Annotated in this window: 39 protein-coding genes and 5 pseudogenes; 24 read left to right on the forward strand and 20 right to left on the reverse strand. The window is 70.2% G+C overall.

Features of this window, described 5'->3' with window-relative positions:
• Positions 1 to 52: 52 nt before the first annotated feature.
• From ITI46_RS09265 to ITI46_RS09275, 3 genes are all read left to right on the forward strand, one after another.
• Complete coding sequence (locus ITI46_RS09265) at positions 53 to 730, forward strand: uracil-DNA glycosylase (protein ID WP_209238962.1); 678 nt, start codon at positions 53 to 55, stop codon at positions 728 to 730.
• The gene (locus ITI46_RS09270) at positions 727 to 1,899 is read left to right on the forward strand and encodes an N-acetylglucosamine kinase (RefSeq protein WP_209238963.1); all 1,173 of its coding nucleotides are present in this window, start codon (positions 727 to 729) and stop codon (positions 1,897 to 1,899) included. The genes ITI46_RS09265 and ITI46_RS09270 overlap by 4 nt, the downstream gene beginning before the upstream one ends.
• 163 nt (positions 1,900 to 2,062) lie before the next feature.
• Entirely contained in the window at positions 2,063 to 3,043 is a 981-nt protein-coding gene (locus ITI46_RS09275) for a sirohydrochlorin chelatase (RefSeq protein WP_209238964.1), read from the forward strand.
• A 186-nt stretch (positions 3,044 to 3,229) separates the two neighbouring features.
• On the opposite strand, the gene ITI46_RS09280 is transcribed toward ITI46_RS09275, so the two are convergent.
• Both ITI46_RS09280 and ITI46_RS09285 read right to left on the reverse strand, forming a co-directional pair.
• The gene (locus tag ITI46_RS09280) at positions 3,230 to 4,363 is read right to left on the reverse strand and encodes a lactonase family protein (RefSeq protein ID WP_209238965.1); all 1,134 of its coding nucleotides are present in this window, start codon (positions 4,361 to 4,363) and stop codon (positions 3,230 to 3,232) included.
• Positions 4,364 to 4,478: 115 nt separating this feature from the next.
• Positions 4,479 to 6,047: an FUSC family protein gene (locus ITI46_RS09285; RefSeq protein ID WP_209238966.1), complete on the reverse strand. Its 1,569-nt coding sequence runs from the start codon at positions 6,045 to 6,047 to the stop codon at positions 4,479 to 4,481.
• A gap of 114 nt (positions 6,048 to 6,161) precedes the next feature.
• Between ITI46_RS09285 and ITI46_RS09290 the strand changes: the two genes are divergently transcribed.
• Both ITI46_RS09290 and ITI46_RS09295 read left to right on the forward strand, forming a co-directional pair.
• Positions 6,162 to 6,845, forward strand: coding sequence for an HAD family hydrolase (locus ITI46_RS09290; protein WP_209238967.1), 684 nt, complete (start codon positions 6,162 to 6,164; stop codon positions 6,843 to 6,845).
• A 90-nt stretch (positions 6,846 to 6,935) separates the two neighbouring features.
• Positions 6,936 to 8,762, forward strand: a complete 1,827-nt coding sequence (locus ITI46_RS09295) for a hypothetical protein (RefSeq protein WP_209238968.1) — start codon at positions 6,936 to 6,938, stop codon at positions 8,760 to 8,762.
• Here the strand turns inward: ITI46_RS09295 and ITI46_RS09300 are convergent.
• From ITI46_RS09300 to ITI46_RS09310, 3 genes are all read right to left on the reverse strand, one after another.
• Complete coding sequence (locus tag ITI46_RS09300) at positions 8,722 to 10,797, reverse strand: ATP-binding protein (RefSeq protein ID WP_247745714.1); 2,076 nt, start codon at positions 10,795 to 10,797, stop codon at positions 8,722 to 8,724. The two genes, ITI46_RS09295 and ITI46_RS09300, sit on opposite strands and share 41 nt — an antisense overlap.
• 436 nt (positions 10,798 to 11,233) lie before the next feature.
• Positions 11,234 to 12,190 (reverse strand): prolyl aminopeptidase, encoded by a 957-nt coding sequence (gene pip, locus ITI46_RS09305; protein ID WP_209238969.1) that lies wholly within the window; start codon positions 12,188 to 12,190, stop codon positions 11,234 to 11,236.
• A 406-nt stretch (positions 12,191 to 12,596) separates the two neighbouring features.
• Positions 12,597 to 12,776 (reverse strand): hypothetical protein, encoded by a 180-nt coding sequence (locus tag ITI46_RS09310; protein ID WP_209238970.1) that lies wholly within the window; start codon positions 12,774 to 12,776, stop codon positions 12,597 to 12,599.
• A gap of 566 nt (positions 12,777 to 13,342) precedes the next feature.
• Between ITI46_RS09310 and ITI46_RS09315 the strand changes: the two are divergent.
• Positions 13,343 to 14,104: pseudogene (locus tag ITI46_RS09315) on the forward strand (transposase family protein).
• 19 nt (positions 14,105 to 14,123) lie between these two features.
• Here ITI46_RS09315 and ITI46_RS09320 read toward each other — a convergent pair.
• On the reverse strand, positions 14,124 to 14,834 hold the full coding sequence (locus ITI46_RS09320; protein WP_209238971.1) for a 2-phosphosulfolactate phosphatase: 711 nt from the start codon (positions 14,832 to 14,834) through the stop codon (positions 14,124 to 14,126).
• 159 nt (positions 14,835 to 14,993) lie between these two features.
• Complete coding sequence (locus ITI46_RS36015) at positions 14,994 to 15,275, reverse strand: JmjC domain-containing protein (protein WP_209238972.1); 282 nt, start codon at positions 15,273 to 15,275, stop codon at positions 14,994 to 14,996.
• An 11-nt stretch (positions 15,276 to 15,286) separates the two neighbouring features.
• Here ITI46_RS36015 and ITI46_RS36020 point away from each other — a divergent pair.
• Positions 15,287 to 15,427, forward strand: a pseudogene (locus ITI46_RS36020) (IS5/IS1182 family transposase); the annotation flags it as partial.
• 243 nt (positions 15,428 to 15,670) lie between these two features.
• Here ITI46_RS36020 and ITI46_RS09335 read toward each other — a convergent pair.
• Positions 15,671 to 16,033, reverse strand: a complete 363-nt coding sequence (locus tag ITI46_RS09335) for a winged helix-turn-helix transcriptional regulator (protein ID WP_209238973.1) — start codon at positions 16,031 to 16,033, stop codon at positions 15,671 to 15,673.
• Positions 16,034 to 16,089: 56 nt separating this feature from the next.
• Between ITI46_RS09335 and ITI46_RS09340 the strand changes: the two genes are divergently transcribed.
• Complete coding sequence (locus ITI46_RS09340) at positions 16,090 to 17,316, forward strand: MFS transporter (RefSeq protein ID WP_307808104.1); 1,227 nt, start codon at positions 16,090 to 16,092, stop codon at positions 17,314 to 17,316.
• A 209-nt stretch (positions 17,317 to 17,525) separates the two neighbouring features.
• On the opposite strand, the gene ITI46_RS09345 is transcribed toward ITI46_RS09340, so the two are convergent.
• A complete protein-coding gene (locus ITI46_RS09345; protein ID WP_209238974.1) occupies positions 17,526 to 18,296 on the reverse strand; it encodes a transposase in 771 nt (256 codons plus the stop codon).
• Between ITI46_RS09345 and ITI46_RS09350 the strand changes: the two genes are divergently transcribed.
• The gene (locus ITI46_RS09350) at positions 18,280 to 18,945 is read left to right on the forward strand and encodes a GNAT family N-acetyltransferase (RefSeq protein WP_307808105.1); all 666 of its coding nucleotides are present in this window, start codon (positions 18,280 to 18,282) and stop codon (positions 18,943 to 18,945) included. The genes ITI46_RS09345 and ITI46_RS09350 overlap by 17 nt on opposite strands.
• Before the next feature lie 294 nt (positions 18,946 to 19,239).
• Here the strand turns inward: ITI46_RS09350 and ITI46_RS09355 are convergent.
• From ITI46_RS09355 to ITI46_RS09365, 3 genes and pseudogenes are all read right to left on the reverse strand, one after another.
• A pseudogene (locus ITI46_RS09355) lies at positions 19,240 to 19,620 on the reverse strand (DNA methyltransferase); the annotation flags it as partial.
• The gene (locus ITI46_RS34720; protein WP_247745715.1) at positions 19,620 to 19,892 is read right to left on the reverse strand and encodes a recombinase family protein; all 273 of its coding nucleotides are present in this window, start codon (positions 19,890 to 19,892) and stop codon (positions 19,620 to 19,622) included. The pseudogene ITI46_RS09355 and the gene ITI46_RS34720, both read right to left, overlap by 1 nt.
• Before the next feature lie 337 nt (positions 19,893 to 20,229).
• Positions 20,230 to 20,652, reverse strand: coding sequence for a YjbQ family protein (locus tag ITI46_RS09365; RefSeq protein ID WP_209238975.1), 423 nt, complete (start codon positions 20,650 to 20,652; stop codon positions 20,230 to 20,232).
• Between the two features lie 132 nt (positions 20,653 to 20,784).
• Between ITI46_RS09365 and ITI46_RS09370 the strand changes: the two genes are divergently transcribed.
• The gene (locus ITI46_RS09370) at positions 20,785 to 21,909 is read left to right on the forward strand and encodes an NAD(P)-binding domain-containing protein (RefSeq protein ID WP_209238976.1); all 1,125 of its coding nucleotides are present in this window, start codon (positions 20,785 to 20,787) and stop codon (positions 21,907 to 21,909) included.
• 36 nt (positions 21,910 to 21,945) lie between these two features.
• Here ITI46_RS09370 and ITI46_RS09375 read toward each other — a convergent pair whose 3' ends face one another.
• The 5 genes from ITI46_RS09375 to ITI46_RS09395 all read right to left on the reverse strand — a co-directional run bounded on the left by ITI46_RS09375 (position 21,946) and on the right by ITI46_RS09395 (position 28,082).
• The gene (locus tag ITI46_RS09375; protein ID WP_209238977.1) at positions 21,946 to 22,965 is read right to left on the reverse strand and encodes a LacI family DNA-binding transcriptional regulator; all 1,020 of its coding nucleotides are present in this window, start codon (positions 22,963 to 22,965) and stop codon (positions 21,946 to 21,948) included.
• Positions 22,966 to 23,159: 194 nt separating this feature from the next.
• A complete protein-coding gene (rhaS, locus tag ITI46_RS09380; RefSeq protein ID WP_209238978.1) occupies positions 23,160 to 24,239 on the reverse strand; it encodes a rhamnose ABC transporter substrate-binding protein in 1,080 nt (359 codons plus the stop codon).
• Between the two features lie 11 nt (positions 24,240 to 24,250).
• A complete protein-coding gene (locus ITI46_RS09385) occupies positions 24,251 to 25,195 on the reverse strand; it encodes an ABC transporter permease (RefSeq protein ID WP_247745719.1) in 945 nt (314 codons plus the stop codon).
• Positions 25,196 to 25,278: 83 nt separating this feature from the next.
• Complete coding sequence (locus ITI46_RS09390) at positions 25,279 to 26,325, reverse strand: ABC transporter permease (protein ID WP_209238980.1); 1,047 nt, start codon at positions 26,323 to 26,325, stop codon at positions 25,279 to 25,281.
• Positions 26,322 to 28,082 carry a sugar ABC transporter ATP-binding protein gene (locus ITI46_RS09395; RefSeq protein ID WP_209238981.1) on the reverse strand — a complete coding sequence of 587 codons (1,761 nt, stop codon included), beginning with the start codon at positions 28,080 to 28,082 and terminating at the stop codon, positions 26,322 to 26,324. The genes ITI46_RS09390 and ITI46_RS09395 overlap by 4 nt, the downstream gene beginning before the upstream one ends.
• Positions 28,083 to 28,417: 335 nt before the next feature.
• Here ITI46_RS09395 and ITI46_RS35765 point away from each other — a divergent pair, with 335 nt between their 5' ends.
• The 3 genes and pseudogenes from ITI46_RS35765 to ITI46_RS36225 all read left to right on the forward strand — a co-directional run.
• Positions 28,418 to 29,182: a glycoside hydrolase family 78 protein gene (locus ITI46_RS35765; protein ID WP_307808106.1), complete on the forward strand. Its 765-nt coding sequence runs from the start codon at positions 28,418 to 28,420 to the stop codon at positions 29,180 to 29,182.
• Complete coding sequence (locus ITI46_RS35770; RefSeq protein WP_307808107.1) at positions 29,179 to 29,337, forward strand: hypothetical protein; 159 nt, start codon at positions 29,179 to 29,181, stop codon at positions 29,335 to 29,337. The genes ITI46_RS35765 and ITI46_RS35770 overlap by 4 nt, the downstream gene beginning before the upstream one ends.
• Before the next feature lie 126 nt (positions 29,338 to 29,463).
• Positions 29,464 to 30,775 (forward strand): annotated as a pseudogene (locus ITI46_RS36225) (alpha-L-rhamnosidase-related protein); the annotation flags it as partial.
• Positions 30,776 to 30,882: 107 nt separating this feature from the next.
• On the opposite strand, the gene ITI46_RS09405 reads toward ITI46_RS36225, so the two are convergent.
• The gene (locus tag ITI46_RS09405) at positions 30,883 to 31,242 is read right to left on the reverse strand and encodes a winged helix-turn-helix transcriptional regulator (protein WP_209238982.1); all 360 of its coding nucleotides are present in this window, start codon (positions 31,240 to 31,242) and stop codon (positions 30,883 to 30,885) included.
• Between the two features lie 95 nt (positions 31,243 to 31,337).
• On the opposite strand from ITI46_RS09405, the gene ITI46_RS09410 reads away from it, so the two are divergent.
• Complete coding sequence (locus ITI46_RS09410) at positions 31,338 to 32,177, forward strand: enoyl-CoA hydratase/isomerase family protein (RefSeq protein ID WP_209238983.1); 840 nt, start codon at positions 31,338 to 31,340, stop codon at positions 32,175 to 32,177.
• On the opposite strand, the pseudogene ITI46_RS09415 reads toward ITI46_RS09410, so the two are convergent.
• A pseudogene (locus ITI46_RS09415) lies at positions 32,144 to 33,047 on the reverse strand (IS5 family transposase). The gene ITI46_RS09410 and the pseudogene ITI46_RS09415 overlap by 34 nt on opposite strands.
• Here ITI46_RS09415 and ITI46_RS09420 point away from each other — a divergent pair.
• The 6 genes from ITI46_RS09420 to ITI46_RS09445 all read left to right on the forward strand — a co-directional run bounded on the left by ITI46_RS09420 (position 33,015) and on the right by ITI46_RS09445 (position 39,280).
• Positions 33,015 to 33,239, forward strand: a complete 225-nt coding sequence (locus tag ITI46_RS09420) for an alpha-L-rhamnosidase C-terminal domain-containing protein (RefSeq protein ID WP_372451883.1) — start codon at positions 33,015 to 33,017, stop codon at positions 33,237 to 33,239. The pseudogene ITI46_RS09415 and the gene ITI46_RS09420 sit on opposite strands and share 33 nt — an antisense overlap.
• A gap of 277 nt (positions 33,240 to 33,516) precedes the next feature.
• Complete coding sequence (gene rhaI, locus ITI46_RS09425) at positions 33,517 to 34,710, forward strand: L-rhamnose isomerase (RefSeq protein WP_209238984.1); 1,194 nt, start codon at positions 33,517 to 33,519, stop codon at positions 34,708 to 34,710.
• A complete protein-coding gene (locus ITI46_RS09430) occupies positions 34,698 to 36,254 on the forward strand; it encodes a rhamnulokinase (protein WP_209238985.1) in 1,557 nt (518 codons plus the stop codon). The genes rhaI and ITI46_RS09430 overlap by 13 nt, the downstream gene beginning before the upstream one ends.
• The gene (locus ITI46_RS09435) at positions 36,245 to 36,997 is read left to right on the forward strand and encodes a (Fe-S)-binding protein (RefSeq protein WP_209238986.1); all 753 of its coding nucleotides are present in this window, start codon (positions 36,245 to 36,247) and stop codon (positions 36,995 to 36,997) included. Before ITI46_RS09430 ends, ITI46_RS09435 begins: the two co-directional genes overlap by 10 nt.
• 85 nt (positions 36,998 to 37,082) lie before the next feature.
• Complete coding sequence (locus ITI46_RS09440) at positions 37,083 to 38,615, forward strand: lactate utilization protein B (RefSeq protein WP_209238987.1); 1,533 nt, start codon at positions 37,083 to 37,085, stop codon at positions 38,613 to 38,615.
• Positions 38,612 to 39,280 (forward strand): LutC/YkgG family protein, encoded by a 669-nt coding sequence (locus tag ITI46_RS09445; RefSeq protein WP_209238988.1) that lies wholly within the window; start codon positions 38,612 to 38,614, stop codon positions 39,278 to 39,280. The genes ITI46_RS09440 and ITI46_RS09445 overlap by 4 nt, the downstream gene beginning before the upstream one ends.
• Before the next feature lie 100 nt (positions 39,281 to 39,380).
• Here ITI46_RS09445 and ITI46_RS09450 read toward each other — a convergent pair whose 3' ends face one another.
• A complete protein-coding gene (locus ITI46_RS09450; RefSeq protein WP_209238989.1) occupies positions 39,381 to 40,445 on the reverse strand; it encodes a LysR family transcriptional regulator in 1,065 nt (354 codons plus the stop codon).
• 239 nt (positions 40,446 to 40,684) lie between these two features.
• On the opposite strand from ITI46_RS09450, the gene ITI46_RS09455 reads away from it, so the two are divergent.
• From ITI46_RS09455 to ITI46_RS09470, 4 genes are all read left to right on the forward strand, one after another.
• Positions 40,685 to 41,293: a hypothetical protein gene (locus ITI46_RS09455; RefSeq protein WP_209238990.1), complete on the forward strand. Its 609-nt coding sequence runs from the start codon at positions 40,685 to 40,687 to the stop codon at positions 41,291 to 41,293.
• 146 nt (positions 41,294 to 41,439) lie between these two features.
• Positions 41,440 to 42,183: an MBL fold metallo-hydrolase gene (locus tag ITI46_RS09460; protein WP_209238991.1), complete on the forward strand. Its 744-nt coding sequence runs from the start codon at positions 41,440 to 41,442 to the stop codon at positions 42,181 to 42,183.
• A gap of 80 nt (positions 42,184 to 42,263) precedes the next feature.
• Complete coding sequence (locus tag ITI46_RS09465) at positions 42,264 to 43,073, forward strand: ABC transporter ATP-binding protein (protein WP_209238992.1); 810 nt, start codon at positions 42,264 to 42,266, stop codon at positions 43,071 to 43,073.
• Between the two features lie 115 nt (positions 43,074 to 43,188).
• Positions 43,189 to 44,100: questin oxidase family protein (locus ITI46_RS09470; RefSeq protein WP_209238993.1), on the forward strand; the 912-nt coding region annotated here is incomplete at its 3' end.

Raw genomic sequence — 44,100 nt, forward strand, 5'->3', positions numbered from 1 at the left:
GTTTCCGCGGGGCGGGCCGGGACGGGGCGCTGAGCCAGTAGAGTGACGGCTCGTGGCTGCACGACCGTTGAACGAAATTGTCGAACCAGGCTGGGCGAAGGCGCTGGAGCCGGTCGCCGAACGGATCGCCGCGATGGGCGACTTCCTCCGCGCGGAGGTCGCGGCGGGAAAAACCTACCTCCCGTCGGGTGCGAACGTGCTGAGGGCGTTCCAACAACCCTTCGACGAGGTGCGCGTCCTCATCGTCGGCCAGGACCCGTATCCGACGCCGGGCCACGCGGTCGGGCTGTCCTTCTCGGTGGCACCGGAGGTGAGACGGCTGCCGGGCAGCCTGGAGAACATCTTCCGGGAGATGAACAGCGACCTCGGCCTCCCCCGGCCCTCGTCCGGCGACCTGACACCGTGGACGAAGCAGGGCGTGCTGCTGCTCAACAGGGCGCTGACAACGGCTCCGCGCCAGCCTGCGGCGCACCGCGGAAAGGGCTGGGAAGAGGTCACCGAACAGGCGATCCGCGCACTGGTGGGGCGCGGTCGTCCGATGGTGTCCGTGCTGTGGGGCCGCGACGCCCGGAATCTGCGCCCGCTGCTGGGCGACCTCCCGGCGGTCGAGTCGGCGCACCCCTCGCCGATGTCGGCGGACCGGGGGTTCTTCGGCTCGCGTCCGTTCAGCCGGGTCAACGAGCTGCTGGCCCGGCAGGGGGCCGATCCCGTGGACTGGCGTCTGCCGTGAGCCCGGCTGCGGGCCACGCTGCCGACGGCGCGGGCAGCGCCGCGGACACCCCGGGCGGCTGGCTGCTCGGCGTCGACTCCGGCGGATCCGGACTGCGGGTCGCCCTGGCACGGCAGCGGACGAGCGCGGGTGCGGGCACGGGCCAGGTTGCCGGGTTCACGGAACGTACGGGTGGCGACAGGGCCCGGGAGTCGGTCGGCCGGGGCGAAGGTCCGGAGGTCGTCGGCGTGCTCACCTGCCCCGAGCCGGTGCGAACCAGCACGGCGGGCATCGACGCGGCGCACATGGCCGCGCAGTTGGTGCCGGCGGTGCGCTCGCTGCTGGCGGACGCCGGGGGCGGTACGGACGGGAGGGGGACCGCGCGCATCGCGGCTGCCTGTGTCGGTGCAGCTGGAATGGCGACCCTCGGGGGGCAGTTGCGGGCCGAGCTGCCTGGCGCGCTGGCGGGGGCGTTCGGGGTGCGCCGACTGGCGCTGGCGGCGGACGCGGTGACGGCGTACGCGGGCGCACTGGGCGAACGGCCCGGAGCCGTGGTCGCTGCCGGCACCGGAATGATCGCCATGGGTACCGACCTCCACTCCTGGCAGCGTGCCGACGGCTGGGGGCATCTGCTCGGCGACTGCGGCAGCGGCGCCTGGATCGGGCGCGCGGGGCTGGAGGCCGCGCTGCGTGCCTTCGACGGCCGTACGGGCGGCTCTGCGGCGCTGCGGGCCAGAGCGGAGGCGGTGTTCGGCCAACCGCTCAGCGCGTTGCCGGGCCAGTTGTATCCCCGTACGGACCGGGCCGCCGTCCTGGCCTCGTTCGCCCCCGAGGTGGCACGGTGCGCGCGGGAGGATCCGGTCGCCGCGAGGATCGTGCGGGAGGCCGCACGGGAGATCGCGGCGAGCGCTGTCGCGGTGTGTCCGGGTGGAGGGGCTGGGTCCGCGTCCGGCGACGGCTCGACAGGCTCCGCCGAGGGAGAGGTCCTGGTCGGCTGCGCCGGAGGGCTGTTCAAGCTCGGTGAGGCGCTGCTCGGTCCGCTGCGTGCGGAGTTGGCGGAGCGGCTTCCGGCCGCTCGGGTCGTGGAGGCGCCCGGCGGGCCCTTGGAGGGGGCGCTGCTGATCGCCGCGCAACTGGCGGGCGACCGGCTCGCACTGCCGTCCGACCCTGCGCTGCTGTCGGTGGCGTAGCAGGTCGGTATCGTGTCCGTTCCCGGGCACGGCATCGCAGTAGAGCGCATACGTGACAGGGACTCGAAAGCACCTTCCCCCCTCCCGGATTAATCGGGACATAAGCCCATCGGTCTCCCCCGGCCGAACAGCAAAGCCCATGAAGGCATTAGCATGCGGGCGCATGAGCTCCCCCACAGGACCGGACAATGGCCTGCCCGTACGAATGCCACGTCCCCGCCAGCCCGGACGGCACCGCCGACCGGAGCCCGTCGTCGCCCCTGAGGGCGCGCCGGCACTGGTTCTGGCCGTCCCCGGCGCACCCTCCGGCGCCACGCGCAGTCTCGCTGAGGAGACGCTGAGCATCGCGCGCTCGGAGCTGCCCGGTCTCGACGCGCGCGTCGGTTTCACCGAGGGCGACGGCGAGGAGTTCCCGACCATCCGCTCCGCCCTCGGCCAGGCGGTGACCGACCGCGCGACGCGCCGCCAGTACGCGCGCGAGGCGGCCGCCATGGCGCAGGAGACCGCGGCGCAGGAGGGCGAGGCCCCGGCGGCCGCCCCCGCGCCCGGGACGGCCGACGACGGCCTGCCCGCCGTCGTGGTGCCGCTGCTGGCGGGCCCGGACGCGGCGCAGCTGCGGCGCATCCGCCAGGAGGTCCTCAACAGCGGCTCGGGCGCCGAGCTGACCGACGTGCTGGGGCCGCACCCGCTGCTCGCCGAGGCCGTACATGTGCGGCTCTCCGAGGCGGGCCTGGCGCGTGCCGACCGGGCGCGGCTGTTCACGGTGGCGACAGCCGCCGACGGCATCGTCCTGGCCACCATCGGCGGCGAGGAGGCAGTACAGGCGGCCGGGATCACCGGCATGCTGCTCGCCGCCCGGCTGGCGGTACCGGTGCTGGCCGCGGCGCTCGACGACGAGGGCGCCGTCCAGCAGACCGCCGAGCAGCTGCGCAACTCGGGTTCGCAGCAGCTGGCCATCGCCCCGTGCCTGATCGGCCCGGAGATCGCGGAGGGGCTGCTGGAGGCGGCGGCCGAGGAAGCGGGCTGCTCGGCGGCCGAGCCGCTCGGCGCCTACCCCGCGCTGGGCAAGCTGGTGGCTTCCACGTACGCCGCCAAGGCCGGTATCGCCCAGCCGCAGGCCCGGCAGGGCGCGTCGGTGCGCTGAGCGCACGGCCCGCGGAACCGGGCGGACCACCGCGCCGCCCGGACAGAAGGCCGGAGCCGGTCCGAGCATCGCCGAGGCCGCCGGAGAGCTTCGTTCTCCGGCGCTCCCGCCCGCGCGCCTGCCCCGCAGCGCGCCCCGCTCATCCGTCCGGCTCCCTCGGATCCGCCGGCGCTCCAGAGGCGGCACTCACCCGTCGGCAGCGCGCTCGAAGATCACGCATGAGGCAGCGGGAGCGGTGAGGGATCCGGCCAGTAGGGGTGTTCCGGTGACCTGGTCCACCTCGAACCAGGTGACGTCGCCCGAGCGCTCGTTGGCGGCGTAGAGCCACCGTCCCGTGGGGTGTACGGCCAGGTCGCGGGGCCAGTGGCCGCCGCAGGGGACGCTGGTCACGTACTCCGGAAGGTCCGCCGAGGTCAGGGCGAGGACGCTCACGCTGTCGTCGCCCCGGTTGGCGGCCCAGGCGAAACGGCCGTCCGGCGAGAGGACGAGCGCGGAGGGGTAGTTGGCGACTGCTGCGAGCTCCGGCGGCAGGAGGCGCGTCTCGCCCAGTGGCTCCAGCTCGCCCCTGTCGGAGTGCCAATGGCAGGCCGTCACGGTCGAGTCGAGCTCGTTGACGATGTAGGCGCGCCGGGGCGCGTTCCGCTGCTCGGGGCGCGCTGGTGCGAAGGCCAGGTGGCGCGGGCCGGTTCCGGCGCGCAGCGGGGTCTCGCCGTGCAGCAGCAGCCCGGCTTCGGACGGCGGCAGTTCGTAGATCCACACCGAGTCGGTGCCCAGATCGGTGCACAGGAGCCACTGTCCGGAAGGGTCGGGGACGACGGCGTGCGCGTGTGGCCCTTCCTGTCGCTCCGCGACCGGCCCTCGGCCGTGGTGCTGGTGGGTGAGCGCACGGGTGCCCAGGCTGCCGTCGGCGCGCAGTGGGAGTGCGGTGACACTGCCGGAGGTGTAGTTGGCGGTGTAGAGAGCGTCCCTGGTCACGGCGAGGTGGGTGGGTCCGGCACCGGCTACTGGCACGGTGCCGCCGAGCAGTACGGGGCCGGGACCGGTGCCACCATGGGGCGCTCCGGGATCGCCTGACGGTGGGCGGCCGTTGAGGGAGAGGGCTGCTGCGCCGCCCTGGTCGGTCTCGCTGACGGCGTAGAGGACGCCGCTTCCGGGCGGGAGTGCCAGGAACGAGGGGTCGGTGACGGCGCGCTCCGTATGGTGCAGCGCGGTCAGCGCGCCGGTGCGGGCGTCGAGGGTCGCCGTGGTGATCCCACGGCCTCCCGCAGAGGTGAACGACCCGATGTACGCCCGCAGCTGCGGCCCCGTACCGCCAGCCATCGTGCTGCCCCCTTCACCGCTCCGTTCGGGGCACGACGGTAACAGGAAACGGCCACTTGGTCTGGACCACAACTGGGCGCCGGGCGGGGCGGGGTGGTCGTTGTGGGCCGCCGCGCTAGACGGTCGCCCTCGGAGGCGTGTGCAGCGGAGTGGCGAGCTGATGGAGAGCGTTCTCCAGGGCGTGCAGGTGTGCCAGCGCGCGGTCACCCGGCCCCGGCGGCTCGGCGGCAGCACAGGCGTCCGGAGCGAGGGCACCGGCCGCGGCGCCCGCCGGGACCGGCCCCGGGGCCGCGAGGCGGCGTACGGCGGCCTCCAGGCGCTCGCAGGCCGCCGTGAGCCGCGCGTCGTGCGAGGCGGCGGGGTCTGCGGCGGCCTCGGCCAGGCCGCGGACCTGGCGGGCGCAGTCGTCCAGCAGAGCCAGCACCTGGCGGGCCCTGGCCTTGCGGGCGCGCAGGGGGCTGAGGGGGTGCACAAGGGGCGCGACCGACAGCCGTACGCGCCCCAGCAGCAGTTCCAGCTCGGCAATCCGGGCCTCGGGTCCGTCCCCGCTCTCCCCCGCCAGCCGCCGCGCCGCGGCGAGCGCGCACTCGTGCACGCAGTGCACCGCCCGCCGTATCCACACTTCCGTCGCGGCGTGCGTGGTGACGGGCAGCACCAGCGCGACAGCGAGCACAGCGCCCAGGGCACCGACGGCGGTCTCCTCAAGACGCAGCCCGAGCAGGCCCGGGTGGAGCACGCCCAGCAGGCCGTACAGCATGCCGACCATGAGCGTGACGAAGAACATCATCCAGGAGTACGACAGCGGCGCGCTGAAGAAGATCCCGAAGACACAGCACGCGACGACCGCGAGGGTGGGCGCCATGGCACCGTCCGTCGGCACCGCGATGAGCAGCCCGGCGGCGAGCCCGGCGACGGTGCCGAGCACCCGGCGGAAGCCGCGCACCAGCGTCTCACCGCGGGAAGCGGTGTTCACGAAGATCCACCAGGCGGCGCCCACCGCCCAGTACCAGCGGTCCAGGGAGAGCGCCTGCCCGGCGGCCATCGCGAATCCGCAGGCGGCGAGCGCCTGGAACGCCTGCCGGGTGGTCGGGCGGCTCAGTCCCCGGCCGCCCACTGGTGCGATGGCCGGCTGCGGCCCCGCGCCACGCTCGACGGGCCACAGGACGAACCGGGCGAGTGCGGCCGCCGCGAGCGCGAGCAGGCCCGCGGCGACAGTCTGCGGAAGCTGCTCGGGCCCGGTGCGCAGAAACTGCGCGGCGAAGAACTCCATGAACGCGAAGATGCCCAGCGCATTGCCGCGCGGCCCCCAGCGCCTGGCGTAGACCCCGGCGAAGACGACGGCGAGGAACGCGGCGTCCCGGGCGAGCGGCAGCTCGTGCAGGAAAGCGGCCAGCGCGAGGACGGGGAAACCGACCGCCGGCAGCAGCGCCGTGGTGAGTGCCTGCGCCCGCACTGTGGTGTCCACGACGGTGAACAGCGCGAGGAGCGCCACCAGCCCGCCCGCGACGGTGGCCTGCAGCGGGAGGCCACTGAGCGCGCAGACGGCGACAGCCAGGCCGATGCCGAGGACAGCGCGCGACGAGACACGCGCCCTGAGGGAGCGTTCTGGACCGAGTGTCGCGACGGTGCGACGGAGGAGATGTGCTGGGGTCCTTCCCCCGGGCTTCCGAAGCGACTTCTCCAAAACCCCTCCAATCCGGGCCGGCCTGGCAGGCCGGCTGTCCACATGCTGGTACGAAGAGGAAAGCACCCCTTCCCACCTGCGACCAAATCGCACGCGTTTGGCATGCTGGGGCGCATGATCGGTTCTCCCGCCGGCCCCGCGGTCGTCTTCGACCTGGACGGCACCCTCGTCGACAGCGAGCCGCACTACTACGAGGCGGGCAGACGCCTGCTCGCCGCACACGGGGTCCCCGGCTTCACCTGGGAGGACCATGCGCGGTTCATCGGGATCGGCACCCGGGAGACCCTGGAGGCGCTCCGCCGCGAGCACGGGCTCACGACCCCCGTGGACCAGCTGCTGGCGGAGAAGAACCGGCTCTACCTCGACCTAGCGCGCACCGGCACCGAGGTATTCCCCGAGATGCGGAAGCTCGTCGAACGCCTCCACCCGGCCGGACATCCGCTCGCCGTCGCCTCCGGCTCGTCGCGTACCGCCATCGACGCCGTACTGGGAGCGACCACCCTGGACGCGCTGCTGCCGCTCCGGGTCTCGGCGGAGGAGGTGGCACACGGCAAGCCGGAGCCGGACGTCTTCCTGGAAACGGCCCGCAGGCTCGGCGTCGCCCCCGCCGACTGCGTCGTCATCGAAGACACCCCGCCCGGCGCCGAGGCGGCCCGGCGCGCCGGAATGCGGTGCGTGGCCGTTCCGTACGCCCCCGCCCAGGCCACCGACCCGGCCTTCGCGGGTGCGGATCTGCTGTTCCCGGCCGGTCAGCGGGAGTTCGACGCGCAGAAGGTGTTCGACTGGATCGTCGGCTGACCGCGGGCGGACCGTGCCGACCACTGCTGGGCGTGTGAAGGTCGCGGTGACACCGGCAGATGAGAGTGACGCAGGAGCGAACGGAGTGCGATGAGCGGGGCGGGGACACCGGACTGGATACGGGTTCCGGTCGGTGACGAAGCGGCGCGCTGGGCCACGCGGGGAAACTGCCGCCGAGTGCTGTTCGTGGTGCACAACGTCACCTCGGCGAGCCGGCTGCTGGACGTCATACCGCTGTTCCACGACGATCTCCGGGTGCAGCTGCTGCTCACCTGCACCGGCTCCTCCGCGTTCCAGGCAGGGGTTCACGAACTGTTCGCGGACACCGGCCTGCCGCACGTGCCGTGGGAGCAGGCCCTGGTAACCCCTGTGGACCTCGCCGTCTCGGCCAGTTTCGGAGGGCAACTCAACCTGATTCAGGGGCCGTTGACCATTTTGTCGCATGGGGTGGGATATAGTAAAAGGCTCGCGACAGCAGGACAGCAGGACAGCCCTGCCTCTGCCGTTTCTCCTGCCCCCGTCTTCGGGCTTTCGCCGGAGTGGCTGCTCACGGACGACGGTTCACCCCTCGCAGACGCCCTCGTGCTCTCCCACCCCGAGCAGGCCGACCGGCTGCACGCCGTCTGCCCGCAAGCCGCGCACACCGGGGTGCTCGCCGGTGACCCCTGCTTCGACCGGATGCTCGCCGCACGTGGATACCGGGAGAGATACCGCAGAGCACTGGGCGTTCGCCGGGGACAGAAGCTTGTCGTCCTCAACTCGACCTGGAATCCGGAGGGCCTGTTCGGGGATGGTGGCGACGCGGATGTGCTGCCGCAGCTGTTGTCGAGGCTGACGTCCGAACTGCCCGTGGACGACTACCGGGTGGTGGCCGTCCTGCACCCGAACATTTGGTACGGGCACGGGCCGGGGCAGATCCGGGCCTGGCTCAACCGTGCTCGGCGCAGGGGGCTGTCGCTGGTGGATCCGCTGCACGGCTGGCGGCAGGCGCTTCTCGGCGCCGATGCGGTGATCGGTGACCATGGTGCTGTCACGTTCTACGCGGCAGCGCTGGGCAGACCGGTGCTGCTGGGGGCCGCGCCGCTGTCCGGGCTCGCCCCGGACTCCCCCGTCGCCGGGTTCGTCCGTGGCGCGCCGCGGCTCGATGCGGAGGAGTCGCTGCTGGCGCAGTTGGAGAAGGTGTTCGCCGATCATCAGCCGCTGGACGCTCCGGCCGCCTTCACCACGTCGGTGCCCGGCGAGTCGGCGGAGCGGCTTCGAGCACTCTTCTACCGGATCATGGGAGTCCCGGAGCCCTCCTGGCCCGCCTCCCTGGAGCCGCTGCCGCTGCCCCCGTACGAGCCGCCGGCTCCGAGCGCACCGCTTCGCGTCCTGACGGAACTGGATTCGGTCACCGGGGACGCCGAAGAGGTCGGGGCAGCAGGTGACGTGGGAGGCGTCACCGTCTCCGTGCGTCGCCTCGCCGATCCGCCCGGTCCGACGTACGCATTCCGCGCAGGCGACGACGGGACGGCGCACACGGCCGTCCATGAGGACACCCGGGAGACGGGGGCGCTGGAGGTTGCCGATGTCGTCTTCCGCGACGGCGCGGCGGACGACCCGCGCCTGGGCCCGCCGGCGGAGTGGACGGCAGAGATTCTGCAGCGCTATCCGTACTGTTCCCTCGCCGCGTTCCTCACCGGGCCGGACGAATGCCTGGTGCGCACCCGTAGTGGGCATCTCCTGGTGTTGCGCGCCGTTTCCGCGCCGGGCGCCGACCCAGGGGCGTATGCGTCAGCTCTGCACGCCCTGCTGGCGGCGGGCAGCTCTGCGGAGGAACTGGTGGCGGCGGGGACGATGAATGTGCGTGCCGGGGCGGCCCTCCACGCTGTCTCCGTCACTGCGGCCCAGAAGGCGGCCCCGGAGGCTCCGGGCTGAGACAGCTCTGCCGCAGGGAGCGCAGATAGACCAGGTGGTACTCCGCGCCTTCGTCAGCGAGGGCGGCCATGGCCCGGTCGATCAGCGGGAGTGCCGCCTGGGTGTCGCCCGCGTCCAGCAGGGTCTCTGCCAGATCGGTGAGTGTCCGTGCCGTGTTGTACGCCTCGCCGGCCGTCTCGAAGAAGCTCAGCGCCTCGTGCAGCCGTTGCTGTGCATCCGTACGGTGACCGATGCCGCGCAGCGCCCGGCCCTGATGGCGGGTCAGGAGCGCGCGAGCACGGGGAAGGTCCGCGGCTTCCGCCGATTCCGGGTCGATGTCCGCGTAGCGGTGCATGGCCTGGGTGAAACAGTCGTACGCCTCGGCGAACCGCCACTGCCGCAGTCGCAGCAGTCCGAGGAATTCGATCGCCGAGGCGTGTCCACGTATGTGACCGGCTGCTGCTTCCCTGTCGGCAGCGGCGCGAGCTGCCGTCTCCGCCTCTTCGAAGCGGCCCAGTTCGGTCAGGCTGTGGGCGACTTGCGCGTGGAGTGCTCCTGCGGCACGGGAGCCGGGCAGATGGGTGTCGGCGGTGCGGGCTGCCAGGCGGAGCGCCGGGAGTACTTCGTCATGGCGACCGGCCTTCAGCTGGAGCGGCCACATGGCCTGTCCGAGGAGTACAACAGTGGAGTGGTCCCCGAACTCCTCGGCCGCGTAGAGAGCCTGGACCAGATTGCCCAGTTCGGCGGTCAGCTGTGCCACGGCATCCGCCCTCTCGACACCGGGAGCGAGCGGGGCGGAAGCGAGCTCTTCCGGTAGGGACGGGACGCGCCAGCTCTCGGGGAGCGCGGCATGTGCGGCGCGGAGGGCTTGGTGCAGATACCCCTGGACGACACGGGAGACTGCTGCCGCGCACGTGCCCAGTCCATCTTCGCGGACCGCCAGCGCCTCCGCGTGTGCCCGGACTGCCGGGCGGTACCGATAGCGGCCGACACCCACATGTTCCAGCAGATGTGCGGCCGTCAGCTCTTCGATGAGCCCGGTGGCTGCTGACTCGTCCGCACCAGGGGCGTCTTCCGAGCCCTGCGTCTCATTGCCCAGGGCACTCGCCGCCGTGCCGGGAGAGAAGGCAGGCCAGGGCCGCAGGGACATCAGCCGGTACAGCCGTGCCGCCTGAGGGCTCAGCAGCCGGTAACCCGCCTCGGCAGCAGCACGAACGGGATCGGTGGCGGAGGAGGAGCCGGGACGCGGATCAGAGCCGGAACCGGGGCCTGAAGGATCGGGCACGGGCGTCTCCTCACGCAGGGTCGACCCCGGAGGCGCGGCGAGCCGGGGTGCGGCAGCGCGCAGCGCGAAGGGCGATCCTCCGCACCGGGTGAGCAGGGCCGGCAGTTCGGCCCGGGCCCCGGTGACCGCCTCCCTGCCCGCCACATCCGTCAGCAGTCGCAACGCATACCGGTCCGTCAGCGGGCCCACGGCCACCGGCACCGCGTCCAGCCCGGCCAGCGGCCCGTCCGCGACAACCAGCACGAACACACCCGGCGCGGAGGTCAGCAACGGCTGCACCTGGGCCGCCGAGTGAGCGTGGTCGAGAACGATCAGCAGCCGCTGCTGCGCCACCAGTTGCCGGTAGAGAGCAATGCGTGCGTCCGCGGCCGGAGGTATCTCCGCCTCGGGTACGCCCAGTTGCCACAGCAGGCTGCGCAGTGCGGAGTTCGCGTCCAATGCGCTTCCGGCTGACGAGCCTTGTAGGTCGACATAGAGCCGGCCGTCCGGATACCGATGGGCGGAGCGGCACCCCCAGTGCACGGCGAGCGTGCTGGTCCCCATGCCCGGACGGCCGTGCAGCAGCGCGATGCGAGGCCGCCCGTCCGGGGCGCGGGACGCCTCCCGGTCCAGCTTCTTCAGCGCGTAACCGCGGTCGGTGAAAAAGCGCGGAGACGCGGGGAACGCCGGCCGCAGGGCATGCCCCCGGGCGATGGCCTGCGCCGACGGCACGGTGCGTGCGAAGGCGCTCCAGGCCCGGGCCCAGCCGCGGGTCCCGCCGCAGACCGTCATGGATCTCCCTGGCCACCTCTTCGAGCCCTGCGGGCCCGGACGGTGCGGGCACCTCGCGCCCGGCAATCCGCCGTACCAGCCCACCGGCCGACTCCCATGCCCGCTTTCCGGCCTCGTTGGCCATCCCGGCCCCGACCGCACTCAGCACTGCCGTGATGGCCGTCAGCGAAACCGGGTCGAGCATGCGGCCCCCTGCCCCCTGTGTCTGCGCCATCCACGGCGCGCCCTCCATGGTCCCTGCCCACCTTAGCGGCCGTCCGGGGAGCACCGTTGCGGTGAGTTGGGTGAGAGCATCGGCATCCGTCCATGCGGGGGACGCGAAAAACGGTACGGGTGGTGCGGGAGGTAAATGCCAACGGGAAGTGGGATCAGCCGGTCGGCAGTTGCCGGCCCGACCGGCACCGGGCGAACCCACACGGCGTAGCCGCGAGTCGGATCACCGCGCGAAGCGCTGCGTGGCGGCCCGGACCACGGCCAGCGCGTGGTCGGCGCCCAGGCCGTGGCCCGCTTCGCCGAGGAGGTGCAAGTCCGCGTCCGGCCATACCTGGGCCAGCCGCCAGGCGATGTCCGGTGGGCTGCTGATGTCCAGGCGGCCGTGCACCAGGACGCCCGGGATTCCGGTCAGCTTTACCGCGTCGCGGATGAGGGCGTCGTCAGGGAGCCATGCCGCGTGGCGCCAGTAGTGGGTGACCAGGCGGGCGAAGCGCATTCGGAAAACAGGGTCCTGGTACCGGGGATCGGGCCTGTGGCCCGCATGCGTCGCGACATGAGTGTCCTCCCAGCGGCACCACTCCCGCGCGGCACGCTCCCGTACGGCCGCGTCGGGGTCGGCCAGCATGCGGGCATATGCGTCCACCAGACTGCCGTCCCGCTCGCCCGCCGGGACGGTGTCGCGGAAGCGGGTCCATTCCTCGGGGAAGACCCGGCCCATGTCGCGAGTAATCCACTCCACCTCACGGTGCGTCGTGTTCGTGACGCTGAAGAGGATGAGTTCGCTCACCCGCTCCGGATGCGTCTCCGCGTAGGCGAGACCCAGCGTGGCGCCCCAGGAGCCGCCCAGGACCAGCCACGACTCGATCTCCAAGTGTCGGCGCAGCCGCTCGATGTCGCGGAGGAGGTGGTGGGTTGTGTTGGCCTCGAGGCTGGTCGCGGGGTCGGCGGCGTCGGGCGTGCTCCGGCCGCACCCGCGCTGGTCGAAGAGAACGATCCGGTACGCGGCGGGATCGAAGAGCCCGCGCCACCACGGCGCGGCCCCCGAGCCCGGTCCGCCGTGCAGCACCACAGCGGGCTTACCGGCGGGGCTGCCGCAGGTCTCCCAGTGGACGAGGTTGCCGTCTCCGACGTCCAGCATGCCGCGGTCGTACGGATCGATGGGCGGGTGGTCAGCGGGCATCGGCGCCTCCCGGGAAACATTTACAACAGCGCTCTCGGATTGATTGTCCTGGATCGCGCGCCGAGCCCAACTCGCCCTCGTTGGGAGGCTGTAGGCACCCTGCTGCGCCACCTCCTTGACACCCTCAACGGCCTCGACAGCGACGTCGCCGAGGACACCTACCAGGGGCGGGGTCTCCCCAACTGCCGCTCCCGCCACTCGCCTTTGGGCCCGCGTGCTGCGTACAGCGGGGCGCCAGGCCACCTCGAGCCCGCCGAGGCGACCGACGTCACGCACACGGCAGCCGACCAGACCCTGGCCCAGATGGCTCGGGCTGCCGGGACCACCGGCATGCCGGGATGTGCCGCCGCATCGCCCATCAGGACAACGCCGCGTCGAAGTTTCCCGCCGCGCCGTCGGTACAGCGTCAGCCGGTGGTGAAGGCCGCAGCATCGAGCGTGTTCCTCAGGTAGCCGAGTAGGAGTTGACCGAGAGCGAGCGCCGCCACGCGACCCGGCGCTCCGGCCAGAACCTGTTCGGACAGGACGGCGATGGTGTGCGCGAGGTCCCGTTCTTCGTGCCACTCCACCCGCAGCCCTCTCAGCATCCTCCGAGCCCACCAGGTTCGACGGAGAGCGACGTGCCCGAGCCCAGCAGTACGTGCAGGGCGTGCCGGATCGTCCAGGCTCCCTCGCAGCGGTTACCGCATTTGTCCGCCTCGACACACAGCGCCGGTGCCACCGTCTCCCCTGCCCTCCGGCTCGGCCAGACGGGGCCGCGCGCGGACGCTTACGGCATGCATTCGAGGCGGGCGGAAGACCGCTGGGAGCCTCTCATTGAGAAGGCTGGCGACGACCGTCCTACGGAGCTGCACGGCGTCCCCGGCCAGGAAAGCCGTCAACGTTGTACGCACATTGACGAGTTCCCCCTTCCACCGCTATGGCTGACAGACGGGAACCTGCTGTCAGTCACGGCACGCTCACCCGGCAACCGGGGCGCTCACAGTTCGTGCGGCCGGATTCCCGCTGCAGTCCCGCCGAAACGGCTCACTGGGCCGTTTTCAACCTGTTCGCTTGGCTGGTGCGACGATGGGTGTCCTGGTGTTGGGAAGTGGTGAAGCTCCTGGTAGAAGGATCGTCGACCAAGATCAACCCGCACCACCAGGAGCTTCGTGTGCTGGTTTACCCGTCGGCGATCGATCTGTCCGGCCAGAGCTTGCGCTTCCTCGCCCAGCACCTCACCCACCGGCGGCGCGAGCTGGGCACCCGCTGGCGCAAACTTCCCACCGGACGGCAGGCGTTGCTCGCCCTGACCCACCTGCGCTGCGGCGACACCTACTGCCCAGCTCGCCGCCGGCTTCGGGGTCGGTGTCGCCACCGTCTACCGCTACATACACGAGGCGATCACCGTCCTGGCCGCCGTCGCTCCCACCCTGGAGCAGGCTGTAACGGCCGCCTCCGCCAAGGCGTTCGTCATCCTCGACGGCACGCTGCTGCCCATCGACCGGATCGCCGCCGACCGCCCGTTCTACTCCGGCAAACACAAGAAGCACGGCATGAACGTGCAGGTGATCACCGACCCCTTCGGACGCCTTATCTGGGCCTCGCCCGCTCTACCCGGCGCCACCCACGACATCACCGCCGCCCACACCCACCACGTCATCGACGCTCCGGCCGAGGCGGGCATCAAGTGCTTTGCGGACAAGGGATATCAGGGTGCGGGAGGCACCGTGGTCGTTCCTTTCCGCGGCAATCACGGGAACCTGTCCGCCGGCAAGCAAGCGGTCAACATCGCCCATGCGAAGATCCGCGCCGTGGGCGAGCAGGCAATGGCCACGCTCAAGGGCTGGCGCCTGCTGCGCAAGCTGCGCTGCAGCACCACCAGGTCACCGACATCGTCAAGGCCGCCCTCGCCCTCCACCTCGCGTCAGCGTGAGGCGGGAACGGCTCAGTAATTACCGTGCGCGGTGTACAGCGGACACCACATCTGGTCGAGTCCGGAGCGGCCGCAGCGCTGCCACCCCTTCCTCGAGTCCGGCCTTCATGGCGAAGTCGAACCGATCCACCTCCAAACACAACCCCACATCGGCGGGGTGAGCACCGCGGCGTCGCCCGCCGCGCAGGTCATCCGCGGCTGGGGAGGTGCGGGCGCGGTGCAGATAGGGGCCGGGGTCGAGACGATCCCCGGCCAGGAGCCGGTCCAGGTACTCGGCGCAGGCCAGATCCTCGGCGGCACGGCCGTCCTCGCCGGTGGCCACGAACGTCACCGAGTCGGCGCCCGCATCCGCCAGGGCCCGGCCCGTCGCGCCGGCCACGACGAAACTGGCGCACAGCGCCAATTTCGCCTCGATGACCGCCAGGGCACCAACCGTTCCCGCAGTGGTCTTTTGAATGACGGTGCGGCCGGCCAAGTCGGCCTCCTGGATCAGGCCAGGGGAGTTGACCAGGTCGAACCCGCTGACCAGTGCCCCGTCCTTGAGCGCAAGCCAGCCCGGGTGACAAGCCTTGATCGCCAGTGCCTCGTCCTCGTCGGCAGCGAGAACGATCTTGTCTGCCCCGCGGTGGAAAGCCCATGCGGCGGTGGTGAACGCCCGCATCACATCGATCACAACGGCCACCTGTTCGGTGCCGTCCACCTCAGGTATTCCGACTACTCGCGAGTCCATGCCGGGATGGTCGCAGCCCGCTGAAGCGGTCCACAAGACACGTTGACGATCTTTCGGCGACTCAGGATCTGCTGGGCGGCTACCTCGCGGGCACGCGCTCGCGGGCCAGCGGCTCGTCGCCTGTGGTCTGACCTAGACCGTCAGCAAGTTGGAAAGAACTCAATGCTTGACACCGTGTAGTTGCAAAACGAAAACGTCATGAGTGTCTACATGTGGTGTGAATCCTTGTCCGCGCTGTGGTGTGAGGTACAGATTTACGCCAACCTGATGATGAAGAGCACCTTCAAGGTTGCGGCTGAGATCTGCAATGACTGCGGACTTGTGATGAACTCCATTGATGACGACGGAGTACCCCTCTTGGTATGCGCGATAAATGGCCTGAATGCCTGGAGTCCCATTGCCGTGCAGCTGGGCTTCCAGCTCAGAGGAGCCACCCGCCACCGGCGGAATGCGTCATCCTGGACGGCACCTTGAGCCCCCACCGACCGCGTCGGCGCCGGCGAGCCCCGTGCTGTTCGATGAAGCACCGCCTCCACTGGATGAACGTCCAGCCTCTGGCCGCCCCGGACGGCACCCCGCTGTGGTTCTCACGGCCGCATCTCCCGCAGGGGCATCGAGCCCTCTCAACGGCCGGGTCTCCGTCATGGGATCGTTGAACCGACAGTGGCGTGGCCGGGGTGCCGCCGCCTACACGGTCGGAACGAACGGAAGGCAGAACAGTTCCGCACCTTCGCCGGAATGGCCGCCGCCCTGAGCTGCTATCGCAGGCTTGCGAAGGCCATCAGACTCGACGTGATCCGCAAGGTATGACCAACCGCGCCCATCGGCGGACGGGATTACCGTTGCGCATCGGCTTGTGCACGGGCGCGTTCGATGTCGGGGACGTGGCTCTCGGCCCATTCCCGGACGGCACGTAGGGGTATCAGCAGTGACCGCCCAAGGTCGGTGAGGGCGTACTCGACATGCGGGGGATTTGCGGGAACCTCCGTGCGAGAGATCAGACCGTCGTACTCCATGGCGCGAAGCGTCTCGGTGAGCGCCTTCGGTGTGATACCCCGGATGTGCGCCTTGAGCTCGGTGAATCGCATCGGCCTGTTGTCCAGCGCGTTGACGATGAACACCGTCCAGCGCGCCCCGATCCGGTGCAGAACGGTGCGACTCGGACAAGTCGCGGCCATGACGTTGTAGGCGTTACCCATGCACGGCTCCCAGTAGCGTTGTAGATACCGGTATCGAATCTATACCGTCCGAGGTCGTGACTATTCCCGATTGCACCGTCCGTTCCTCGGCAGCTCGGCACCGCCGCCTCGTCACAGCGATCACCATCGACTCGATCGGTACCGGTGTCTTCGTCCCGGTTTCGATGCTGTACTTCCTGGCCACGACGTCACTGACGCTGGTGCAGGTGGGCGCGGCACTGACAACGGCCGGGCTGCTGGCGCTCCCAGCGGGTCCTCTGGTCGGAGGACTGGTCGACCGGTACGGCGCCAAGCCGGTACTACAGGCGGCAAACCTGGCCCAGGCGCTCGGCTTCGCCGGGTATCTCGTCGTGGGCCAGACATGGCAGATCGCCGTCTGTGCCTGGTTGAACAGTGCCGGACGGGCGGTGTTCTTCAGCTGCTACGGCGTGACCGTCACGGCGCTGGCCGCGCCCGGCCAGCGCGAGCGCTGGTTCGCTCTTCTGGGGGCGGTACGCAACCTCGGCTACGCACTCGGCGGCCTCCTCACCGCCGTCGCCGTCAGTTTCAGTACTCACAGCGCCTACACCGCGATCGTGGTCGTCAATGCCTTGTCCTATCTCACGGCCTTCGTTCTGATGCGGGCCGTGCCGAACAGCCGTCCCGAGGTCGGCCAGGACGCTGCTGGAGGCTGGGGGCGCGTACTCCGGGACCTGCGGTTCCTGGCAGTGGTCGCGCATCAACTGTGCTTCGCGGTCTCCTTGTTCGCCCTCAACATCGCGATACCGGTCTATGCCGTGGACGTGCTGGGACTGCCTGGCTGGACTGCCGGCGCCGTCTTCACACTCAACACCCTGATGGTCGGCTTTGCCCAAGGCGCCATCGTCGGGTGGCTCAACGGGCGGATCCGCAGCCGCGTCCTCGTCGCCGGACACGCCTGCTTTGCGGTCGGCTACCTCCTGTTCCTCGCCGCCGACCGCGTGGCTGCGCTCGCCCTGGCGGTCGGCGTCGTGCTGCTCGGCGCAATCAGCTACACCTTCGGTGAAATCGTCGGCGGCCCTATCACGTCGACTGTCGCCGCGGAGAGCGCCCCAGACGCTCTCCGCGGCCGGTACTTGGCCCTCAACCAGCTCGCCGTAAGTGTCGCAGGAGCGGTCGCTCCCGCCGCCCTCTCCGGATTGCTGTCCACGCGGGCAGCCGCGATCTGGCTGACCCTGATCGGCGTCAGCGTCCTCGCAGCTACGCTCGCCACCACGATCGGCAAAGTGATGCCAGCGGCGCAGAGCCGAATCGGCGGTGTCTAGTGCCGTAGGTTCACCGGACTGACGGTTATGGCGGTTGGATGAAGCTCCCATGCTGGCAAACGCGAGGCGGCACCGCAGCTATCGGGCAGGCAGCAGGAATACGCCCTCACAGCCTGAACGGGGGATTCGGGATACCTTCAGAGGGACCGCACCCTAAGGGCTGTCCCGTAAATGATCTACGGTGTTCTGGTTGTCCAGTCCGTTTCTCGTTACCCGGCCAGGGCGAGGTTGTGCAGGCGGGCGACGCCGAGCATGGCGTGGTGAACACCGTCACCTTTCAGGCGGCAGTCGCGGAGGATCTTCCAGGTCTTCATTCGGGCGAAGGCGTGCTCTACGCGGGCGCGAACCTTTCGGTGAGATGCGTTGTGTTCCTCTTTCCACACCGGGAGTTCGGCCTGGCCGCGCCCGCGGCGGTGCGGGATCACCAGGCCGGTGCCCCGGTAGCCGCCGTCTGCAATGACCGTGGTCCTGCCGACAGCGCCTTTGGCGCCGGAAAGTTCCCACGCCTTGCAGTCGTTGCGGTTGCCGGGGACCGGCCGGCCGACGGCGACCACGAGCCGGGTGTCGGCATCGATGACGACCTGGTGATTGGTCGAGTACCGGTAGTTCTTCGACTGCTCGGCGACGGTGTGATCCCGGGTGGGCACCAGGGTTCCGTCCACGATCAGCACGGTGTCCTTCCGGAACCGCCTGCGCGGCTGGAGCGCGAACGAGGGCCCAAGGTGGTCGATGATGCGGTCGGCGGCTGACTTGGACACCCCAAACAGCGGCCCAAGCTGCCGCAAGGTCAGGTTCGTCCGCCAGTACGCGGCGACGAGCAAAACCCGGTCCTCCAACGGCAAACTCCACGGCCGTCCTCTGCGGACCGCATCCGCGCCTTCGCGGCGCAGCGCGGTGATCAGCTTGTTGAACTGACGCGGGCTCAGCCCAGTAAACGGGGCTATCCAGGAAGGCTCCGACGCCGTGATCACACCAGCCATCCCGAGATCATCTCTTGAGATGGGGGCGATGCGCGATGTCCCGCGGAATCCGATGGCGCAGCGCAGCTCAGATGTCAAGAATCACCGGATGCATGAAGTGAAGTTGTCCGACGGGATCATCACTCTGTCCCCGCTGCGCCCGGACGATGCGGAGGCGCACCTCGCGGGGGAGGATGAGCCGCTCGTTCGCTGGCTCAGTGGCGGTCCCGGCACACGCGAGGGCGTCGAAGCCTACATACGGCACTGCCAGGAGCAGTGGGACACATCCGGCCCGCTCCGCGCTTTCGGCATCCAGGTCGGCACCGACGAGACGCTCGCCCTCGCCGGGACGATCGACCTGCGGTTCACAGCAGAGGGCTTGTCTCCCGGCCAGGTGAACGTCGCCTACGGCCTCTACCCGTCCTGGAGAGGACGCGGCCTGGCCACCCGCGCGGTCCTCCTGGCCTCCCGATACGCCGCAAATGAGGGTGGGAAGGAGGCCGTGATCCGAGTAGCGCCGGAGAACACCGCATCAGCCTCAGTCGCCCGCCGGGCCGGATTCACACCCAGCAAGCACACACACAGCGAAGACGGAACACGGCTCGACTGGTACATCCGAGACTTGCGCATCGATACCCAGAACGACCCTGGTGCTCCCAAGCCAGCATGAGAGCGTTGGGCGACGAATGACCAGCGATTACGGGACAGCCCTTAGAGAGATGACCTTCCATATCTAGCCATTACCCAAAGGCAGTTCTCCTCCGTCGGGTCCTCGGCCCCACGTTCCGGCATCGAGATCGTCGGGGAGGTAGGTACCGGCCGTTGGGCCGTCGTGTCCTGTGTCACAGGCGGCAGCGTCAGGGCTGGGGGGGTAATCCGTGTCGAAGCCTTCGGCAATCATGGCGTTGTAGTCGGCGCGGATCAGTTCGGGTTCTGCCCTCTTCTGCTGTCCCTCTCCATGTGGTCACTCCTCGGGTCCGGCGAGGTCGAAGTCCTCCTGAGTCAGCTCGTCGGCCAGGCGCTGTTCGGCGATGTCCGCGTAGTGGTCGGACAGGTCGATGCCGACGAACCGCCGTCCCTCGCGCAGCGCAGCGACGCCGGTGGAGCCCGACGCGGCGAACGGGTCGAGGACGGTGCCGGCGGGCGGGCAGATCTTCACCAGTCCCCGCATCACCTCCACCGGCTTCTGCGTGATGTGCATCCGGCCCTACGGGGCTGGCCGGCCTGGTACAGCCCGGGGAGGTAGACGGGGTTGCGGCTGGCGTCGCGGACCCTTGGTGCCCCAGACGAAGTACTCACAGGACTACTTGAGCCGTCCCTTCTGCGGGCGGGAGGCCTTCCGGATTACCGGAATCCGTAGGACGGCTGGTGCTTGGGGCGGCCCGCTTTGCGGGCCTTGACGGTGGCGTCACGGTTACGTCGTTGGATTGAGCGCAGTTCCATCTGCGCGCCCCACGCCTCGATCGTGAAGCGGTTCTCATCGGCCGGGTCGTCCAGATCCCACGGGCCGTCGTGGCCACAAGTGACGAGGAGCTTGCCCTCGTCGCGCATTTTGTAGCCGGTGTTCAGGCAGTCGGCTACGTTTCGCCCCAGCCGGTCCACCGCCGCAGCGACCAAGCCGTCGTAGGAACCCCTCTCATCCCGTGGCCAGGGTCCCAGCTGCGGCCTGGCACCGAGTTGGTGGCGCCGGAGACCTCCCAGTCGTCGGCCCAGCCGATGATGTGCCGCCGATCGCCGCAGCGGCTGACAGCACGTCCGCCCGCTGCCGTTCGGGAGAGGTCGTGGCCGCCTTCATGCGGGACAGCCGCCGCACCCCGACCAGGCACTTCCCGCACCCGTCCCAGGGCCGTTCCACCACATCCATGTCCATACCGCGCACTGCTTCTCCGTATCGGACCAGGAAGAGTGCGGAGATATGGCTGCCACACCCAGGATGATCTTGGTCAGTCCAAGCTCACCCCAGGAAGCTCAGCCGGACCTTCCGCTCCGGATTATCCCCATTCGTGTCCACCACGCAGACAGACTGCCAGGTCCCCAGGGCCAGCTGCCCGCCGATGACGGGCACCGTGGCGTGGGGTGGCACGAGGGCGGGGAGTACGTGGTCGCGGCCGTGGCCGGGGCTTCCGTGTCGGTGTTGCCAGCGGTCGTCGGGTGGGAGGAGGTCCTGGAGGGCGGACAGCAGGTCCTGGTCGCTGCCGGCGCCGGTCTCCAGCAGGGCGACGCCCATGGTGGCGTGGGGTGCGAAGACGTTCAGGAGGCCGTCCCGGCCCTCGGCGACGTCGCGCAAGAAGGACGCGCACTCCTGGGTCAGGTCGTGGACGGTTTCCCGGGAGCCGGTCCTGACGTCGATCGTTCGCGTGGTGAAGCTCTCAGCCATGGGTCGATCTTCTCAAAGAGGACTGACAGCGCACCCTCGCGCGGGCCCGACGGCTGCCGATGCTGCCCGGCAGCCGGATGGCACCCTCCTCCCGCCGGGAAGGTTCCGGGACCCTGGGCGGTTGGTACGGGCATGAACAACGTGGCGGTGGTGGTCGTCGGTGCCGGGCAGGCGGGGCTCTCCAGCGCGTATCACCTGCGGCGCGTGGGCTTGGAGCCCGGCGTGGACTTCGTCGTCCTGGATCATTCGCCCGCGCCGGGTGGTGCGTGGCAGTTCCGGTGGCCGACGCTGACGTACGGCCGTGTGCACGGTATGCACGCGCTTCCCGGGATGGAGCTGACCGGTGCGGATCCGGAGCGTCCCTCGTCGGCGGTGATCGGAGAGTACTTCGCCGCCTATGAACGCGCCTTCGAGCTGCGAGTGCGGCGTCCCGTGGATGTGCACGAGATACGGGACGCGGGCTGGGGCGGGCGGCTTCTGGTGCGGACCTCGGAGGGTGACTGGGCGGCGCAGGCCGTGATCAACGCCACTGGCACCTGGGACCGGCCGTTCTGGCCCCGTGTGCCCGGCCAGGAGGACTTCCGGGGCCGGCAGCTGCACACCGCGCAGTACCCCGGTCCCGATGCCGACGCCTTCGTGGGCAAGCGGGTGGTCGTCGTCGGGGGCGGCACGTCTGCCGTGCAGCATCTGATGGAGATTGCCGAGGTGGCGCGGGAGACGCTGTGGGTGACGCGGCGCCCTCCGGTCTTCCGTGACGGCCCCTTCGGCGAGGAGGAGGGCCGGGCCGCTGTCTCGCTGGTCGAGGAGCGGGTACGGGAGGGGCTGCCGCCGCGCAGTGTGGTGTCGGTGACCGGGCTGCCGATGACCGAGGCGGTCCGTAGGGCCCGGGAGAGCGGGGTGCTGGAGCGGCACCCGATGTTCGCGCGGCTGACCGCGGACGGCGTCGAGTGGGCCGACGGCAGCAGAGCCCCGGCGGACACGGTCCTGTGGGCGACCGGCTTCCGTCCCGTCATCGACCATCTGGCGCCGCTGCGGCTGCGGGAGCCGGGCGGCGGCATCCGGCTGGAGGGCACCCGGGCGGTCCGTGACCCACGGGTACACCTGGTCGGCTACGGCCCCTCCGCCAGCACGATCGGCGCCAACCGGGCGGGGAGATCCGCCGTACGGGACGTACGCGCGCTCCTGGCTGCCTCGGCGGAGCAGGAGGCGGCAGAGCAGGAGGCAGCGGCGCCCGCCCCTGCCGTCTCTGTCACCTGACCCGGCCCGGGCCGCCGCACGCCGCGCTGCCGCGCCTCAGCCGCGTGACGGAAGCGTGGAGGCGCGTACGACCAGTTCCGGCTGGAGCACGATGCGCTGGTGTTCGTGGCGGGCCGCGTCCTCGCCGGTCTCCTCGATCAGCAGATCGGCCGCTGCTCGGCCCATGCGGTAGGCGGGCTGCCGTACGGAGGTGAGGGGGACGGCGGCAGCGGCGGCGAACTCGATGTCGTCGTAACCAACCAGGGCCACCTCTTCGGGAACGGCGACGCCGGCCCCGTACAGGGCCTGAAGCACGCCGAGGGCCATCAGATCGTTGGCGCAGAAGACGGCCGTGGGGCGCGGTGACATGCCCAGCAGCCGGGCGCCGGCGTCGCGCCCGGCGGCCACGTCCATCCGGGCGCCCTCTATGTGCCGCAGTTGCACACCGGAGCCGAAGGCGCGCAATACTTGGGTTGCGCCGGTGTGCCGGTCGCGGCACTGGCTGAGATGCATCGGTCCGCTGACATAGGCGATGTTCCGGTGCCCGCCGTCGAGCAGGTGGCGCACGGCGAGCCCGGCGCCCTCGACGTCGTCCACGGAGACCGAGCACCCCTCCGCGCTGGGCACCACGCGGTCGACGGAGACGAACGGGATGCCGTGCCGCTGGAAGGCGGTGAGGTTGTTCCCCGTCGTCTCCGTGGGGGTGATCAACACGCCGCGGACGCGCTGTTCGGCGAAGAGGGAGAGGTAGTCGGCCTCCTCACTGGGGTTCTGCGCGCTGTTGCAGAGCATGACGCCCAGCCCGGCGGCACGCGCCGCCCGCTCGGCGCCCGCGGCGACGTCGACGAAGAACGGGTTGGCCATGTCGAGCACCAGGAGGGCGATGATGCGGCTGCGCCCGGCACGCAGATGGCGGGCCGACTCGCTGCGCACATAGCCGAGCCGTTCGATGGCGGACTGCACCCGCACGCGGGTCTCCTCGGCCACCATGGCAGGCCGGTTGATGACGTTGGAGACCGTGCCGACGGAGACTCCGGCCGCGCGGGCGACCTCTTTGATCCCGACCGTTCGGCTCACCTGTGCGCTCCGGTGGCTTCCGGTCGCCCGCGCCGCTTCCGCCGCACTTGCTCAGCCCCTCCCTGCCGGCCCGGCCGGCGCCTTCACCAGGCGACGTCTGTCTCGGTTCCAGGCGACGTCGCGATTCCAGGCGACGTCGCGCAGGCACAAGTTTCTCAGAAGCCCGAAGTTTCTCAGAAAGCCGAAGCCGTCGCTCAGAAGTCGAAGTCGTCGATGTTCTTGCTGGTGAACACCGTAGGGGGACCGAGAACGACTTCGCCGTCCTTGCCCACCGTGTACTCCCCGAGCTTCCCCGCCTTGAACTTCTCGCCCTCCTTGCCGGTGATCTGCCCGGAGGAGAGCGCAGCAGCGGCGTAGGCGCCCAGATAGCCGAGCTCGGCGGGGTCCCACAGGGAGAACTGCTCGATGGTGCCGTCCTTGACGTATTTGCGCATCTGGTTGGGCGTGCCCAGCCCGCCGAGGGTGACCTTGCCCTTGTACTTGGAGCCGCTGATGTAACGGGCGGCGGCGGCCAGTCCGACCGTGGTGGGCGAAATGATGCCCTTCAGGTCCGGGTACGCCTTGAGGAGCCCCTGGGTCTCCTGGAAGGACTTCTGGTCGACGTCGTCGCCATATGCGGTCTTGACGAGCTTCATGCCCTTGTACTTGGGCTTCTTCAGCTCGTCCTTCATGATCTTTATCCAGGTGTTCTGGTTGGTGGCGTTCTGGGTCGCGGAGAGGATCGCGATGTCGCCCTTGTAGTTAAGCTGTTCGGCCATGTCCTTGACCAGGCCGCGACCGATGTCCTCGGAACTCGCCTGGTTGATGAACACATGGCGGCAGTCCTTGCCCGCGTCCGAGTCGTACGTGACGATCTTGACGTCCTGCTTCATGGCGGTCTTGAGCGGCCCGCACACCGCGTTGGGGTCGTTGGCGGCGAGCAGGATGGCGTCCTGGCGCTGCTGTGTCAGCGTGTTGATGTAGCTGACCTGTGAGGACGCCTTCGCGTCGGAGGGTCCCACTTCCTTGCCCTTGCCGCCGAACTCCTTGGCGGCCTTGATGCCACCCTTGTCGACGACGGTCATATAGGGGTTGTTGATCTGCTTGGGCAGGAAGGCGAGCTTGAGGCCCTTCTTCAGTGGCGCATCCGGGTCGGCCTTGGCGTTCTGCGCCTTCTCCTTGGCGTCGTCCTTGGCGTCGCGCTTCGTCGTACCGGAGCAGCCCGCCAGGCCGATGGTCAGGGCGCAGGCCGCCGCGGTGACGGTGAGGAGGCGGGAGCGGTGATGCGATCGCATGGAGATGCCTTTCAGGGGTGTTTGCGGGCGGTGAGCAGCGAGATCGCTCTGGGGGTGAGCACGGAGACGATCAGCAGCGCCCCGGTGACGATCACTTGGATCTCGTGGGAGACATCGTTGAGAGTCAGGAGGTTGTTGAGGACGCCGATGAGCAGCACCCCGGCCACCGCGCCGCCGAGCGTTCCCTTGCCGCCGTCGAAATCGATCCCGCCCAGCAACACGGCAGCGACGACGGTCAGTTCCAGGCCCAGCCCGTTGTCGGCGCGTGCGCTGCCGTAGCGCAGGGTGTAGACGATGCCTGCGAAGGACGCCACGAAGCCGCTGACGGCGAAGAGGATCAGCTTGAGGCGCTTGACCCGGATCCCGGCGAAGTAGGCCGCGTCCTCCTGCGCACCGACGGCGAACAGCGCGCGGCCGAAACCGGTGCCGTGCAGCACGATCGCGGCGGCGACGGCCAGCACGGCGAAGAGCGCCAGTGGATACGGCACGAAGGTGCCCGGCACGGTCTCGGTGTTGCTCGCCCACTGGGCGTAGGTCTCGGGGAAGTCGGCGACCGCCTTGTTGCCCAGCACCACGGAGGCCAGCCCCCGGTAGAGGGTGAGAGTGCCGATGGTGACGGCGAGCGAGGGCAGCCCGACGCGGGTGACGAGCCATCCGTTGAGCAGTCCGCCGACCAGTCCGACCGCCAGACACACCGGCACGATGGTCTCGAAGGTCCATCCCGCGTCCCACAGTGCGCCCGCCAGAGCGCTCGAGAGGCCGAGCATGGAGGCGACGGACAGATCGACCTGCCCCGCGACCACCAGGAGGGTCATCGGCAGCGCCAGGAGGGCGATCTCCGCGGTGTCGTTGAGGGCGGCCGACAGGTTCGCCGTATCCGAGAAGCCTTCAGTGGTGCCGGTGCCCACCAGGAAGGCGGCGATCAGCAGGGCGCCGACAGTCGCGTCCCAGCGCAGGAAGCGGCCGGGTCCGCGGCTGGTCTCACGTCGGTCCTCGACGACCGCCGTACGGGTGTCCTCGGGCGCCGCTGGTGGTGCGTTCACTGCCTTCTCCTCTTCCTGAGCGCACGAGTGCTGCGGCTGCGTACGACCCGGTCGGTGCTGATGGCGGCGAGCAGCAGCGCACCTGTGATGGCCTGCTCCCAGAAGGAGCTGACTTTCAGCACGACCAGGGCGCTGCCGATGGTGGTGAGCAACAGCGCGCCCAGTGCGGCGCCCCACACGGTGCCCACTCCCCCGGTGATGGCGACACCACCGACGACGACCGCGCTGACGACCGTCAGCTCCCAGCCGTTGGCCGCGTCGGCGACCACAGTGCCGAAGCGGGCCAGCCACAGCGCACCGGCGAACCCGGCGACGGCACCTGAGAAGGCGTACGCGGCAAGCACCCGGCGGCGGATGGGGATGCCCGCCAGTCGGGCGGCCTGCGGGTTGGAGCCGATGGCGTACAGCTCTCTGCCGCTGCCGTAGGTGCGCAGGAAGTAGCCCGTCGCGGCGAGCACCACCGCGGAGATGAGCGGCAGGTAGGGGACGCCCAGGACGCTTCCGCTGCCGAGCGCGAGGATGTCGTCGGGCACGGTGGCCGCGTTGATCTGCTCACCGTGTGCCCAGGCGTGGTCCACGCCCTGGATGACGTACAGCATGCCCAGGGTGACCACCAGCGCCGGCACCCTGCCGAAGCTGACCAGAGCACCGCTGACCAGCCCGCAGGCGGTGCCCAGCACGATGCCGAGCAGGACGAGGGTCAGCGGCCCGTGGTCGGTGCCGGAGACGAAGGAGCCGCAGGCGAAGGCGGTCAGCCCGACGACGGAGCCGACGGACAGGTCGATGTTGCGGGTGAGGACGACGACGGACTGTCCGGTGACCAGCAGCACCAGGATGGAGGAGTTGAGCAGCAGGTCCTTGATGCCCTGGTCGTCGAGGAAGGAGGGGTTGACCAGCCACGTGACGAGGATCAGCAGGCCGAGGGCACCGCCGATGCTGTACTCGCGCACCCGCAGCACGGTTTCGGCCGTGGAGCGGCCGGTGCGTTCGGGTTCGGTGCGGGTGGCAGTCGGGGGCGGCAGGGTGGTCCGGGTGGTGCTCACGCGGCGCCTCCTTCCGGCCCCTGCGGCGTGCGCGAGCCTTGCGGGCCGGGGGCTTCCGGTTGGGGCGGGGCTTCTGGTCGTGCTGAGGCTTCTGGTCCGGCTGAGGCTTTTGGTCCTGTCGTGGCGTCCGGTCGTGCCGTGGCTTCTGATTCGGCTGCGGCTTCCGGTCCGGCCGGGGCTTCCGTTCCGGCCGGGGCTTCCGTTCCGGCCGGGGCTTCCGTTCCGGCCGGAGTTTCCAGTTGCGCGCGTCCGGTGGCCGCCGCCATCACCCGCTCCTCGTCGGCGCGGTCGCGGGGAATCTCGGTGACGAGTCGGCCCTCGTGCATGACGAGGACCCGGTCGGCCATACCGAGGACTTCGGGCAGGTCGGAGGAGATCATCAGAATGGCGAGTCCCTCGGCGGCCAGTGCGGTCAGCAGGCGGTGCACCTCGGCCTTGGTGCCGACGTCGATACCGCGGGTCGGCTCGTCCACGATGAGCACTTCCGGCTCGGTGGCCAGCCATTTGGCGAGAACCACCTTCTGCTGGTTGCCACCGGAGAGCACGCTCACGGAGTCGGAGAGGCGGTCGTACTTCAGACGCAGTTTCAGCCCCCAGTCCCCGGCGCGGGCCCGCTCAGCGGCGCGGCGGACGAGCCCGCCACGGCCGAGACTGCCGAGACCGGTGAGGCCGATGTTGCGCTCGATGGAGGCTTCCATCACCAGTCCTCGCTGTCTGCGATCCTCCGGAACGAGGGCGACTCCAGCGTTCATGGCGGCGGTTGGCGAGCCTGGTCGGAGCACCTTGCCGGCCACCCGAACCTGGCCCGCATCCGGACGGTCGATGCCGAAGACGGCCTGGGCGACCTCGCTGCGTCCTGCGCCCACCAGTCCGGCCAGCGCGACGATCTCCCCCTTGTGCACCTCGAACGAGATGTCACGGAAGACACCCTCGCGGGTGAGCCGGTGCACGGCGAGAGCCACCTCACCGGTGCGGGTCTCCTGCTTCGGATAGAGCTCGCCCAGATCGCGGCCGACCATCCGGCGCACCAGGTCGTCCTCGGTCAGCCCGGCCAGCGGTTCCGAAGCGACGAGCCGGCCGTCGCGCAGGGTGGTGACGCGCTGGCACAGTTCGAAGATCTCGCCGAGCCGGTGGGAGATGAACAGCACGGCCGCACCCTCGGCACGCAGGGCCTCGACGACGGAGAAGAGCCGCGCCGTCTCGCTCCCGGTGAGCGCCGCCGTCGGCTCGTCCATGATCAGCACCCGCGCGTCGAAGGAGAGGGCCTTGGCGATCTCCACGATCTGCTGGTCGGCGATGGACAGCCCGCGTGCGGCCCGGTCGGGGTACAGGTCGACGCCGAGCCGCTCCATCAGCGCCGCGGTGGCCTCTCGGACAGCGGCGTGATCGATACGGCCCAGCGAGCGGCGGGGCTGACGGCCCATGAAGATGTTCTCGGCGATGGACAGATCACCGAAGAGCGTCGGCTCCTGGTAGATGACCGCGATGCCGGCGTCGCGCGCATCCGCGGGGCCAAGGAAGGCGGCAGGAGAACCGTCGAGCAGCACGGTGCCGCTGTCGGGGGCGTGCACACCGGCGAGGATCTTGATCAGCGTGGACTTGCCCGCGCCGTTCTCGCCCGCCAGGGCATGCGCCTCCCCTGCGTACAGCTGGAGGTCCACGCCGCGCAGCGCGCGCACGCTGCCGAAGGACTTGTTCACCTCCTCCAGCGCGAGAACCGGCGCCCGATCGGCGCCGGCCGGTGCGGTCTCGCTCATGCTTCTCCTCCGAGGCCGAAGGCGTGACAAGGGAACTGACGGGCAGTCACTCAGGCAGCAGCCCTACTGAATTGATTCAAGGGCCGGTGAGCAATGGACGGGAAGCTAGCCCTCAACGCCCAGCCCGGTCAAGGGGGCGCGGGGCAAGGAAATCCCAGCGATGACGGGGGTGTTGACCATCTCCGATGGCCACCTCTACGTTCCGCCAAGCACTACTGAATCGTTTTAGCCGGAACGACTCGGCTCCAGGAGGCGCACGTGATCAGCAGACGCCGGATCCTCGCCACAGCCACCGCCACGGCCGCCGTTTCGGGCACTGTGTAGCACTGCCCGAGTTGACCAGGCCCGCGCTCGCGGACACCGGCCCGTACGACGGCGAGGGGCTGCGCATCGGGAGCTTCACGACCGAGTACGCCGACCGGCCCCTCGGGCTGGACGCTTCGCGCCCCAGGCTGAGCTGGACCCTCCACTCCGGTGCCCGCGGCCAGCGGCAGACCGCCTACCAGGTCCGGGTCGCCACCTCCGGGGCCCGGCTGCGCTGCCCCGACGTATGGGACAGCGGCAAGCGGAAGTCCGGTCAGTCGGTGCTGGTGCCCTACGACGGCCCGGCGCTCCGCCCCCGGACGCGCTACCACTGGTCGGTCCGCGCCTGGGACAAGGACGGCCGCCCCTCCCCGTGGAGCGAACCGACCTGGTGGGAGACCGGGCTCGGCCGGCAGTCCGAACGGGACGCCCAATGGGTCACCGCACCCGCCGCTCTGGTGGCACCGCCGTCCGTGGAGGATGCCGCCTGGGTGTGGTTCCCGGAAGCAGGCGGTACCGACCGGGCGCCGGCCGCCACCCGCTGGTTCCGCGGCGCCTTCGAGGTCTCGGGGGAAGTCGGCAGGGCCGAGCTCGTCATCGCCGCCGACGACGGCTTCACCGCATGGGTCGACGGCCGCCGAGCCACGGCCCGTGAGGCGGTGAGCGTGCAGAAGTCCTGGAGCCGTCCGGCGCGGGCCGACGTCACCGAGCTGGTGCGCGCGGGCCGCAATGTGCTGGCCGTCTCCGCACGCAACGCGGAGGCGGGCCCGGCGGGCCTCTCGCCGTACTGGAGGTGACGACGGACGCGGGCACCTCCCGCTTCACCACCGGCGCCACGGGCCGGCGCACCACGGCGGACGAACCGGAGGGCGACGGCTGGCGCGGCCCGGAGTACGACGACAGCGGCTGGTGGGAGGCGCGGAAAATCGCGGACTGGGGAGCGGCTCCGTAGGGCAAGGTGCGCCCCCAGCAGGGCCCGGCCCTGCTGCGCCGCTCGTTCCGGCTGTCCCGTGGACCTGTGGCACGCGCCCGGCTGTACGTGAGCGCACTGGGCCTGTACGAGGCGCGGCTCAATGGGAAGCGCGTCGGCCGCGACCAGCTCACCCCCGGCTGGACCGACTACCGCAAGCGTGTCGCCTACCAGACGTACGACGTGACCGACATGGTGCGCGCCGGCGGGAACGCGCTCGCCTCCACCCTGGCGCCCGGCTGGTACGCCGGGCACATCGCCTGGTTCGGTCAGCAGCAGTACGGCGAACACCCGGCGCTGCTCGCCCTGCTGGAGGTCACCTACCGGGACGGCCGCACCGAACAGGTGACCGGCGACGCCTCGTGGGACTGTGCCACAGGGTCGCGGCTGACGGCCGACCTGCTGATGGGTGAGCAGTACGACGCACGCAAGGAGTCCGAGGGCTGGGACCGGCCCGGCTTCGACGACTCGGCATGGCAGCCCGCCGGGGCACTCGCGGGAAAGGCTCCCGAACTGGTCGCCATGACCGATGCGCCGACCCGGGTGATGAAGGAGACCGAGCCAGTCGGCGTCAAAGGGCGGAAGGGGACGAGAAGGGCGCCTTCCCCGATGTGGCGCCGCATCCGGGGACCGTCGGCAAGGGCGTCGCCGGGTGGGGCGACGCCGGGGTGACCGTGCCCTGGAACCTCCACCGTGCATACGGGGACGAGTGGGTACTGGAGGAGAACTGGCAGGCGATGCGCGCCTGGATCGACTACCTGAAGGCGCACAGTGATGGACTGCTGCGCCCTGCGGAGGACTACGGCGACTGGCTCAACGTCGACGACGAGACCCCCAAGGATGTCATCGGTACGGCCTGCTTCGCCGATGTGACCGATCTGGTGGCCCGTACGGCGCGACTGCTGAGCAAGGACGCTGCACCGTACGAGGATCTGTCGAAACGCATCCGCGACGCCTTCAACACCGCCTATATGGACGGCAACGTGCGCATCAAGGGCGACACCCAGACCGCGTACGTACTGGCGCTGTCCATGGAACTGCTGCCGACTGCCGCGCTGCGGAGTGCGGCGGCCGACCGGCTCGTGGAACTGATCGAGGCCAGGGACGGCCACCTGTCGACGGGTTTCCCGGGCACTCCACGGCTGCTGCCCGCGCTCACCGGTGCCGGTCACACCGACGTGTCGTACCGGCTGCTGGAACAGAGCTCGTTCCCTTCCTGGGGCTGTCAGATCGGCGGGGGCTCCACGACCATGTGGGAGCGGTGGGACTCGATCAAACCGGACGGCAGCTTCCAGGCCGTGGGGATGAACTCCTCAACCACTACGCCTACGGTTCGGTCGGACAGTGGATGTACGAGAACATCGCCATCTCCCCCAAGGAGGTGGGCTTCCGCGCCCTCACTATAAGAACTCCTAACGGAATGCCTTCCGCGATCGTTGGTACGGGTCTGCTGGCCGCACACAGCGAACGGCTCGGCATGTCCAGTTGGAAGTCTCGGCGCCGTCCTGTGCTAGGCACGCCGTGGTGTCACTTGTCCACACGTCGCTCGTCGTAGTGATAGCGGGCGGTTTCGACCGCGTCGAGGTGATCGACGGCCCATTCCAGCATGGCGTGCACAGGGGACCGAAGGGTCCGGCCCAGGGGGGTGATGCGGTATTCGATCGCCACCGGTTCCGTGGACACGACCGTTCGCTCGACCATGCCGTTGCGCTCGAGTCGCCGCAGGCATGTGGTCAGTGACTTCGGGGTGACAGCGGGCATGTGTTGCCGGAGTTCGTTGAAGCGTCGGGAGCGGTCGCACAATGCGGCCAGTACCAGCAAGGACCACTTGTCGAAGAGTTGGTCCAGCAACTGCCGACCGTCGCCGCTGAGCTTCACTTCGGGCACGTCGGTCTCCCTCGCGATACCTGATTTCGTTGAAGTGCATACGCACTACTAGGTATACCTCAGATACCTAGTGGCCAGACGTGAAGACGGGAACCATGACCGACGCATACTCGACCCTCAAGACCTCTCTCACCAGCGGCGTGGCGCACGTCGTGATCGACAACCCTCCCATCAACCTGCTCGATGCCGCACTGATGACAGACCTGGACCGGTTCGCGGACGCCATGTCCGGCGACCACGACATCCGGGTGATCGTTTTTGACAGCGCGGACCCGGATTTCTTCGTCGCGCACGGCGACATGACAACCGCCGAGGACCCCTCGACATTCGTTGCCCTCCCCATCGCACTAGAACGAGACCAGTCCCTCAACCCGATGATGCGGCTCCACGAACGCATCCGGTCGCTGCCGCAGATCACCATCGCCAAGCTGCGCGGACTGGCACGCGGCGGCGGTGCGGAGCTGCTGTCCGCGATGGACATGCGGTTCGCATCGCTCGAGCGCGCCGGAATGGCCCAGATGGAGTGCCGACTGGGAATCATCCCGGGTGCGGGAGGCACCGCTTATCTGCCCGGACTCGTGGGCCGCGCACGCGCCCTGGAGATCATCCTCGGCGGGCAGCTGATCGATGCCGCGACCGCGGAACGGATCGGATGGGTGAACCGGGCCGTGCCGGACACCGAACTCGACCACGTCGTCGACACCCTCGCCGTCCGCATCGCCACCCTCCCGTCCGGCGCCGCCCGCGCCGCGACCGAAGCGGTCGACGCCGCGGTCGAGTCGACCACTCACGGCCTGCGGAAGGCCAACGAGCTCCTCAACGAACTCTTCGGTGAGTCCGCCGCAGCGCGTCTCGTCGAGGCTGCACTGGCCGCTGGCGCGCAGACCCGCGACGGAGAACGTCACCTTGAGGCTCTCGTCGACAAGATCACTTGAGAGCGCTTTGGCCGAGATGGCTTCAGGCACCTCCAGCAGATGAGTGCGCACCCGAGGGTGAGGAAGGCTTCGTGGGTGTCGTCGCGTATCTCCCAGCGGATCCGCAGGCGACGGAACCAGTGCAGATGGACGAACTGCGCTCCACGACCCAGCGTTGGGTGCCCAGGCGGGAACCGTGCTCGGTGCCGCAGCGGGCGATCAGCGGCTTCACACCGAGGTCCCAGACGAGTCGGCGGTACTTGTCGTGACCGTAGCCGCGGTCTCCCAGCACCACGTCGGGGCGACGCCGGGGCCGGCCGCGCTTGCCGCGCACGGGCGGCACGGCCTGGAGGAGTGGTGGGATGAGTTGGGTGACGTCGTTGCGGTTGCCGCCGGTCAAGGCTGCGGCGAGCGGGATGCCCGCGGCGTCCGTGAGGAGGTGATGCCTGCTGCCAGTCCTCCCCCCCCCCCCCCGGTCGACGTGACTTCGTCCCGCCTTGGCTCCCCCTGTAACGCCCGGATGTGGGAGCCGTCGACCGCAGCACGGGAGAAGTCCAGTTCGTTCGCGCCGCGGAGCTTGGCAAGGAGGACTGTGTGCAGCCGGGGCCACACCCCGGCCTCGGTCCACTCGGCCAGGCGGCGCCAGCAGGTCATGCCCGAGCCGAAGCCGAGCTCCTGCGGCAGGTGTTCCCAGGCGATCCCGGTGTGCAGCACGAACAGGATGCCCTGGAACACCAGCCGGTCCGGATGCCGCTTGCGTCCCGGATGACGGGCCCGACGCTCGACCTTGGACAACAGCGGCTCGACCACCGCCCACAACTCGTCATCGACTTCCCACGGCTTCGGCCCTCGGCGCGCATCACGTCCCCTTACGGCACCGTCGCCACACACTGGACGCGCACAGAGAACGGCAGGTTCACGCTCGATGTGAGGGTGCCGGTGAACACCACTGCCGAGGTGTGGCTGCCCGCACAGCGGCGGGAACAGGTCACCCAGGAGGGCGCGAGGTTCCAGCGCCCGGACGAGGGCTGCGCGGTCTTCCACACCGGATCGGGGACGTACCGCTTCGTCTGTCGCAGCTGAGTGCTCCCCTGGTGCACGGCAGGGTGCGGGCAACGGCACAGCAGTGCCTTGCGTTGCGGGCGCAGCAGCGCTGATTTCCGGTCGCGCTGCCCTCACGGTGGGCCCCCGGGGGCGCAGGTGGGGCCGCAACTGCCATGCCTTCGCGGCCCCTTGACGCGTACGGCGACGCGGTCTAGTTTCGGTCCGGCCGCCGCTCTGAATCGTTTCACTTCCCTCGCGTTCCCGCCCGCTCAGGGCGGCGGCACCAATCCAGCGCCGCGTCCACTCAAGGAGCCGTATGGCTGAGCAGAACCTCGCGCTCGTGAAATCCGCGCTGAGCCGGCAGCGGATCGAGACGCCGTCATGGGCGTACGGGAACTCCGGCACGCGCTTCAAGGTGTTCGCACAGGCCGGGGTCCCGCGCACGGTCCACGAGAAGCTGGACGACGCGGCACGGGTGCACCAGCACACCGGAGTGGCGCCCCTGGTGGCCTTGCACATCCCGTGGGACCGCACCGAGGACTACGCCGCGCTCGCCGAGTACGCCGGTGAGCGCGGGCTGCGGCTGGGTGCGATCAACGCGAACGTCTTCCAGGAGGACGAGTACAAACTCGGGTCGGTCACCAATCCGGATCCCGCCGTACGCCGCAAGGCGCTCGACCACCTGATGGAGTGCGCCGACATCATGGACGCCACTGGTTCGCGCGATCTGAAGCTGTGGTTCTCCGACGGTCTCAACTACCCGGGCCAGGATGACCTGAGGGCCCGCCAGGAGCGGCTTGCAGAGGCGCTGTGGAGCGTCTACGAGCGGCTGGGCCCCGACCAGCGGCTGGTGCTGGAGTACAAGCTGTTCGAGCCCGCCTTCTACGCGACGGACGTGCCCGACTGGGGCACGTCCTATGCGCACTGCCTCAAGCTGGGCCCCAAGGCGCGGGTGTGCGTGGACACCGGCCACCACGCACCCGGCACCAACATCGAGTTCATCGTCGCCTTCCTACTGGGCGAACAGAAGCTCGGCGCCTTCGACTTCAACTCGCGGTTCTACGCGGATGACGATCTGATGGTGGGCGCCGCCGACCCGTTCCAGCTGTTCCGCATCCTGTACGAGGTGCGCGCGGGCGGCGGGCTGCCCGGCACACCGGAGAGCGCGGAGAGCGACCCGGGGATCGCCTTCATGCTCGACCAGTGCCACAACATCGAACCCAAGATTCCCGCCATCATCCGCTCGGTGATGAACGTGCAGGAGGCCACCGCCAAGGCGCTCCTGGTGGACCGGGAGGCGCTGCGCGACGCACAGCAGTCCGGGGACGTGCTGGGCGCCAACGCGGTCCTGATGGACGCCTACAACACCGACGTGCGGCCGCTGCTGGGGGAGGTACGGGAGGAACTGGGCGCCGACCGCGATCCGATGGCGGCCTATGCGGCCTCCGGATGGGCTGAGGCGATCGTGCGCGACCGGGTGGGCGGCCGGCAGGCGGGATGGGGGGCGTGACGCACCTGCCCGCCGTCCGGGGCCCGTTCGCCGCCGTCGACCTGGGCGCGTCGAGCGGCCGGGTCATGCTCGGCCTGCTCCAGGACGGCAGGGTCACGCTGGAGGAGGTGCACCGGTTCGCCAACCGGCCCGTTCCGGTGCTCGGCACCCTCCACTGGGACGTGCTCGGGCTCTACAGAGGCGTACTGGACGGGCTGCGTGCGGCAGGTGGGGCGGCGGAAACCGCCACAGCAGGTCTGGCCTCGGTCGGGATCGACTCCTGGGGTGTCGATTTCGCTCTGCTGGACGCGGACGGCGCCCTGCTGGGCAATCCCGTGCACTACAGGGACGCACGCACCCAGGGCATGCCGGCCGAGGTCGAGAAGGTGCTGCCCGCCGCCGAGCTTTACGCGCACACCGGTATCCAGCGGATGCCCATCAACACGCTCTACCAGCTGACCGCCGCGCGCAGCAGCCGCCAGTTCCGTGCGGCCCGCCACTTACTGCTCGTTCCGGACCTGATCTCGTACTGGCTGACCGGGCAGCGCGGCACCGAGCTGACCATCGCCTCCACCACCCAGCTCATCGACCCGCGCACCCGCGACTGGTCGGCGCCCGTGGCGGATGCGCTCGGACTGGATCTGAGCCTCTTCCCCCCGTTGCGCTCCCCCGGGGATCCGGCCGGAGAGCTGCTGCCCGGCGTGCTCGCCGAGACGGACCTGGCGGGGCGCGTGCCCGTCACGGCAGTGGGCGCGCACGACACGGCGTCCGCCGTCGTGGGGGTGCCCGCGCAGGGCGGCGGTTTCGCGTACATCGCCACCGGAACGTGGTCGTTGGCCGGAGTGGAGCTCGCCTCCCCCGTGCTCACCGAGGAGAGCCGGGCGGCGAACTTCACGAACGAGCTGGGTGTGGACGGCACCGTGCGCTATCTGCGCAACATCATGGGGCTGTGGCTGCTCCAGGAGTGCCTGCGCGCCTGGGAGGCCGAGGGAGAGCCGCAGGAGCTGGCAGCGCTGCTGGAGTCGGCCGCCCGGGTGCCCGGGCTGCGCTCGGTCGTGGACGCGGGCGGCGCGGAGTTCCTGGAGCCCGGGCACATGCCCCGGCGGATCGCCGAAGCGTGCCGCCGTAGCGGCCAGCCGGTGCCCCGCGACCCCGCCGAAACCACACGCTGCGTCCTGGACTCGCTCGCCCTCGCGCACCGGGAGGCGGTCTTCGACGCCCGGCGGCTGTCGGGACAGGAGATCGAAACAGTGCACATCGTCGGCGGCGGGGCACGCAACGCACTGTTGTGCCAGCTGACTGCCGACGCCTGCGGACTGCCGGTCGTCGCCGGGCCCGTGGAGGCCGCGGCATACGGGAACGTACTGGTCCAGGCGCGTACGGCCGGAGCAGTGAGCGGTCCCCTGTCCGCGCTGCGGGGCCTGGTGCGCAGCAGCGTGCGGCTGCGACAGTATGCCCCGACGGGTGATCATTCGTTGTGGGAGCAGGCCGCGGCGCGGCTGCGCGGCGACCCGCCCCCGGGCGGCCGGCAGCGCGAGGACGGAAGGGAGGCGCCGTGCGGGTAGCGCTTTTCGTCACCTGCGTCAACGACGCGCTCTATCCGCGCACCGGGCAGGCCGTGGTGACGCTGCTGGAGAGACTCGGCGTGCGGGTGGATTTTCCCGAGGCCCAGTCGTGCTGCGGCCAGCCGCAGTTCAACACCGGCTACCGGCACGCCACCGAGCCTCTGGTGCACCGTTACGCAGCGGCGTTCGAGGGCTACGACCACATCGTCGTACCGTCCGGCTCGTGTGCGGCCATGGTGCGGGAGAACTATCCGCGGATCGGTGCGAAGGCGGCGGCCGAGGGGCGGGGCGGAGTGCTGTCGGCGGTGGCGGAACGGATGGTGCCGCGCACCTATGAGCTGACGGAGTTCCTGGTGGACGTGCTGGGGGTCACCGATGTGGGCGCCTACTACCCGCACACCGTCACCTACCACCCGACCTGTCACGGACTGCGCATGCTCGGTCTGGGAGAGCGGCCCCGGATGCTGCTGGAGCAGGTGAAGGGGCTCGAACTGCGGGAGCTGGAAGGCGCCGAGGAGTGCTGCGGTTTCGGCGGCACGTTCGCCGTCAAGAACGCGGCCGTCTCCTCCGCCATGGGCGCCGACAAGGCCCGCCATATCGAGGAGAGCGGCGCCGAATCGGTGTGCACTGTGGACAACTCGTGCCTGATGCACATCGGCGGCACCCTCTCCAGGGCGGGCTCGCGGGTGCGTCCCGTGCACCTGGCGGAGATTCTGGCGAGCACGGAGGAGTCACCGCTGTGAGCGACGTGCGCACGGCTGCCGGCCCGCGCCCCGGCACACCACCCGCACAACGTCGTGCGGGCACAGAAGCGGACGGAGGGCTGCGGTGAGCGTCACGTATCTGGGCATGCCGCCGTTCCCGGAAGCGGCCGAGACCTCGACCAGGGACGAGCGGCTGCGCGGCAATCTGCGGCACGCCACGCGCACCATCCGGAACAAGCGCGCCGGGGCGGTGGCCGAGCTGGCGGACTGGTCAGCGCTGCGGACGGCTGGCGCACAGGTCAAGGACCGCACCCTGCGCCACCTCGACCACTATCTGGAGCAGCTGGAGGCGTCGGTCACCGCAGCGGGCGGCACCGTGCACTGGGCGGTCGACGCCCGAGAGGCGAACCAGATCGTCACACGGCTCGTGCGGGAGACGGGTGAGCGGGAGGTCGTCAAGGTCAAGTCGATGGCCACCCAGGAGATCGGCCTCAACGAGGCGCTGGCGCGTGCCGGGATCTCGGCGTACGAGACCGATCTGGCGGAGCTGATCGTGCAGCTGGGGGACGATCACCCCTCACACATCCTCGTTCCGGCCATCCACCGCAACCGAGGGGAGATCCGGGACATATTCCGGAAGCGGATGGGACGTTGGGGTCGCCCGGCGCCGGAGGGGCTCTCGGACCGTCCCGCGGAGCTGGCGGAGGCCGCGCGGTTGCACCTGCGGGAGAAGTTTCTGAACGCCAAGGTGGGGATTTCCGGCGCGAACTTCATGGTCGCCGAGAGCGGCACCCTGGTGGTCGTCGAGTCCGAGGGCAACGGCCGGATGTGTCTGACGCTGCCCGAGACGCTGATCTCGGTGGTCGGCATCGAGAAGGTCGTCCCCACCTGGCGGGACCTGGAGGTTTTCCTGCAACTGCTGCCGCGTTCCTCGACGGCCGAACGGATGAACCCGTACACCTCCACTTGGACGGGAACCACGGACAGCGACGGGCCGCGCGACTTCCACCTGGTGCTGCTGGACAACGGGCGTACCGACACGCTGGCCGACCGGGTGGGCCGGCAGACGCTGCGCTGCATCCGCTGCTCGGCCTGCCTCAATGTGTGCCCGGTCTACGAGCGCGCGGGCGGGCATGCCTACGGTTCGCCTTACCCGGGGCCGATCGGCGCGATCCTCACGCCGCAACTGGACAGCATGGAGACCGGGCTCGACGCCTCCCTGCCGTACGCGTCGTCGCTGTGCGGTGCCTGCTATGAGATGTGCCCGGTGGCCATCGACATTCCCGAAGTGCTGGTGCACCTGAGAGAGCGTGTCGTACAGGGCGGCACGGCGACAGTGCGCGGGCAGCGTACGACTGTGCGGCCCGCCAAGGGGCACGCCGCCGAGCGTGCCGCCATGCGGGCGGCCTCCTGGACGTTCGACCACCCGCGCGTCCTGCGCACCGGAGAGGGGTTCGCCGCCCGGGCGCGCCGTCTGATGCCGCGCAGACTGCCGGGGCCGGGACGCGCGTGGACGGACACCCGGGATGTGCCGCAGGTGCCGGCGGAGTCCTTCCGCGACTGGTGGCGGCGCACCCGCGGCCCCTCGGCCAGCGCACCGGCAGGCGACAGTACGACGGGTGCGGACGGCACCGGGCAGCGGGAGGACACTCGGTGAGCAGCCGCGAGACCGTACTGGGACGGGTCCGCCGCGCCCTGGCCGACGTGCCGCGCGCCGAGCGGCCCGAGCAGACTCCGCTCGACCGCGCCTACTTGCGCGTGCACGGCCGACGCTCCCCCAGGGAGACGGCAAAACTGCTGGCCGCCCATCTGACGGACTACCGGGCCCATGTGCACCACAGCACGCCGGAGAGCCTGCCGGAGACCATCGCGGAGCTACTGGCACGGCGGGGTTCACGCAGTGTGGTGACGCCCGCCGGAGTGCCCCAGGAGTGGCTGCCCATGGATGTCGAGCAGGTGCGCGACTCCGCGACGCTGACGCCGCTCGACCTGGACGCGGTGGACAGCGTGGTGACCGGGTGCGCGGTCGCCGTGGCGGAGACGGGCACCCTGGTGCTGGACGCGTCCGCGGACCAGGGGCGGCGCCGTATCACCCTCGTTCCGGACCATCACATCTGTGTGGTGCGGGTGCCGGAGCAGGTCGTCGACTCCGTACCCCTGGCTCTCGAACGCCTGGACCCCGCCCGGCCCCAGACGTGGATTTCAGGCCCCTCCGCCACCAGCGACATCGAACTCGACCGCGTGGAAGGCGTACATGGCCCGCGCACTCTCGATGTCGTCCTGGTGGGTGCGCAGGGCTGGGACGCACCGGATGCGACTTAGCCGGCAGGGCATCAAGAGGTGAGCCCGACCGCAGGCGAGCCGCCCGCCGGGCTCCGCTCGTGAGCGTCGCGTCGGCGGGCGGACCCGCGGCCTTTTGGTCTCAGCAGACGGGTGCGGCGAGCGGTTCGGCCTCGTGTCTCGCCGACTCCCGTTCCTCCTCGCGGATCCGGGCGTGCTGGCGGGCCAGCTCGTCCCACAGCAGGCTGACGGGGTGGTCGGGATCGAGATTTTCCGGCTCGCTCCGGCGGAAGGCGCCTACGAGCACCCGCTGGTTCGTCCCCATGTCCTCCGCCAGTGGCAGGGTGCGCAGCCCCTGTGCCTCGGGGAGCCTGCCTTCGGCGATCGCCTCGCCGATGCCCTGGGTGACGAGCATGCTGCCGTACAGCACACGGGAGCTGAGAAGTTCGAACCCGTAGTGGGCCGAGTCGATCTCGGCGGCTATCCGCATCCGGCGGCGGTACTCGGGGCCGAACCAGCCTCGGAGCACATTGGGGATCAGCCCGTCGCTGGAGACCACCAGGGGCAGCCTGGGCAGCGACCGCACACCCACCCCCCTGCCGGCCTGTCTGCAGTCCGAGGGCAGATCGGTGTCCGGCTGGTTGGTGACCAAGCAGAAGCCACCACGCCGCCACTCCATGACCTCGTAGCCGGCGAGCCGGACGTCGTGCTCGGCAGCTGCTGTCGTCTCGGCGGCCCCCGCAGACGCCGAGACGAGGATGCTGCCGCACACCAGATCCAGTTCGTGGGAGCGGAGCTTGTCCAGCAGCGTTCCGCTGCGGACGTGCGCCATGGTCAGCTCCACTCCCTCCCGGGTGAAGCGGTCGTTGACCTGCTCGACCGCGTTGAGGAGATAGCCGAGCGTGTACCGGGTGGAGCCGACGCGCAGGCTGCGGCCGCGGCGTCTGCGCGCGCTGTCCAGCCCTTCACGCCAGCCGTCGAGCGTGCCGCGCGCCAGCCGGACGAGCTCTTCGCCGGTGCGGGTGAACTGCACCCGCTCGCCGCGACCGCGTTTGCGCAACAGCGGCTCTCCACAGTGGTCACCCAATTTGCGATTCATGGTGTCGAGCTGTTTCTGGATACTGGACTGCTCCCGTCCGAGCCGCCGGGCAGCGCCCAGCGCCGTGCCCTCCTCGTAAACCGCGAGAAGGGTGCGGAGTTGATCCATTGTTGTATCGAGCAACCCGGACGGGTAGTCGGGCGTGCTTGGCAGGGGCATATGTGCTGTTCACTCTCCTTGATTCGGCACTGCAGGGCCCAGCAGCCTAACTTCCCCGAGGTGTCCGTGAGTTCATGTGCAATGTTCTTCACATTCCTTTCCTGAACCGGTGGTTCGCCCAGGTGTTTCCGTGCAAGGGTCGAACTGTTCCGTCTTCCCCCCTGCAACTTTGCAAGGAGTTTCCGCTCGTGAACCACCCACAGACCGCCCCCCACACCGGCATGCCCGCCCCCGGCGGTATGCCGGCCGGCTTCCCCGGCCCCGGCCACCGGGCAGCCGGTCCGGTCAAGAGACCCGGCCTGGTGGTCGCCATGCTGGCCGTCACCGTGCTGACGGCCCTCTCCGGAGCCCTCAGCGCGCTGATGGTGTACATCGGCGGCAAGGACCTGGCCGACGAGAACGTGCGCAACGCGGTGGACAGCGACCCGACCGCGGTCGGACTCACCGCGGGAACGGACGCGGCGGATATCAAGCAGCTTTCCAGCACCATGTGGGACAGCGTGGTGACCGAGTGGCAGAGCACCATGTCGGCGCGGGCCACGATCGCCATGGTGTTCGCCGTTGCCGTGCTGCTGCTCGCGCTGGGCGCCCGGAAGGGTGCCGTCTGGGCCCGGGTGCTGCTGACCATCGTCATTCTGCTGTCGGCCGCCTTCCCGCACGCCCTCGTTCTCCGGGACGCGGCTCCGACCGGGCTGTACTCGGCGAGCCTCGGTGCCATCCTGCTGGGTCTGGTCGCTGTCGTGCTGTGCTGGCTGCCGCCTGTGGGGCGTTACAAGAAGGCTCTCCGGGGCCGCTGACGCCCGGTGCGCCCCTGGGCACACTGCTACGTCGTCCCGCCTGTCCCGACGCCCCTGCTGCGCGCCGGAGTTCGCTCAGCGCGCAGCAGCTACGCCCCCGGCGTAACGCCACGGAACCGCGCCGGGGGTCGGCATACGGTCACGCCATGGACTCCCAGACAGTGCGTCCCTTCTTGCATGTGATCCCGTTTCCGGTCGGCCAGGCGTACCTGTGGCGGGACGGTGACGCCCTCACCCTCGTGGACACCGGCCCGGCCGGAAGCGCCGACGCCGTGGAGGACGCCATCCGGCACAGCGGTGCCGAACCGGCGGCGCTGCGCCGTATCGTGCTCACGCACTTCCATCCCGACCACGCGGGATCGGCCGCCGAACTGGCCACGCGGCACGGGGCCGAGGTGATCGCACACCGCGCCGACGCTCCCGTCATCCGCGGCGAGGCGCCCTCTCCTCCGCCGGACATGGCCAACGCTCCGCAGTGGGAACGCGATGTCTTCGACGAGGTGATGGCCCCTTGGGGCGTCACAGCCGACGCACCCGTACTGCCGCTCGCTCCGCCTTGCAGGGTGGACCGCGAGGTGGACGAGGGGGACGTACTGGAGCTCGGCGGCGGAGCCACCGTGCTGTCGGTTCCGGGGCATACGGAGGGCAGCCTCGCGCTGTTGCTGCCCGAGCACCGCACTCTGTTCACCGGTGACACGGTCGCCCTGGTCGGAGACGACCCGGCGCCGGGTGTCTTCAACCAGGACATCGGGCGCACCGTGGCCGCGTTCCAGCGGCTGTGCGCGCTGAGCGAGGAGAAGGGCGTGGAGACCGTCTGCTTCGGGCACGGCGCGCCGATCGCCTCCGGTGGCGGGGAAATCCTCGCGCGAGCGGCTGCAGCATACAGCTAGTGTGATCGCCGCACGCCGCACGCGCACGGAGCCGGCTGTTCCGTGTGTGCGTCCACCCGCAGCACCTCCGGGAGGCCCCCATGCAGCATCAGCCCGCGCCCCGTCAGGTCGCCTCGATGGAGGGGGTCGGTGTCCGGCGCATGACCTCGGACCAGCTCATCCTCGACGGAATCGACTGGTCGGTGCGGGCCGGTGAGCACTGGGCGCTGCTGGGGGCCAACGGCGCCGGAAAGACCACCCTGCTGAAGCTGCTCGGCGCCGTCATGCATCCCACCACAGGCAGCGTCGAGGTGCTGGGCAACAGGCTCGGCAGGGTGGATGTGCGGGAGTTGCGCGCCCACATCGGCCACGTGTCCACCACACAGCGCGTGCCGCAGGACGCGACCGCGCACACGGTCGTGCTGACGGGCGCCACCGGCACCGTGCAGCCCCTGTGGCGCAAGTACGACGACGCGACCCGCCGGCTGGCGAGCGAACTGCTGTCGCAGCTGGAGTGCAAAGAGCTGGCCGACCGGCCCTTCGCGGTCTGCTCCGGTGGCCAGCGGGCCCGTATCCTCATCGCCCGGGCGCTGATGCCCGCCCCGTCGCTGCTGCTCCTGGACGAGCCCTTCAACGCGCTAGACCTGCCTTCCCGTGAGGACCTGATCGACGCGCTGCGCCGGCTGGCGGCGGACCGCCCCTCCCTGGCGACCGTGACGGTCACCCACCACTTGGAGGAGCTTCCGCCCACCACCAGCCACGCACTGCTGCTGCGCGAGGGCCGGATCACCGCCCGCGGTCCCGTCTCCGGGGTGCTGACCGGAGAGCTGATGACGCAGTGCTTCGGCCGCCCCATCGAAGTCACCCGCCAGGACGGCCGCTGGCTGGCCCGCTCGGGCCGCTCGGCGTAGTCCCGGCCCTGCTCCCCGCCCGCCTCCGAGGTCCGGATTGTCTAGGACTTTAGGGCCAGTCCGGGTCGGTCTCGCGTCCGTTACCGGGCGCCTCGTCCGCTCGTACCCTCCCGGTATGGACTCAGCAGCGAGCAATGTGGGCAGCAGCGACGCCTCCGGAACGCTGGACGAGGCACTGGAGCGTCTGCACATCAGTGGACCGGAACGCGAGGGCTGGCTCAGCAACCACGCGCCCATGGCCGTCGAGTCGCTGGTCCGGCACGGGCAGGCCCCGGCCGTGCACCGCTGGATCGATGCCTACCGGGACAAGCTGGAGGACATGCCAGGAGAGGACTCGCCCGTGACCGAGTCCAACTGGCGTGAGGCGCTGGGCGATCCGCGTCGCCTCGCCGACTGGATCCGCTACTTCACCCACCAGGTCGAGGAGCGCCCCTGGCGAGACGTGCTCGCCCTGTGGTGGCCGCGGCTGCTGCCGGGCATCTCGGCGGGCGCCACCCATCCGGTGATCCGTACGGGGCACGCCGTACGGGCCCTGCTCGCGGAGGATGGCCGGACTGCGCCGCGCCACAGAGAGCTGGCCCACGCGCTCGGGTACTGGGCTGCCCGGCACAGCGCCCTGCCGGGGATCGAGCTGCTGCCCGCCGAAGCGTCAGCAGAGGCAGGCTATGACGCCGTGCCGCTGATCGCCGATCAGAGCGGCGGTATCCGCGAGCGGCTCGCCCGCATCACGGCCCTGCCGCAGCGACCGCACCCCGTGGGGCGTGCCGGCCGGATCGGTGCTGACGGGGCCGGCAGCACGGATCCCGACAGGGCCCGGGCCGACCTGGAGGAGATCGTGCGCGTGGCCACCCGGCGGTACGCCACCCACGCACACGGCTCACCGGTCATGCTGGTGCACGCGGCCACCGCGCCCAACGCCGTACTGCGCACCCTGCCTGCACTGCCCCGCACTCTGTGGGCGGCCAGCGTGGACGCCGCCTGGTCCGCGAGCGCAGCCGTCACGGCCGTGTACGCACCTGCGGAAGGC

The organism is Streptomyces oryzae, from assembly GCF_017676365.1.
Classification (GTDB): domain Bacteria; phylum Actinomycetota; class Actinomycetes; order Streptomycetales; family Streptomycetaceae; genus Streptomyces; species Streptomyces oryzae.

Bases quoted from the DNA above. Each gene is read 5' to 3' on its own strand.
- ITI46_RS09395 (WP_209238981.1), bottom strand. From the start codon at position 28,082: ATGAGCGAGACCGCACCGGCCGGCGCCGATCGGGCGCCGGTTCTCGCG.
- ITI46_RS09280 (WP_209238965.1), bottom strand. From the start codon at position 4,363: ATGGCTGGCGGTACGGGGCCGCAGCTGCGGGCGTACATCGGGTCGTTC.
- ITI46_RS09300 (WP_247745714.1), bottom strand. From the start codon at position 10,797: ATGACGGTCTGCGGCGGGACCCGCGGCTGGGCCCGGGCCTGGAGCGCC.
- rhaS (WP_209238978.1), bottom strand. From the start codon at position 24,239: ATGCGATCGCATCACCGCTCCCGCCTCCTCACCGTCACCGCGGCGGCC.
- ITI46_RS09430 (WP_209238985.1), top strand. From the start codon at position 34,698: ATGGGGGGCGTGACGCACCTGCCCGCCGTCCGGGGCCCGTTCGCCGCC.
- ITI46_RS09320 (WP_209238971.1), bottom strand. From the start codon at position 14,834: ATGGACTCGCGAGTAGTCGGAATACCTGAGGTGGACGGCACCGAACAG.
- rhaI (WP_209238984.1), top strand. From the start codon at position 33,517: ATGGCTGAGCAGAACCTCGCGCTCGTGAAATCCGCGCTGAGCCGGCAG.
- ITI46_RS09290 (WP_209238967.1), top strand. From the start codon at position 6,162: ATGATCGGTTCTCCCGCCGGCCCCGCGGTCGTCTTCGACCTGGACGGC.
- ITI46_RS09460 (WP_209238991.1), top strand. From the start codon at position 41,440: ATGGACTCCCAGACAGTGCGTCCCTTCTTGCATGTGATCCCGTTTCCG.
- ITI46_RS09335 (WP_209238973.1), bottom strand. From the start codon at position 16,033: ATGGGTAACGCCTACAACGTCATGGCCGCGACTTGTCCGAGTCGCACC.
- ITI46_RS09365 (WP_209238975.1), bottom strand. From the start codon at position 20,652: ATGGCTGAGAGCTTCACCACGCGAACGATCGACGTCAGGACCGGCTCC.
- ITI46_RS09450 (WP_209238989.1), bottom strand. From the start codon at position 40,445: ATGGATCAACTCCGCACCCTTCTCGCGGTTTACGAGGAGGGCACGGCG.
- ITI46_RS09465 (WP_209238992.1), top strand. From the start codon at position 42,264: ATGCAGCATCAGCCCGCGCCCCGTCAGGTCGCCTCGATGGAGGGGGTC.
- pip (WP_209238969.1), bottom strand. From the start codon at position 12,190: ATGCCCGCTGACCACCCGCCCATCGATCCGTACGACCGCGGCATGCTG.
- ITI46_RS09310 (WP_209238970.1), bottom strand. From the start codon at position 12,776: ATGCTGAGAGGGCTGCGGGTGGAGTGGCACGAAGAACGGGACCTCGCG.
- ITI46_RS09345 (WP_209238974.1), bottom strand. From the start codon at position 18,296: ATGGCTGGTGTGATCACGGCGTCGGAGCCTTCCTGGATAGCCCCGTTT.
- ITI46_RS09410 (WP_209238983.1), top strand. From the start codon at position 31,338: ATGACCGACGCATACTCGACCCTCAAGACCTCTCTCACCAGCGGCGTG.
- ITI46_RS09370 (WP_209238976.1), top strand. From the start codon at position 20,785: ATGAACAACGTGGCGGTGGTGGTCGTCGGTGCCGGGCAGGCGGGGCTC.
- ITI46_RS09295 (WP_209238968.1), top strand. From the start codon at position 6,936: ATGAGCGGGGCGGGGACACCGGACTGGATACGGGTTCCGGTCGGTGAC.
- ITI46_RS09275 (WP_209238964.1), top strand. From the start codon at position 2,063: ATGAGCTCCCCCACAGGACCGGACAATGGCCTGCCCGTACGAATGCCA.